Annotated in this window: 47 protein-coding genes and 1 pseudogene (2 of these 48 only partly in view); 18 read left to right on the forward strand and 30 right to left on the reverse strand. The window is 69.8% G+C overall.

Annotation, left to right across the window (positions count from 1 at the left end):
* The 3 genes in view from KZQ38_RS08870 to KZQ38_RS08880 are tightly spaced (at most 49 nt apart) and all read left to right on the forward strand, a layout consistent with a single transcriptional unit that may run on beyond the window.
* On the forward strand, positions 1-555 hold the 3' portion of the coding sequence (locus tag KZQ38_RS08870; protein ID WP_219440156.1) for an alpha/beta fold hydrolase. The gene continues 249 nt to the left of window position 1, outside the view; only the last 555 of its 804 coding nucleotides appear in the window; its start codon lies beyond the left edge, outside the window; its stop codon occupies positions 553-555.
* The gene (locus KZQ38_RS08875) at positions 552-1,037 is read left to right on the forward strand and encodes a GbsR/MarR family transcriptional regulator (protein WP_219440157.1); all 486 of its coding nucleotides are present in this window, start codon (positions 552-554) and stop codon (positions 1,035-1,037) included. The genes KZQ38_RS08870 and KZQ38_RS08875 overlap by 4 nt, the downstream gene beginning before the upstream one ends.
* Positions 1,038-1,086: 49 nt before the next feature.
* Positions 1,087-3,900, forward strand: coding sequence for an AfsR/SARP family transcriptional regulator (locus KZQ38_RS08880; RefSeq protein ID WP_219440158.1), 2,814 nt, complete (start codon positions 1,087-1,089; stop codon positions 3,898-3,900).
* A gap of 8 nt (positions 3,901-3,908) precedes the next feature.
* Here the strand turns inward: KZQ38_RS08880 and KZQ38_RS08885 are convergent, their stop codons facing one another.
* Positions 3,909-6,860 carry a M48 family metalloprotease gene (locus KZQ38_RS08885; protein WP_219440159.1) on the reverse strand — a complete coding sequence of 984 codons (2,952 nt, stop codon included), beginning with the start codon at positions 6,858-6,860 and terminating at the stop codon, positions 3,909-3,911.
* 3 nt (positions 6,861-6,863) lie between these two features.
* Positions 6,864-7,337, reverse strand: coding sequence for a hypothetical protein (locus tag KZQ38_RS08890; RefSeq protein ID WP_219440160.1), 474 nt, complete (start codon positions 7,335-7,337; stop codon positions 6,864-6,866).
* Positions 7,338-7,674: 337 nt separating this feature from the next.
* Between KZQ38_RS08890 and KZQ38_RS08895 the strand changes: the two genes are divergently transcribed.
* Positions 7,675-8,160: a GNAT family N-acetyltransferase gene (locus KZQ38_RS08895; RefSeq protein WP_219440161.1), complete on the forward strand. Its 486-nt coding sequence runs from the start codon at positions 7,675-7,677 to the stop codon at positions 8,158-8,160.
* On the opposite strand, the gene KZQ38_RS08900 is transcribed toward KZQ38_RS08895, so the two are convergent.
* Positions 8,139-8,894 (reverse strand): NYN domain-containing protein, encoded by a 756-nt coding sequence (locus tag KZQ38_RS08900; protein ID WP_308258311.1) that lies wholly within the window; start codon positions 8,892-8,894, stop codon positions 8,139-8,141. The two genes, KZQ38_RS08895 and KZQ38_RS08900, sit on opposite strands and share 22 nt — an antisense overlap.
* A 273-nt stretch (positions 8,895-9,167) precedes the next feature.
* On the opposite strand from KZQ38_RS08900, the gene KZQ38_RS08905 reads away from it, so the two are divergent.
* Entirely contained in the window at positions 9,168-9,455 is a 288-nt protein-coding gene (locus KZQ38_RS08905) for an SH3 domain-containing protein (RefSeq protein WP_219440162.1), read from the forward strand.
* A gap of 81 nt (positions 9,456-9,536) precedes the next feature.
* Here KZQ38_RS08905 and KZQ38_RS08910 read toward each other — a convergent pair whose 3' ends face one another.
* The 7 genes from KZQ38_RS08910 to KZQ38_RS08940 form a co-directional block, all read right to left on the reverse strand.
* Entirely contained in the window at positions 9,537-10,826 is a 1,290-nt protein-coding gene (locus KZQ38_RS08910) for an FG-GAP-like repeat-containing protein (RefSeq protein WP_219440163.1), read from the reverse strand.
* A 19-nt stretch (positions 10,827-10,845) separates the two neighbouring features.
* Complete coding sequence (locus KZQ38_RS08915) at positions 10,846-12,255, reverse strand: FG-GAP repeat domain-containing protein (RefSeq protein WP_219440164.1); 1,410 nt, start codon at positions 12,253-12,255, stop codon at positions 10,846-10,848.
* A gap of 121 nt (positions 12,256-12,376) precedes the next feature.
* Positions 12,377-13,477, reverse strand: coding sequence for an MAB_1171c family putative transporter (locus KZQ38_RS08920; protein ID WP_219440165.1), 1,101 nt, complete (start codon positions 13,475-13,477; stop codon positions 12,377-12,379).
* A gap of 6 nt (positions 13,478-13,483) precedes the next feature.
* Entirely contained in the window at positions 13,484-13,987 is a 504-nt protein-coding gene (locus tag KZQ38_RS08925) for a zinc metalloprotease (protein ID WP_219440166.1), read from the reverse strand.
* Entirely contained in the window at positions 13,987-14,400 is a 414-nt protein-coding gene (locus tag KZQ38_RS08930) for a helix-turn-helix domain-containing protein (RefSeq protein ID WP_219440167.1), read from the reverse strand. The genes KZQ38_RS08925 and KZQ38_RS08930 overlap by 1 nt, the downstream gene beginning before the upstream one ends.
* A 123-nt stretch (positions 14,401-14,523) precedes the next feature.
* Entirely contained in the window at positions 14,524-15,054 is a 531-nt protein-coding gene (locus tag KZQ38_RS08935) for an SMI1/KNR4 family protein (RefSeq protein ID WP_219440168.1), read from the reverse strand.
* On the reverse strand, positions 15,041-15,178 hold the full coding sequence (locus tag KZQ38_RS08940; RefSeq protein ID WP_219440169.1) for a hypothetical protein: 138 nt from the start codon (positions 15,176-15,178) through the stop codon (positions 15,041-15,043). Before KZQ38_RS08940 ends, KZQ38_RS08935 begins: the two co-directional genes overlap by 14 nt.
* A gap of 920 nt (positions 15,179-16,098) precedes the next feature.
* Here KZQ38_RS08940 and KZQ38_RS08945 point away from each other — a divergent pair.
* Positions 16,099-17,028, forward strand: coding sequence for a hypothetical protein (locus tag KZQ38_RS08945; RefSeq protein WP_219440170.1), 930 nt, complete (start codon positions 16,099-16,101; stop codon positions 17,026-17,028).
* 79 nt (positions 17,029-17,107) lie between these two features.
* Here KZQ38_RS08945 and KZQ38_RS08950 read toward each other — a convergent pair whose 3' ends face one another.
* Positions 17,108-17,806: an alpha/beta fold hydrolase gene (locus tag KZQ38_RS08950; RefSeq protein WP_219440171.1), complete on the reverse strand. Its 699-nt coding sequence runs from the start codon at positions 17,804-17,806 to the stop codon at positions 17,108-17,110.
* A 47-nt stretch (positions 17,807-17,853) separates the two neighbouring features.
* Here KZQ38_RS08950 and KZQ38_RS08955 point away from each other — a divergent pair, with 47 nt between their 5' ends.
* The 6 genes from KZQ38_RS08955 (at position 17,854) to KZQ38_RS08980 (ending at position 25,387) form a co-directional block, all read left to right on the forward strand.
* Complete coding sequence (locus tag KZQ38_RS08955) at positions 17,854-18,261, forward strand: winged helix-turn-helix transcriptional regulator (protein WP_257900972.1); 408 nt, start codon at positions 17,854-17,856, stop codon at positions 18,259-18,261.
* A gap of 690 nt (positions 18,262-18,951) precedes the next feature.
* Positions 18,952-19,305, forward strand: coding sequence for a transposase (locus KZQ38_RS36965; RefSeq protein ID WP_219440172.1), 354 nt, complete (start codon positions 18,952-18,954; stop codon positions 19,303-19,305).
* Between the two features lie 560 nt (positions 19,306-19,865).
* Complete coding sequence (locus KZQ38_RS08965) at positions 19,866-20,309, forward strand: YbaB/EbfC family nucleoid-associated protein (RefSeq protein WP_219440173.1); 444 nt, start codon at positions 19,866-19,868, stop codon at positions 20,307-20,309.
* Between the two features lie 4 nt (positions 20,310-20,313).
* A complete protein-coding gene (locus tag KZQ38_RS08970) occupies positions 20,314-20,619 on the forward strand; it encodes a type VII secretion target (protein WP_219440174.1) in 306 nt (101 codons plus the stop codon).
* Positions 20,616-24,968 carry a DUF6531 domain-containing protein gene (locus KZQ38_RS08975; RefSeq protein WP_219440175.1) on the forward strand — a complete coding sequence of 1,451 codons (4,353 nt, stop codon included), beginning with the start codon at positions 20,616-20,618 and terminating at the stop codon, positions 24,966-24,968. The genes KZQ38_RS08970 and KZQ38_RS08975 overlap by 4 nt, the downstream gene beginning before the upstream one ends.
* Entirely contained in the window at positions 24,965-25,387 is a 423-nt protein-coding gene (locus tag KZQ38_RS08980) for a hypothetical protein (protein ID WP_219440176.1), read from the forward strand. Before KZQ38_RS08975 ends, KZQ38_RS08980 begins: the two co-directional genes overlap by 4 nt.
* Positions 25,388-25,548: 161 nt before the next feature.
* On the opposite strand, the gene KZQ38_RS08985 is transcribed toward KZQ38_RS08980, so the two are convergent.
* The 3 genes from KZQ38_RS08985 to KZQ38_RS08995 form a co-directional block, all read right to left on the reverse strand.
* The gene (locus KZQ38_RS08985) at positions 25,549-26,283 is read right to left on the reverse strand and encodes a hypothetical protein (RefSeq protein WP_219440177.1); all 735 of its coding nucleotides are present in this window, start codon (positions 26,281-26,283) and stop codon (positions 25,549-25,551) included.
* A gap of 997 nt (positions 26,284-27,280) precedes the next feature.
* Positions 27,281-28,159, reverse strand: a complete 879-nt coding sequence (locus KZQ38_RS08990; protein WP_219440178.1) for a PD-(D/E)XK nuclease domain-containing protein — start codon at positions 28,157-28,159, stop codon at positions 27,281-27,283.
* Positions 28,160-28,831: 672 nt separating this feature from the next.
* Entirely contained in the window at positions 28,832-29,341 is a 510-nt protein-coding gene (locus tag KZQ38_RS08995) for a hypothetical protein (RefSeq protein ID WP_308258312.1), read from the reverse strand.
* A gap of 67 nt (positions 29,342-29,408) precedes the next feature.
* On the opposite strand from KZQ38_RS08995, the gene KZQ38_RS09000 reads away from it, so the two are divergent.
* Positions 29,409-29,873: a MarR family winged helix-turn-helix transcriptional regulator gene (locus KZQ38_RS09000; RefSeq protein WP_219440180.1), complete on the forward strand. Its 465-nt coding sequence runs from the start codon at positions 29,409-29,411 to the stop codon at positions 29,871-29,873.
* Between the two features lie 76 nt (positions 29,874-29,949).
* Here KZQ38_RS09000 and KZQ38_RS09005 read toward each other — a convergent pair whose 3' ends face one another.
* The 7 genes from KZQ38_RS09005 to KZQ38_RS09035 all read right to left on the reverse strand — a co-directional run bounded on the left by KZQ38_RS09005 (position 29,950) and on the right by KZQ38_RS09035 (position 42,300).
* Positions 29,950-30,327 carry a HEAT repeat domain-containing protein gene (locus tag KZQ38_RS09005; protein WP_219440181.1) on the reverse strand — a complete coding sequence of 126 codons (378 nt, stop codon included), beginning with the start codon at positions 30,325-30,327 and terminating at the stop codon, positions 29,950-29,952.
* Between the two features lie 486 nt (positions 30,328-30,813).
* Entirely contained in the window at positions 30,814-31,182 is a 369-nt protein-coding gene (locus KZQ38_RS09010) for a response regulator transcription factor (RefSeq protein WP_219440182.1), read from the reverse strand.
* Between the two features lie 165 nt (positions 31,183-31,347).
* Positions 31,348-33,084: an acyl-CoA dehydrogenase gene (locus tag KZQ38_RS36970; protein WP_219440183.1), complete on the reverse strand. Its 1,737-nt coding sequence runs from the start codon at positions 33,082-33,084 to the stop codon at positions 31,348-31,350.
* Entirely contained in the window at positions 33,071-38,623 is a 5,553-nt protein-coding gene (locus KZQ38_RS09020) for an SDR family oxidoreductase (RefSeq protein WP_219440184.1), read from the reverse strand. The genes KZQ38_RS36970 and KZQ38_RS09020 overlap by 14 nt, the downstream gene beginning before the upstream one ends.
* Positions 38,620-39,930: an acyltransferase domain-containing protein gene (locus tag KZQ38_RS09025; RefSeq protein ID WP_219440185.1), complete on the reverse strand. Its 1,311-nt coding sequence runs from the start codon at positions 39,928-39,930 to the stop codon at positions 38,620-38,622. Before KZQ38_RS09025 ends, KZQ38_RS09020 begins: the two co-directional genes overlap by 4 nt.
* Positions 39,931-39,976: 46 nt before the next feature.
* Positions 39,977-40,801: an SDR family NAD(P)-dependent oxidoreductase gene (locus KZQ38_RS09030; RefSeq protein WP_219440186.1), complete on the reverse strand. Its 825-nt coding sequence runs from the start codon at positions 40,799-40,801 to the stop codon at positions 39,977-39,979.
* A 35-nt stretch (positions 40,802-40,836) separates the two neighbouring features.
* Complete coding sequence (locus tag KZQ38_RS09035) at positions 40,837-42,300, reverse strand: wax ester/triacylglycerol synthase domain-containing protein (protein ID WP_219440187.1); 1,464 nt, start codon at positions 42,298-42,300, stop codon at positions 40,837-40,839.
* A gap of 451 nt (positions 42,301-42,751) precedes the next feature.
* On the opposite strand from KZQ38_RS09035, the gene KZQ38_RS09040 reads away from it, so the two are divergent.
* Genes KZQ38_RS09040 through KZQ38_RS09050 form a run of 3 tightly spaced genes read left to right on the forward strand, consistent with a single transcriptional unit; the run spans position 42,752 to position 44,831 of the window.
* Positions 42,752-43,030, forward strand: a complete 279-nt coding sequence (locus KZQ38_RS09040; protein ID WP_219440188.1) for a hypothetical protein — start codon at positions 42,752-42,754, stop codon at positions 43,028-43,030.
* A gap of 41 nt (positions 43,031-43,071) precedes the next feature.
* Positions 43,072-43,353 carry a hypothetical protein gene (locus KZQ38_RS09045; protein ID WP_219440189.1) on the forward strand — a complete coding sequence of 94 codons (282 nt, stop codon included), beginning with the start codon at positions 43,072-43,074 and terminating at the stop codon, positions 43,351-43,353.
* A gap of 26 nt (positions 43,354-43,379) precedes the next feature.
* Positions 43,380-44,831: an ABC1 kinase family protein gene (locus KZQ38_RS09050; RefSeq protein WP_219440190.1), complete on the forward strand. Its 1,452-nt coding sequence runs from the start codon at positions 43,380-43,382 to the stop codon at positions 44,829-44,831.
* A gap of 57 nt (positions 44,832-44,888) precedes the next feature.
* Here KZQ38_RS09050 and KZQ38_RS35965 read toward each other — a convergent pair whose 3' ends face one another.
* From KZQ38_RS35965 to KZQ38_RS09085, 7 genes and pseudogenes are all read right to left on the reverse strand, one after another.
* The gene (locus KZQ38_RS35965) at positions 44,889-45,239 is read right to left on the reverse strand and encodes a hypothetical protein (RefSeq protein WP_257900974.1); all 351 of its coding nucleotides are present in this window, start codon (positions 45,237-45,239) and stop codon (positions 44,889-44,891) included.
* Positions 45,240-45,258: 19 nt separating this feature from the next.
* Positions 45,259-45,417: pseudogene (locus tag KZQ38_RS37470) on the reverse strand (RNA polymerase-binding protein RbpA); the annotation flags it as partial.
* 330 nt (positions 45,418-45,747) lie between these two features.
* Positions 45,748-46,911 (reverse strand): winged helix-turn-helix domain-containing protein, encoded by a 1,164-nt coding sequence (locus tag KZQ38_RS09065; RefSeq protein WP_219440193.1) that lies wholly within the window; start codon positions 46,909-46,911, stop codon positions 45,748-45,750.
* Positions 46,912-46,926: 15 nt separating this feature from the next.
* The gene (locus KZQ38_RS09070) at positions 46,927-47,328 is read right to left on the reverse strand and encodes a hypothetical protein (RefSeq protein ID WP_219440194.1); all 402 of its coding nucleotides are present in this window, start codon (positions 47,326-47,328) and stop codon (positions 46,927-46,929) included.
* Positions 47,329-47,342: 14 nt separating this feature from the next.
* Positions 47,343-47,609, reverse strand: coding sequence for a hypothetical protein (locus KZQ38_RS09075; RefSeq protein WP_219440195.1), 267 nt, complete (start codon positions 47,607-47,609; stop codon positions 47,343-47,345).
* Positions 47,610-47,717: 108 nt separating this feature from the next.
* Positions 47,718-47,990, reverse strand: coding sequence for a hypothetical protein (locus KZQ38_RS09080; RefSeq protein WP_219440196.1), 273 nt, complete (start codon positions 47,988-47,990; stop codon positions 47,718-47,720).
* 374 nt (positions 47,991-48,364) lie between these two features.
* Positions 48,365-49,294: a hypothetical protein gene (locus KZQ38_RS09085; protein ID WP_219440197.1), complete on the reverse strand. Its 930-nt coding sequence runs from the start codon at positions 49,292-49,294 to the stop codon at positions 48,365-48,367.
* Positions 49,295-50,429: 1,135 nt separating this feature from the next.
* Here KZQ38_RS09085 and KZQ38_RS09090 point away from each other — a divergent pair.
* Entirely contained in the window at positions 50,430-53,216 is a 2,787-nt protein-coding gene (locus tag KZQ38_RS09090) for a tetratricopeptide repeat protein (protein ID WP_219440198.1), read from the forward strand.
* A 223-nt stretch (positions 53,217-53,439) separates the two neighbouring features.
* Entirely contained in the window at positions 53,440-53,667 is a 228-nt protein-coding gene (locus KZQ38_RS09095; protein WP_219440199.1) for a transposase, read from the forward strand.
* Positions 53,668-54,391: 724 nt separating this feature from the next.
* Here the strand turns inward: KZQ38_RS09095 and KZQ38_RS09100 are convergent.
* On the reverse strand, positions 54,392-54,859 hold the full coding sequence (locus KZQ38_RS09100; RefSeq protein WP_257900975.1) for an Imm1 family immunity protein: 468 nt from the start codon (positions 54,857-54,859) through the stop codon (positions 54,392-54,394).
* Positions 54,819-57,671 carry the 3' portion of an RHS repeat-associated core domain-containing protein gene (locus KZQ38_RS09105; protein ID WP_219440200.1) on the reverse strand. The gene runs 6,837 nt beyond the window's last position, so 2,853 of the gene's 9,690 nt are visible here — the last part of the coding sequence; its start codon lies off the right edge, out of view; it ends in the stop codon at positions 54,819-54,821. The genes KZQ38_RS09100 and KZQ38_RS09105 overlap by 41 nt, the downstream gene beginning before the upstream one ends.

The raw sequence follows: 57,671 nt of genomic DNA on the forward strand, positions 1-57,671 counted from the left end.
CTCGACCACCTCGCCGTGCGACGTCCGGTCCTCATCGGACACTCACTGGGCGGCAACCTCGCCCAGGCACTGGTCCGCCGCCTGCCCGACCACGCGCACGGGCTGATCGTCCTGGACGCGACCCGGAACACCGGACCGCTGAGCACGGCCGAGCGGTTCCTGCTCGGGCTCGCCGCTCCGGCGCTGGCGCTGGTGCCGGCGTCCCGCCTGCCCCGGCTCATGGCGCGTGCCTCGGCGACCACACCCCGTGGCATCGCGGAATCGGAGCGCACGTTCGCACGCATCCCGAAGCACGTCTTCCTGGACGTGTGGCGCGCGACCACATCCCTGGTCGACCCCGATCCGGCCTACCGCACCCCGATCCCGCTCGGACTCGTCCGCGGCGCACACGACCGCACCGGCAACATCGCCACCGCCATGCCCCGCTGGGCCGCCGCCGAGGGCGTGAGCGAGCACGTCATCCCCGACGCCGGGCACAACGTCACCCTCGACGCCCCCGCCGCGACCACCGCGGTGATCAGCACGCTCCTCGACCGGTGGGAGCACACGGCATGACCGCCCCGGACAAACGCGCCGCGTTCGTCGCGGCCCTGGGCGACCTGCTCGCCTCGTGGCACCTCCCCCGCGCCACCGGTCGCGTCTACGGGCAGTTGCTGCTCAACGCCGACCCCGTCACGCTCGACGACCTCGGCCAGGACCTCAAGCTCAGCAAGGGCGCGGTGAGCACCGCGGTCCGGGAACTGGTGTCCTGGGGGCTGGCCCGCACCATCCCGCAACCGGGCAGCCGCCGCCTCCTGGTCGAAGCCGCCGGCGGGTTCGAGCGGCTCCTCGCGGCGTCACACGCGCGAACCCGCACTTTTGTCGACACCCTCCGCGACGGCGCCCGACTCGCCGACGCCGACCACGCCCGGGCCCGGCTCACCGAGGTCGCCGACTTCTTCACCGCCTACCTCGACGCCGGCGACCACATGCTGCACCAACGCCGCGGCACCCGCGGTGCAGGGCCGATCGAGGGAAACCCCGTCGAACGACCTTGAACCCACAGGTCTTCCTGGTATCCCGGAAGCACACGGGGGGTGGGGGATCATGGTGGTGGTGGAGTTCGGGCTGCTCGGTGGCGTGTGGGCGCGGCGGGACGGTGACCAGGTCGACCTGGGGCACCGCCGACAACGCGGGGTCCTGGGCGTGCTGCTGGCGGAGGCCAACCGGCCCGTGCCCGTCGAACAGCTGCTGGACCGCGTGTGGGGCGAACAGCCGCCGCGCCGCGGCCGGGACACCCTCTACAGCTACCTGACCCGCTTGCGCGGCGTGCTGGCCGACCTCGACGGTGTCCGGCTGGAGCGCCACTCCGGCGGCTACCGCCTCGCCCTCGAAGAGCGAACCGCGGACCTGCACCGCTTCCACGACCTGCTCACCCGCGCCAGGGCCACCCGTGACGACCACCAAGCCCTGGGGCTGTACGAGCAGGCGCTCGACCTGTGCCGGGGCGAACCGCTGCCCGAACTCGACACCCCGTGGGCCGCCGACCTGCGGACCGCCCTGGAGCGCCACCGCCAGGCCGCCGAACTCGACCACACCGACACCGCGCTGCGCCTGGGCCGCCACACCGACCTGCTGCCCGCCCTGACCGAACGCGCCGGCCGGCACCCGCTGGACGAACGCCTCGCCGGCCAACTCATGCTCGCCCTGTACCGCAACGGACGGCAGGCCGACGCCCTGGACCACTACCAGCAACTCCGCACCCGACTCGCCGACGAACTCGGCACCGACCCCGGCCCACCCCTCCAACAGCTCCACCACCGCATCCTCACCGCGGACCCCGGCCTGGCCGAGGCGGAGGAGGGCGCGGACCGCTCCCGGGTGGTGCCCCGCCAGCTGCCGGCCGTGCCGAGGCTGTTCACCGGCCGCGCCACCGAACTCGCCGAGCTGGACCGCGCCCTGACCACGACCCCGGACGACGTGTCGGGTGCGACGGTGGTGATCTCGTCGATCGGCGGCACCGGCGGCATCGGCAAGACCTGGCTCGCGCTGACCTGGGCCAACCGGTGGGTGGACCGGTTCCCCGACGGGCAGCTGTTCGTCGACCTGCACGGCTTCAGCGCCGCGGACGAGCCGGTGGAGCCGGCGGTGGCCCTGCGCGGGTTCCTCGACGCCCTCGGCGTCGAACCCGACCGCATCCCGACCGGCCTCGACGCCCAGGCCGCGTTGTACCGGAGCCTGGTGGCGGGGCGGCGGATGCTGGTCGTGCTGGACAACGCCGCCACCGTCGACCAGGTCGTCCCCCTGCTGCCCGGCAGCCCGACCTGCACCGTCCTGGTCACCAGCCGACACCGGCTCGCCTCCCTGATCGACCGGCACGGCGCGCGCCACCTGAACCTCGACATCCTCACCCGCGACGAGGCCCGCGCCCTGCTGACCGCCCGCCTGGGCACCCACCGCGTCGGCAGCGCCCCCAGGGCGGTGGACGAGTTGATCAGGCTGTGCGGTGGCCATTCCCTGGCTCTGGCGATCACCGCCCGCAACGTCGGCACCCGCCCCACCGCCCCGCTGGCCGAGGTCGCCGCCGAGCTGCGCGAGCTGGGCCTGGAGGCGCTGGACCACGACACCGACCCGTCCGCCAGCCTGCCCACCGTGCTGTCCTGGTCCCTGCGCCGGCTCACCGAGGAGCAGCGCACCTTGTTCGCACTGCTCGGGATCGCACCCGGCCCCGACACCACCGCACCCGCGGTCGCCGCTCTCGGTGGCTTGCCGCCCGCCACGACGCGCAGGACGCTCACGGCGCTGGAAGAGGCGTCGATGCTGGAACGACGGCCGGGCGGCCGGTACGCGATGCACGACCTGATCCGCGCCTACGCCGCCACCCTCGGCCGCGAGTTGCCCGAGCACGTGCGGAGGGCGGCCCTGGTGCGGGTGCTGGACTTCCGCCTGCACACCGCGGTCGTCGCCGGCCGCCTGCTGAACCCCCACCGCCCACTCGCGGACCCCGGCCCGCTCGCACCCGGCGTCCGCCTGCACCCGCTGCCCGACATCGCGACGGCGATGGCCTGGCTGGACGCCGAGCACGCCACCCTGCTGGCCACCCAGCGCACCGCCGCAGCCCTCGGCTGCCACCGCGTCGTCTGGCACCTGGCTTGGGCACTGCACGCCTTCCACCTCCTGCGGGGACACCGGCACGACGCGCTGGCCACGTGGCGGGCCGCGCTGGACGCCGCCGACCACCTGCCCGACCCCGCCACCCGCAGCCGCGCACACCGCCACCTCGGCACCGCCTACTCCAGGCTGCGCCTGCACGAGCAGGCCGTCCCGCACCTGGAGCAGTCCCTCGCCCTGGCCCGACAACACCGCGACCCCGTCGAACACGCACACGCTCACGATGCGCTCGCGATCGCCTGGGAACGGCGGGGCGACGACCGGCGGGCGCTGGAGCACGCGCGTCAGGCCCTGGACCTCTTCCGCGCGGTCGACCACCCGGTGTGGGAGGCCAAGGCGCTCAACGCGGTGGGTTGGTACGCCGCGCGGCTGGGCGAGTACGACACCGCCCACGAGCACTGCCACGCCTCCCTCACCCTGTTCCGCCACCACGGCTACCCCGAGGGCGAGGCGGACGCCTTGGACAGCCTGGGCTTCATCGCCCACCGCACCGGCGACCACCACCAGGCCCTCGACCACTACCGGCAGGCCCTCGCCCTGCGCCGTGCCCTCAACCACACCTACGACGTCGCAAACATCCTCGATCACCTCGCTCACCCCCACGCCGCCCTCGGACACCGCCGGCAGGCCCGCGCGGCGTGGCGGGAAGCGCTTCAGCTCTACCGGGAGCAGGGACGCGACGAAGACGCCGCACACACCCAACGCCAACTCGACGACCTCGACCGCACCGGTTCGGCCGAAACCCCTTGACCCACTGGTCAGCAGGAGTCGCCGGTCACGTCGCCCACCCGGTTCTCCAGGCACACCACGACGTCCTGGAGCCGTTCGATCTCCTCCAGCGCCGCGCGCAAGGCGTCCTCGTCAAGGTCCACAAGCGACTGCGCGCACCCGAGCCCCGCTTTGGCCGCCGAGCGCACGAATCCCTCCCACCGCTCCTGCATCCACGGGTCGTCCACGGGGAAGAAGTCCCGCGCGTCCTTGGCCACCTCGGTCACCTCGGCGCAGTGCGGCATGAGCGCGGTCGTCTCGACCTTCCCCCGCACCTCTTCGATGTAGGCGAACAGGCGCTGGGCGGCGGTGTCGAAGCGCGCCAGCAGATCGCGGGCGCCGCGGTCCGCCCACTGCGCGGGCGCCAGGGCGTCACCGAGGCCGGGCACGGCGACGACCGGTTCGTCGCCGCGTGCGACGGCGTCCAGGCCGGTGCGCAACGCGGTCGCGGCGTCGGCGGCCCGGCGTGCCCACGCCAGGCCCGTGCCGGGATCGGTGGCGCAGTTCGTGCGGGCGCGGTCGGCACGCATGACGACGGCGTCCCACAAGGGACGCAGACGACGGTCGGGTACGCGGAAGAACGCATCGGTTTCCCGTGCGGCGGCGGAGATGTCGGCACACGTCGCGGCACCGGTGACGTGGCCCAGGACCGCGCGCCCGCCGACGCGCGTCCAAGCGGCGAGCTGCAACCGCGTCGTCCGGGCGGACGGCGCGGAGGCCGCTTCCGGTGCGGGCCCCAGGTCCCCTTCCCCGGACGGGACCGCGGCCCCGCGCATCACCTCGGCCCCGCTCACGAGCAACGCGGCGGCGGCGAGCACGGCCACGGCGACGCGGCGGGGCGCGGTGGACACCGGGTGCGTCGGCGCGGGGGCCGGGCGGCGGCGGGTGGCCGCGCGGACCGCGGCGACGGCCGCCCCCACCACGGCGGCCGAAACCAGTGACGGGACGACGATCGGCCCCAGGACCGGCCACGAACGCAGGACGACGGCGGTCGCGAGGGTGGTCAGGGCGGCGACCTGCGCGGCTGTGAGCAGGACCGGCAGGTGGTGGCGGCCCGGCGCGGTGATCGCGGCGAGGAGGGCGGCGGCCGTGACGGCGGCGAACGTCGCGGCCATGAACCCCAGTTCCGGCAGGTCGCGGCCCACGACCAGCACCCCGGCGGCCACCGCGCCCGCGAGCAGGCCGGGCGTCACGACGCGGCGCAGCCGGGGCAGCGGTCGCGGTGGTGGGTCGGGCAGGTCGGGATCGGCTTCGCGGACCCAGCGCAACGTCGCCGGCCGGACCGTCCAGGCCAGCAGCGGCACCACCCAGGCGAGGGCGACGGCCACCAGGAGCAGCGGCACCTTCGTCACGCTGGCTATCAGCGGGACGTTCGCCACGACGACCTCCACCAGCCACGGCGGCCCGACGCCGGGAATCCTGCGCTGGAACTCGGCGACCATCGCGTCCGTGCCGATCGGCCAGCCGACCACGAGCACCGCGCCGCCGCCGAGCCACCACGCGAACCACGTCGACAACACCACGCAGCCGGCCGCGAGCACCAGCAGCATCGGCAGGCGCAGGGTGCGCCCGGACCACGTCCCGGCCCACAGGCGGGCGCACCGGGCGATCCACCAGGCGAACCCGACACCGGCCACCACGACCACCGACAGGAGCCACCAGCGGCCGGGCACCCAGTCGTGGACGACGTTCTGGCCGGTCACCAGTTCACCCGCGAGCACCCCCGCGCCCAGCCACAGGCCGGCACGCACACCGCTCGGCGCGGTGATGCCGGTCAACCGCGCGTGCACGACGGCGCGCCACAGGGCGATCCCCACGACGCCGGTCACGAGCCCGGCCGCGAGCAGCGCGACGAACTGGTCGACCCACCACCCGGCGATCCGGTAGTCCTTGAGGTACTGCCAGACGGAGTTGTTGATCAGCGCCGCGCCCACGCCCGTGAGGAACATCGGCAGCGCCCGCACGCCGAACAGCGGCGCCGGGTCGTCCAGCGACGCGCGGCGCAGGTCCCCGCGCGGGTGCGTGCGCCACAACTCGGCGAACGCGCCGAGCGGACCGGTGTCCGCGGTGTCCCAGCCCCGCCGGTCCGCTCCCCACCGCAACGCCGTCAGGTCGGCGTGGACCTCGCGGGTGCGCAGGACGTCCGCCCGCGCGAGGTGCACCAGGAGGACCAGCACCACCGCGAGCACGATGTCTCGTGCGAGGCCGGGCAGGTAGGACGACCACAGCGGTGAGTCCGGGCCGTCCACGAACCGCGTGCCCAGCCATAAGACCTTCGGCAGCAGCACCAGCACCAGAAACGCCCGCCACAGGGCGACGGTCGCGCCGGTGAGGCTGACGTCGCGGTTGCGGATGTGCGCCAGTTCGTGCAGCACGACCGCGCGGAACCCGGCCGGGTCGGCGGGGCGGCGCACGAGCAGCCCGATGTGCAGGCTCACCACGGGTTTGCGGTTGCGCCCGAACACGACCGCGCCGGTGGACGTGGCGGTCGGGTCCACCGCGAACGCCGGTGCCGCCGGAAGCCCGGCCGTGACCACCAGGTCGTCGAGCGCGGCGGTCAGGTCGCCGTCGTGGTCGATGCGCGTCACGGGGACGAGACGACGTGCCTTGCGAGCGGTGGTGCCGAAGAACAAGCCGGCCGCGACCGCGGTCAGCACAAGGGGTCCGAGCAAGGGCAGCCACCACGGCGGCGGGGGCGCGTAGCGGGCGAGACACGCTTCGAGCGGGCCCGCCTGGCCGAGCCGGCTGCCGAGCACGGCCAGGTCCTCGCGGTCCGGGTCCCAGCCGGTGGCCAGCCAGCACGACCAGGGATCCGATTCTCCCCACCAGGAGGCGAAATCCGACGCCGCCACCACCGACGCGACCGCCAGCAGCACCAGCAGCAGCGTGAACCGGACCGTCGTGCCGGGGCCCAGAACCCGCTCGTCGATCCGCGGGGCCACCGCCTACTCCGGCTCGTCGCCCAGGGCCAGGCGCGCGACGATGGCGTCGGCGATCGCCTCGGCCTCCGCCACCGCAAGCCCCCGCCGCACCCCGATCTCCACCGCCTTGCGCCGCACCTCGGCCAACTGCTCGGGGGACAAGGGCAAGACGACAACGGGCTCGACAGCCCTCCGCCGCCTCACCAACCGCCGCAGGCGGTCGACAAGGCTGTCGGCGGCCGAGTCGGTCAACCTGGTGACGATGTGCTCGACGGCCACCCACACCACCGGCGTGACAACCACCGCCACGTCACCCAACCCGAACCCCAACGGCTCCCGCCGGGCACCAGCCCTCACGACCCGCCGCGAGACGACCCCGGGATCAAGCGCGGCAAGCGCGTCGACGACCGGAACCTCTTCCGGCGCCACCCGCCCGACGACGTCGCGAACGACGTCAACCACCCGACACTGCCCAACCTGCTCCAGTTCCGACGTCAACGGTCCCCCTCTCCCCGAGTCACCAGTGATAACGCCAGTCCCGGACCGGTGGTGACAAAGCACCCCGGATACACCCCAACGGCCCAGCGCCCCACCGCCCGCCGCCGAGGAGAGCGTGGTTCCGCAGTGGTCGCGGGGAACGTGAACCTGCGGCTCGTGGAGCGAGGTACATCGACCCGTGCCAGACCACGCACGGGGACGGCGTTGGACCGGGATCCCAGCGCCTCCCCCCGCCGTCGGCTTCCTTCTGCCTCACCCCGCTCGGCGGCTCGGTATGTGCCGAACTGCGTGCTCAACTGGTTTGCCGCCGCGCGGCGCACCGGGAACCATGATCGGCATGGACGCCTCCTACGCCCTTCAGCCCGGTCCACCCCCGGTCGACGACTTCCTCCGGTTGCGTCGTGAGGCCGGGCTGTCCGAGCCCACCAGGGAGCGCGCGGAACTCGGGATCGACGGCGCGTGGACCGCTGTCCACGTGATCCACCGAGGCACCGGCGAAACCGTCGGCATGGGCCGGGTGATCAGCGACGGCGGCACCTACTTCCACATCATCGACATGGCCGTCCTCCCCGCCCACCAGCGGCGGGGGATCGGGGACGCGATCCTCGACACCCTGCTCGCGTCCATCGACGCCGCGGCGGGCGCGGGTGCTGCGGTCAGCCTGCTCGGCGACCCACCCGGTTGGCGCCTCTACCGCCGCCACGGTTTCGTGGAGACCGCACCCGAGACCGTCGGTATGCGACGCACGCATGACTCCCCTGGCGCCTCGCCGCGGACGGACGACTGGACGACCGCGGTGGTTCAGGAGCCTCGACGGACGTAGAGGACGCCAGGCTTGCCGTCACCCGGAATTCGGCGGTCCAACTCGAACAGGGTGGTCGCCGCCATCAGGTCGCTGAGCTTGGCGTAGCCGTACGTGCGGGAGTCGAAGTCCGGGCGCTGCTTGGTGATGAGGTGTCCCACCGAAGCCAGCGGAGACCACCCGTCGTCACCGGACGCCGCCTCGACGGCGTTGCGCAGCAGGCTTACCAGCACCGCGTTGTCCGCCAGTTGTGCCACGGGCGCTGAGATGGGTCGCGGCGACGTGGTGTCCGCCGCATCGACGTCGGTGCGGGAGAAGTTCTCGATGTAGACGAACTTGTCGCACGCGGCGACGAACGGCTTCGGCGTCTTGTGCTCCCCGAAGCCGTACACGGTCAGTCCTGATTCACGCAGACGCGCGGCCAGGCGGGTGAAGTCGCTGTCGCTGGAGACCAGGCAGAACCCGTCGAAGCGACCGGTGTAGAGCAGGTCCATGGCGTCGATGACCATCGCCGCGTCGGTGGCGTTCTTGCCCGTGACGTACGCGAACTGCTGAACCGGTTGGATGGACAACGCCAGCAGCTTGTCCTTCCAACCCTTCAGGCTCGTGCCCGTCCAGTCACCGTAAGCACGCTTGACGTGCGCGGTGCCGTACTTGGCGACCTCGGCCAGCAGCGCTTGGGCGATCGCGGGCTTCGCGTTGTCGGCGTCGATGAGCAACGCGAGCTTCGCGGCACTTCCAGCAACCAGATCCACAGCTCCACTCCCCTTCTCCGAACCTGCTGCGACCCAACAGCTTCCCGCACGCCGTACCACAGCCAACGGTGTTACCGGCGGCCAATTCGCGTGAACCTTCCTCGCGATCAATGCGAATTTCAGCGCGCATGGAATGCGCCGCACTTGTGCGGCGAGCTGCGGAACCGCGAAGAACGTCGACGCGACTTCATTGCGCGAAGCACCCGCACCGCTACGGTGAGCAACGGGACCACCGGGCTCTTTTCGAGGAACTCTCACGGAATCGGAGAAACGATGTTGAACAGGCTGAGGGTTTTCCTGGTCGCCGCCCTCGCGTTACTCGCGACAAGTGTCGCCACCACCGGAGCGCAAGCCGCCCCCACCACCGACGTCGGAGTGCAGGTCGCCAGGACGCTGTGTTACGCCAACGACGTCGACGTGCGCTGGACGCCCGGCGGCAGCCCGACCGGCCGGCTCGTGTACCGCGGCCAGACCGTCAACGTGATCGATTTCCGCGACGGTGTGTGGTGGGAGATTAATTCGCCCTACCGGGGTTTCGTCTTGGCCCAGTATTTCTGCTGATACCCGAAAGGCCCAACAGGAACGGCTCATCTCCCGAAGGCCGCCGGGACAGTGCCCCAGCGGCCTTCGGTGACCCCCCGGTCAGGCGACGTGGTGGACGCCGCTCCAAGTCGGGTAACGCCAATGCGCACCCGTGTAGTAATCGGTCTTCGTGTGACCGATGACGTTGCCGTAGACCTGCAACTCGCCCGAGCTGGTGATCGCGGTCAGGTCGGCGAAACCATCGCCCGTGACATCGCTCAAGCTGATGTCGTGGACCGTGTTCCACCCGCTGGTGACCTGCCAGGTGACATCCCAGAACGGCGTGTCCCCGCGACCGGGCAACAGGATGCCGTTGCCGTACACCTCAAGCGTCCCGTTGGCGCGAATGGCCGCCAGGTCGGCGTAACCATCCCCGGTGACGTCACCCAAAGCGATGTCGATGACGTCCGCACCCCACCCGCTCTCGTAAACCTTCAACGGACCGGAGAACGGGGACTGACCGTCACCAACCTGCTTGGTGTTGAGGAACACCTCCAACTTGCCGCTCGTCGTCACCGCGGCCAGATCCGCGAACCCGTCCTGGTTGATGTCGCCGGCCGCGATCTTGCGGTAACCCGACCAGTTGTCGTACTGCCGCCACACACCGGTGAACGGAGCGTGGTCCGCGTTGATCAGCGACTGGTTGCCGTAGATCTGCAAGGCGCCCGAACTGGTCAGCACCAGGAAGTCGGCGAACCGGTCCCCCGTCACGTCGGCCGTGGTGATGGACTTGGCGTCCTGACTCCAGTTGGTGTTGTCCGTCTGCCACGAAACGCCGTGATACGGCACGCCGTTGTTACCAGGCACCAGAATCCCATTGCCGAACACCGCCAACCGACCCTCAGCGGTCACCGTCGTCAGGTCGGCGTAACCATCACCGGTGATGTCGCCTTCGGAACGGTCCCGCGGCGTCGGGGGCGTGCCGAGCCGGTCGACGGCGGCCTGCGCGCGGTCGAGGTACTGGCGGTACTTGCCGGTCTTGTACGTCACCCAGGGCTGGAAAGTGCTGTTGCGCCCCAAGTAGATCGCGTAGGCCGCGTTGGCGTTGCACTGCGGATCGTAGGTGCAGGCGTTCGAGAACTGCGTGTGGATGGAGTTGATCTGCCACAGGCCGCGGTCGATCGTCCCGTTCGTGTTGTGCCCCGTCGCCGACGGGTTGCACCCGGACTCGGCGAGGGCGATCGCCACCGCCGTGACGAGGGTCCCGGTCCTGGTGAACCCGGCGTTCTCGCCGACGGTCGCGCACAGGTCGGCGGGAGCGTCGGCAAGCGGCGCGGCGACGGCCGTGTGCGGCCACGCGAGACCGATCGACAGCGCCACGACTCCGAGCGCTTTGTGTCCCCACTTCATCGCAGGACTTCCTTCCGGCTCAGGCGACGTGGTGAACGCCGGTCCAGGTGGGGTAACGCCAGTGCGCGCCCGTGTAGTAGTCGGTCTTCGTGTGACCGATGACGTTGCCGTAGACCTGCAACTCGCCCGTGTCGGTGATCGCGGACAGATCGGCGTAGCCGTCACCGGTGACATCGCTGAGGCTGATGTCGTGAACGGTGTGCCACGCGCTCGTGATCTGCCAGGTGATGTCCCAGAACGGGGTGTCCCCACGGCCAGGCAGCAGGATGCCGTTGCCGTACACCTCAAGCGCTCCGTTGGTGCGGATGGCCGCGAGATCGGCGTAGCCGTCGCCGGTGACGTCGCCCAGTGCGATGTCGATGACGTCCGCGCCCCAGCCGCTCTCGTAGACCTTCAACGGACCGGAGAACGGGGACTGGCCGTCACCGACCTGCTTGGTGTTGAGGAAGATTTCCAGCTTGCCGCTCGTCGTCACCGCGGCGAGGTCGGCGAACCCGTCGTGGTTGATGTCGCCGGCCGCGATCTTCCGGTAGCCCGACCAGTTGTCGTACTGCCGCCACACGCCCGTGAACGGCGACTGGTCCGGGTTCATCAGGAACTGGTTGCCGTAGATCTGCAACGTGCCCGCGCTCGTCAGGACCAGGAAGTCGGCGAAGTGGTCCCCCGTCACGTCGGCCGTGGTGATGGACTTGGCGTCCTGGCCCCAGTTGGTGTTGTCGGTCTGCCAGAGGACACCGTGGTAGGGCACGCCGTTGTTGCCCGGCACCAGGATTCCGTTGCCGAACACCGCCAACCGACCCTCGGCGGTCACCGTGGTCAGGTCGGCGTAACCATCACCGGTGATGTCGCCCTGGGACCGGTCGACCGGCTTCAGCGGGCTCCACCAACTCGTCTTCTGCAACGCGCCGTTCCAGCCGAAGCTCAGGTGCACGTGGTCGATGTGCGGGCTGGGGCCGCTGTACGGCGTCCAGCTCAACGTCCTGGTCGACCAGATCTGGCGGTTCCAGATGATGTACATGATCCCCATGCGGCGGACCAGCGCGTGCTTGTTGCCGTGCTGGTCGGTCGCCAGCAGCCAGTTGACCAGGTCGTCACCCTGCGCCCGCTGGCCGGGGTCGTTGGCGTTGAACGGGTAGTCCAGCGCACGCCCCTCCTTGTGCTCGCTGGCCCCGCCGTCGTTGCACGCGCGGATGATGCCCTTGCTCGGGCGGCCGTAGGTGGACACGAGCAGGTTCTGGATGTCGACGACACCGGGCTTGGCCGACGGGTCGCACGTCCGCTGCGGTTCGGCCGCCGCGTACGGGTCGATCTGCGGACCGAAGTTCGGCGTGGGCGGTGCCGCGTGGGCCGGTGGTGCGACGGTGGCGCTGACGACCGCCGCCAGGACGACGCCGATGACGGCGCGCGCCACCGTTCTCGCTCTTGACATGATTCCCCCGTGTATCACTGAAGCTGGCTTCATCCCCGTTTTGGATCACTTTAGTGATCGGACGGAGCGTAACCACGATCGCGAGCATCGGTCAACAAGTTAACTCGACAGCAGACTCTGATCAGTCTGGTGACTGAAGACGGCGGTACGCGTCGCTCACGCGCGCCAGCCACGCGGCGTCGGCGTCCAAGTCCGCGCCCGCGGTCAACACGGGCGCCGGTCCGCCGACCGGAAGGCCCTCCGCGCGCTTGAGCCGGATGGCCTCGGCGATGACGCGGGCCTCGGCGCGTGCGTCGCCACCGGGCTCCGGCTCACGCAGGAACGGCCGCAGCGGGCCGATCAGTGCGTCCCGGATGCCGATCACGCGTTGCTGGTAACGCACCTGGAAGCGGAGCGGGCGGTCGGTCGCGATCTCCGGGCACGCCTCGCGCACCGCGCGCGCCAGGGGCGCCATCCGCCGGTAGGACCGCAGCCGCGCCCAGCGGCGAGCCGCCCGGGGACCCCAGGACGGCAGCGTGACACCGACCATCAGCAGGGCGGTCGCCGGGACCAGCAGCACCGCCTGGATGCCGTACGACCCGTTCTCCTGCCACGGCAACCGCCCGCCCGCGTTCACCGTCACCTGGTAGGCGACCTTGTGCGCCACCTGGAACAGGGCGACCGCCGCGCCGGCGGCCATCATGGTGACGCCGATCCGCAGGTACCGCCCGGTGATCGCGGGCCGACGCCACCAGAGCTGCACGATGTCGACCAGCACCAGGCACGCGTAGCTCTGCCACGCCAACACGTACGCCGTGATGGTGAAGTCGGCGTGGCCGTCCGGCGCCAGGATGGGCAGTCCCAGCCGCAGCGGTCCCACCACGTAGCAGACGCCCAGCAACACGAAGGCCATCAACAACAACCGCTGCCGCCGTCGCACCGCCCGATCGGGACGCGTGGTGGCGACGCGGACCATGAACACCTCGGCGTAGTACGCCACGAGCATCGCGAAGCAGTGCTGGACGAGTTGAGGCATCAGCGGAACGCCGCCCAGCAACCGGTGCACCGGCCAGTAGAACTGCGGCAGACCGATGAGGAACACCAACGTCAACGACAGCAGGCCGAGGAAGATGGCCCTCGCCGTGGGGTCACCGGCGTGCCGGCGCAGCGACCGGAACCGGTACGCGCACGCGAGCCCGGAGGCGGCGATCAGCCCCAGCTGAACCCAGTTGGCCGGCGTCACCGCGACTCAGTCACCCAGCACTCGGCCGAGCCGGTCGGTGACCTCGTCGTCCTCGCGCGGCCGGAACGCGCGGTCGGCGCGCACCCGCACCTCGTGGGCGAACGCCTCGGCCTCCAGCTCCTCGACGCCGGTGTACGCGTCGTGCCGGCGGGCCAGCATACGACCCACCACCTCCGGGTCCAGCTGGGGGAACAACGCGGCCAGCACCTGCGCCGCGGGCCCCGACCCGCCGTGGTCGCAGAGGATGTGCCCGAGTTCGTGCAGGACCACGTGCTCCCGGTGCGGCGCCGAGGTGTTCTGCTCGTACCAGATGTAGTCGAGGCGGTCGGCCGCCAGCCACAACCCGGACACGCCCAGCGCCGACAGGGACGCGGGCACCAGTTCGATGGGCCGACCGCGGGCCCGCCCCGCCCGCCGGCACAACTCGGTCAGGTCGAAGGGATCGGGGAAGTCCAGCCGCGCCACCAGGCGGCGGCAACGGCGGTGCGCCCGACGCGTCGACCACCACATCAGGCGTCGTCCGCCTCCAGGCCCTCCAGCTTGCGCAACTGCTCGGTCATCGCCTGCACGGCCTCCAGGCTGCCCTGGGACAACCCGACCATCCGGGCGGCGACCTGGGCGATGCCCGCGTCACGCAGCATGGCGGCCAGCGCGACCTGCGCGGTGACCTGGTCGGCGGTCTGCTCGTCGAAGAAGAACGCCTCCGGCACGCCGAAGAACCGCGCGAGCCGTTCCAGGGTGTCCTTGGTGGGGTTCTGGTTCTTGCCCGACCGCAACGCCGACAGCAGCCCGGTGGACAGACCGGTCTGCTCGGCGATCTCCGGGTGCGTGTACGGCTTGCGCCCGCGCGGGTGCACGTTGCGGATCAGGTAGTCGACCTTCTCCGGCAAGGTGCGCGGCACCGGGCTGGACTGCCCGTCCATTCGTCCCCTCCTCCCGCGAGCAGCGTACCGACCGCGGCGACTGCTCCAAGTGGCGGCCTACACCACGCCCACCCCTCTGTGCCTGCGCCTCACGATGCTGCCCCCTGTCGTGCCGGTCCCCCATCAGAGCGGATAAACCGCCTTCTCGAAGTCGCCCGCGGCAGCTCCACGTACGGCGGTCAGCAGCCAGTCGAGGAAAGCGGTGAAGCTCGGGAACAGCTCCCGCCCTTCACCGAGGTACACGCCGTCCTCGATCGCGCCGACCGGCAGCAGGTACACCGGCGCGCCCTCCACCCCGAGGGCGAACAGCGTGCCCCCACCGTCGCTGCCGAACACGACCAGGTCCGAGTCGGTCAGGGCCGGCGCGCGCTTCGGCGAGTACGGATCGGACAGACCTGTCAGCATCAAACCCAGCGAGTGGATGAAGAACCCGTTGTACGCGTCCGGCAGCGCCACCTCGCCCACGTGCCGGTGGAACTCCAGCAGCACCACAGGCACCGCCCCCTCGGCGGCTGCCAACTCCTCTGGCCCCACCGGGCCGCCAAGGGTGGGCTCGCCCGGTGGATAGCCGAACCGGGCCTCGAAGCCGCGGAGCAGGTCGTCTACCGCACCCGTCAACGCGGTGCGCCAGCCGTTGTAGTCATAGCCACTCAACGCGGTTCCCCTTGTCGATCGTCCTTGCGGTGCGCATCGCGACGAGTTCGAGCACGCGTTGCACGGCCTCTGTGGGGCCTTCGTGTTTCCACGGCAAGTCGGCATCCGTCTCGCGGTCGCGCATCGCGATCCTCTCAGCTGCAGCCTCCAGGTTCGGTCGGTCTGCGGTAGCGGACAGCGCGCAGCAGGACGTCCACCCGCCTGCGGCGATCCGCCCCCAGGTGGCGAGCGGTCCACGAAGCTCAGTCCCCTCCGGTGCGGCGCGCTGCGCAACGCCAGCTCCGGGTTCGTGCCGGAACCCCTGACACGGCTCATCAGGTTCGCTGTGGTGCCACACAAGACGATCAACGACGTCAGCACGCGGCTCACCAGTAGCAGCCGTACCTGCGGAAACTACCGCAGACCACATTGGCGAGACCTCCTCTGGTGCAGCGATCGACTTCGGACGACGGAAGTGCTTTTCCTACAGGGTCGAGATCGCTCTGCCTATCGGCACGGAACGAAATCCTCCAGGTCCTACGAGGTACTACAGGTGCACGGAGGTTCTTGCCCCAGTAGCAGCAGCTCACCGCGCTAGAGAAAACCGTTATTGCTGTGCTCGAATGCCCAGAAAAGATTCCCCTCGGCCGACAGCACACCGTGCGCGACGACGGAGGTCTGTGTGATGTGACCGGGAACGTCCTCGCCTGGGGTCGCCACAGCAGCCGCACGCCCTCCAGAGTTCACTGCACCGCTTCTCGGCCTGCCCACACTGGAGCTGTCCGATCTCGGTCGCGTAGCGGTGACACGTTGTCTCATAAGAACTCCAGCAGCCAAGCCGCGACTCTTGAGAGACGTCTCAGGTAGCGGTGGCCATGATCTTGGTGGAGAGATCATGGGAACGGGGGCGACGTGAGCGGGAGTTCCGGGGGTGTGAGCCGGGCGGTGTGGACCAGGCGGTGGCCCGAGTGGGTGCCTTTCGCCGCCGGGGGTTGGGGAGCGCTGTACGCCGCCGTTCAGGTCGCTTGGGTCGTGGCGGGGGTCGACGTGCGGTGGGCACCTCACGTGTCGTACCCGCCGGCAGTCCAGTTGCTCCTGGCCGCGCTGGCCGTGCTCGTCGCGCTGGGTTGCCTGGCTACCACGCGAGAACTCGGGCGACGTGTGCTGCTGGTGTCGCTGGGGGCCGCGATTCCCGTGTTCGCCGCGGGAATGGCCAGCCTCCCCGCGCACGTCGTGACGCTGGCGTCGTTCGCCGGCGTGGAAAGCGCCACTGGCCTGGCCCAGGTCCTGATGAGCACGGTGAGCACGGTCCTTCTCGTACTCGTCGTCATCTCCTACCGCCGGCGCCTGCGCGGCCGGTGTCCGAGGTGCGGACACACGCACCCGGGCACCGGCGACGGTCCACTCGCCCACCCCCGCGCCGGCATCGCGTCGAAGCGGACGCGGTTGGCGGTCTACGTCCTCATGTGCGGGCTGCTGCCGTGGGCGGGCGTCAAGACGATCTGGACGCTGGGTGGTGACGCGCTCGGCGTGTCCGCCCAAGGGTGGCGGGAGGCCGGAGGGTCGGGAGCGGGTGAGGTGCTGGCCGCGGTGGGCATCGATGTGACGGTCCTGGCCGCGATGGCCGGGGTTTTCCTGCTGTTGGGGCTGATGTACCCGTGGGGTCAGGTGTTCCCGCGCTGGACGCCGATCCTCGCCGGGCGGCGGGTCCCACGCCTGCTGCCCCTGCTCCCCGCGTGGCTCGCAGCCGTCGGCCTGTCGGTGTACGGGGTCTTCCTCCTGATCTACGCGCCGCTCACCGCCGCGGGCGTGCTGCCGAGTCCGGTGATCACGCCGCCGTTCACCACCAGTGCCGGGATCATCTGGATGATCGCGTTCGGCGGCCTCGCCTTCGGCGGCCTCGGCCTCGGGTTGGTTGCAGCCGCCAAGTCTTACGCCAAGCGCACTCGACCTGTCTGCGCGGCATACCTGTCCGAGCACGGCGCCGCGGAGTGATGGCCGACGGCACGGATCTCGCAGGCTGGACAACCTCCCAGAAAAGACCCTGTACAACCACGAGCCGTCCCAAACGTCGCTAGGCTGCCTCGATCAGCAGCTCGACCAGCTCGGCGGGCGTGGTGATCATGCAGTCGTGGCCGGTGGGCAGTTCTCGCACCCGTTCACCGACCGGGACGGGGCGTCGCGTGATGCCCGCCGGACGGTCCGCGACGCAGTGGATGTGCGTGCGCGGGATCATGCGCGCGGCCGGGTTGTTCAGCCGGACCGGCTCCAGCAGGCATTGCACCGGCTGGTCCGACAGCATCGGGCGCAACCAGGCGATGTCCTCGGGATCGGTGACCCCGAACAGGCCGAGCGGCGGTGGCTGTTCCGGCATCGGCGGCACCCGCCAGCCGTCTGCGGCGAGGTCGATGAGCTGCTTGGTGACGGGGAGGACGTCGACCGCGGTTTCGCCGTCTTCGGGGACCATCGCGTCGAGGAACACCAGGTGCGCGATCCGTTGCGGAACCCGGTGGGCGACCCCTGAGATGACCATTCCGGCGTAGCTGTGCCCGACGAGCACGACGTTGTCGAGACGTTCGTCGTCGAGCAGGCCGGCGATGTCGTCGATGTGGGTGCCGAGCCCGACCGCGGGGCTCAGCAGGTGTGCCTTGTCGCCGTAACCGGTCAGCGACGGCGCGAGCACCCGGTGCCCAGCCGATTCCAGCAGCGGAACCACCCGGTCCCAGCTCCGCCCGTTGTGCCAGGCGCCGTGTACCAGCAGGAATGTGGCCATGATCGGGTGGTTCCCCCTTGTGCCTCGGTACCCTTCGGTAATCGATCTTGATCCACACCGCGCGCGCCGGGCAATACGGCACTTTCCGGTGCCCCGGTTCCCAGGAGGTAACCATGCAGGACCCGTGCCAGGTCCGCGAAATCCTCGGGATCGTCGGGGACAAGTGGGCGCTGCTGATCGTGCGCATGCTCAAAGACGGCCCGCGGCGCTTCACCGAACTCAAGCGGTCCATCAACGGGATCAGCCAGCGCATGCTCACGGTGACATTGCGCGACCTCGAACGCGACGGGATCCTGACCCGCACGGTCCACAACGTCATGCCGCCGCACGTCAGCTACGAGCTGACCACGATGGGCCGAACCTTGCGCGAGGCCACCGCGCCGCTGCTCGAGTGGAGCATCACGCACCTGCCCCACATCGACGCCGCCCGCGCGGCGTACGACGACCGCCAGTAGCGCCGTGCTGTTGCCATCGGCTTCATCGATCGGAAATCTCCGCCACGACCGCTGGGCCCTGCCTCACCGGGTCATGGAAAGCGACGGCCGGAATGGGCGAAGTCCGAGCCTGCTCTCCCTCATGTGATCCGCCGGAAAGCCGGTTCCTCATGGAAACGCTGTCGTAGTTTCCTCTGGTCCGAGGTCCAGAGTCCGGGCGTACCTGATCGATCTTGTTGCTCGGGTCGGGCGAGTTCTGGTCCGCGGGCGGGGAGTTGATCGAGGGCAACGCCTACAGGTACCGGGTGGGTGCCGTGGCGGGAGGCGCCGGAGCGATACGGCCGTGGTGGACGTTGTACGAGCGGTTGTCGCGGTGGAGCGCGGGCGGTACCTGAGCCGCCCTGGTCGCCGCCGTTCGGGCGCGTGCCGATCTGGTCGGCGAGCTGGACTGAGTGGTGTCGGCGGACTCCAGCCCGGTCCAGGTTCACCAGCACGGCGCGGCCCTGTCACATGGCACAGGGGGCCTGGTCGAATCACAAGAATCTGACCGCGGAACCGGCTGACCACGCCGTCGGCCGCTCAGCGGCGCCTGACCACCGGAATTCACCCGGCGGTCGAGGGTCGGGGCAGGCCGCTGTCGATCGTGCTCACCGTGGGCAACGTCAACGACACCACTGTCTTCGTCGACGTCCTGGCCGGCATCCGGGGTGGGTGATCGCGGACAAGGGCTGCTCCAGCCGCGCCAACCGCGACCATCCGGATCCGACGCGGATCAAGGCCACCATCCCGGAGAAGGACGACCAGATCGCCAACCGGCTGCGCCGAGGCTCGGCCGGTGGCCGTCCCACAGGTTCAGCACACAAGCGCCGCAACGTGGTCGAACGCTGTTTCAACCGGCTCAAGACCTACCACGGCATCGCCAACCGCTACGACCACCTCGCCCGCAACTACCCCGGCGCACTCAACCTGATCAGCCTGCTCGACTGGCGCACAGATCCGGCAGACACGCCCAGTGGGGCACAGCGGTCACTGAAGCGGTCTACCGGTGCCAAATCGTGCCCGTGATGATCGAGGGGCGACCGCGATGGATCGCCCCTTCTCCAGGACGGGCTGACGGACCAAAAACTACTACTGCCCGATCTCGTCGCACTCCGCCATGGCGGCAAGCACGGCTTCCCTGGTGGTGTCGTTCCACGCCATGACCAGACAGGGTAGGGGCCACCCCCGACAGTCAAGCCGACCCGCAGTCGGCCGGCACAGCCCCGCCGGTCACTCACCAGCGTGTGAGAGGACTGCGAGATCAAACGATGATCGAGCCTCGAAGCCGAAGAACCCGCTGACCAGGAATTTCGCCTGAATCAGCCCAAGCCAGTCAGGCGCAGTTCGACGCAGGCCGGAACCGTTGGAGCACGACGAACTCTCCTCCACTCGCTCCTCCACAGAACAAGTGACCGGGTCTGCGAAAGGACGTCGACGTCTGCTGACCCGAACGGCAGACCGAGGGCGAGGCCACCGGTCGGGGTAGGCGATTGGGCCGATCCGGTCATCTTGGGAGCGAATCGGCAAGGAGCATCGGCGCAGGCGCAGTAGCTTGGCCCATCGCTATGTCACCGGAGGGGGAGCCGATGACCGATCCGTTGGCCAACGTGCAGCGCTTGGTGGACGACTGGGAGCGCGACGCGGAGGAGAAGGCCGCGCGGTACGAGTCGATGCGGCAGGAGGTCGAGCGGATCTCGATCACCGCTTCGGCTGCGGGTGGGGCGGTGAGCGTGACCGTCGGCCCGAACGGCATCCCCAGCGCGGTGACCATGACCGACGGCGTGTCGCGGTTGCGGCCGGAGCAGATCGCCGCTGCGGTGATGGAGGCGATGGGCAAGGCCCAGGCCGGCTACCCGGCCGAGTTGGCACGCATCGTCGACGAGACGGTCGGCCGGACCCCGTCGGGGCAACACATCGTCGCCGTGGCGGAACACAACTTCCCGCGGCCCGAATCGGACACGCCACCTCCCGCACGGCCCCGTAGGCAGGGCGATGACGGCGATTTCACCGACGAGAGCTACCTGAGGTGACACGATGACCGGGTACGAGGCCGTCACCGGCGAGATCGACGCGTTGGCCGGCCGGGTGGAGGGACTGGCCGACCGGCTGCGCACGGCCGCGGACGCGGCGCGGACGGTGGCGATGAACGACTCCGCCTACGGCGTGGTGTGCCAACCGTTCGCGATGCTGCTCCAGCCGTTCGAGGACATGGGCGTGCAGGCGTTGACCAAGGCCGCGGAGACCGTGTCGGACAACGCCGCGAAACTGCGGGAGACCTCCCGCGCCTACGACGCCCGGGAGAGCGGCGAGTCCGCGCGGTTCGACGGGATGAACACGTGAGCAACCCCTTGGTCGCGACGGCGAAAAGCGACACGACCGCGGTCACCGGCATCGGCATCGCCGAGTCCGCGAACGACCTGGCGCAGGGCATCTCCGACGGCAGCTGGGTCGCGGCCGGGCTCGGCGGTGTCGGCGTCGGCCTGGAAGTCCTCTCGATGGTGCTCGACCCCGTCGGCACCGTCGCCTCCTACGGCGTGTCCTGGCTCATCGAACACGTGCAACCGCTGAAAGACGCGCTGGACTGGTTCGCCGGCGACCCACCGGTCATCCGCTCCTTCAGCGAAACCTGGTCCAACGTCGCCGCCGAGGTCACCCGCATCGCCCAGGAACTGGGCACCCAGGACGCACCGGGCTGGCAGGGCGCCGCCGCCGACGCCTACCGCGGCCACGCCACCCAGACCGCCGACGCCATCACCGGCGCGGGCACGCTCGCCGAAGGCGTCGGCACCGGCGTGATGATCATGGGCGAGGTCGTCGCCGCCGTCCGCGAACTCATCCGCGACCTCGTCGCCGAAGTCGTCGGCAAACTCATCACCTGGGCCCTGGAAGCCGTCGCCACCCTCGGCCTCGCCACCCCGCTCATCGTCGCCCAGGCGACCTCCACCATCGCCAAAGTCTGCAACCGCATCGCCGACCTCGTCCGCAAACTCGTCAAAACCATCGGCAACGTCACCCCCCGCATCCGCAAAGTCCTCGACAAACTCGGCGAAATCATGGAAAAGCTGGGCAAACTCGGCCGACGCGCCGACTCACCCGGCACCACCACCACGTCCAGCGCCCCGCACACCCCGAGGACCGACGTTCCGACCATCGGAGACGCCGACTCCCCCACGACGCCATCGAGCGCCGCCACCGACGTCACATCCCCATCAGGGACCACATCACCTTCCGGCACGACGTCCCCGAGCGGGACCTCGACCGATACCAGCCCCAACCGACCCGCGGACCCGAACGACACCAGGACACCGGAGTCCGAGCGCGTCTGCGAGAACGACCCGATCGACGTCGTCAGCGGCGAGATGGTCCTCGCCCACACCGATCTCGACCTACCGGGCGTGCTGCCATTGGTGCTGGGCCGGACCCACGTGTCGTCCTACCGCGCAGGCCGCTCGTTCGGGCCGTCCTGGGCGTCCACACTGGACCAGCGGTTGGAGTTCGACGCGCGTGGTGTCTTGTTCCTCGCAGAGGACGCCATGGTGCTGGTCTACCCGGAGCCCACCGAGCACCCCGTGCTGCCGGTGGCGGGACCGCGGTGGCCGCTGTCGCGGGTTGGCCGAGGTTTCACGATCAGCCAGCGGGGCACCGGCCGCACGCTGTGGTTCGACGCCGATGGCCCGCTCGTGGCGGTGACCGACCGCAACGGGAACCGGATCGACCTCGACCGCGACGCGACGGGGACCGTCACGTCGGTGCGGCACAGCGGCGGCTACCACGTCGACGTGCACAGCGACCAAGGGCTGGTGACGGAACTGCGGCTGCGCGGCGCCGACGTCACCGTCGTCCGGTTCGGCTACAACGACACCAGGCTCACCGAGGTCGTCAACTCCTCCGGCAGACCGATGCGGTTCGACTACGACCACGCCGGCCGGATCACGCAGTGGACCGACCGCAACGGCGAGTGGTACCGCTACCACTACGACGCGCACGGCCGGTGTGTCGGCAACGAGGGTTCAGGCGGGTTCCTCGACGGCACGTTCGAATACGGTGACGGCACGACCCGGTTCACCGACGCGCTCGGCGCGACCACGACGTACCGGTTCGACGACCGGCGACGCCTGACCGCCAGGACGGACCCGCTGGGCAACGTCGTCGTCCAGGAGTGGGACGAGTGCGACCGCTTGGTCACCCGTGTGGACGAACTCGGGCACACCACCCGCTTCGCCTACGACGAAGCGGGCAACCTGGTCACCACCACCCGACCCGACGGCACCCAGGCCATCGCCGAGTACGACGAGCACGGCATGGTCACCACGTTCATCGCCCCCGACGGCGGGGTGTGGCGACAGCTCTTCGACGGACGCGGCAACCTGCTCGCCGAGACCAACCCGACAGGGGCGGTCACCAGCTACACGTACGACGACCGTGGTCACCGACGCGGCGTCACCGACGCCCTCGGCGCGGTGCGGCGCATCGAGACCAACGGCGCGGGCATCCCGATCGCGGTCACCGACGCGGCAGGCGCGACGACCCGGTACATCCGCGACGCGTTCGGCCGTGCCACGGCGGTGATCGACCCGCTCGGCGGGCGCACCGAGTACGCCTGGACCGTCGAGGGCAAACCGCTGACCCGCACCCGCCCGGACGGTGCCACCGAGCGGTGGCGCTACGACGCCGAGGGCAACGAAGTCGAGCACGTCGACCCCTTGGGGCGGGTGCGCAGGGTCGTCACCACGCACTTCAACCTGCCGGCGGCCGAGGTCCGGCCCGACGGCAGCCGGATCGAGTTCGACTACGACCGCACCCTGCGGCTGACCACCGTCACCAACGCCCTGGGGCTGGTCTGGCGCTACGAGTACGACCCGGCCGGCAACCTGGTACGGGAGACCGACTTCAACGGCCGCGTGCTGACCTACCGGCACGACGCGGCGGGCAGGCTCGTCGAACGCGTCAACGGCGCGGGCCAGACCGCCGGTTTCTCCCGCGATGCCTTGGGCAACATCGTCGAGCGGCGATGCGGCGATGCGGTGACCACCATCGAGTACGACGAACTCGGTCGGATCACTCGTGCCCGCAACGCCGACGCGGAGCTGTCCTACACCCGTGACCCGTTGGGCCGTGTGCTCGCCGAGACGATCAACGGGCGTGCTGTCGTCTCCTCGTACGACGCGCTCGGCAGGCGTGTGCGCAGGCACACCCCGACTGGCGCGACCACCTCCTGGGAGTACGACGCCACCTCTCGGCCCACCCGGCTCTCGGCGGGTGGCCGGGTCATGGCGTTCGACTACGACGCGGCAGGCCACGAGATCAGCCGCTCGACCGGTGAACTGGTGCTCGGCCAGTCCTGGGACGCCAACCACCGGCTGATCGGGCAGGCGTTGCTCGCCGGCGGCCGGGAACTGGCGCACCGCCGGTACCACTACGAAGCCGACGACAACCTCGCCGCGGTCCGCGATTCGACCGGCTCGTCACGGAACTACCGCGTCGACCCCCTCGGCCGGGTCACCGGTGTCGACGGTCCCGGTTGGCGCGAGCGGTACGCCTACGACGCGGCGGGCAACGTCACCGCATCGGACACCACGCACGCGGGCACCCTGGTGCGCACCGCGGGCGACGCCCGTTACGAGCACGACGCGCAGGGCCGCGTCGTGCTGCGACAGCGCAAGCGGCTGTCCCGCAAACCCGACACCTGGCACTACCGGTGGGACGCCGACGACCGCCTCGTCGCGGTCACCACACCGGACGGCACGAGGTGGTCCTACCGGTACGACCCGCTGGGCCGCCGCATCGCCAAGCTGCGCCTCGCTCCTGACGGGTCGGTCGCCGAACGCGTCGACTTCGCGTGGGACGGCTCGGTCCTGGCCGAACAAACCCACTCGGCCGGACATGCGACGACCTGGGAGTTCGCCCCGGACAGTTTCCGGCCGCTCACCCAGACCGAACGCGCGCACACTGGCCAGGAGTGGGTCGACCAGCGCTTCTACGCCATCGTCACCGACATCGTGGGCACGCCGACGGAACTGGTCGACGATCGCGGAACACTCGCCTGGCGGCAGGAGGCGACGCTGTGGGGACTGCCCACCGCCGACACGGGTTCCGCGGGCACGCCGCTGCGGTTCCCCGGCCAGTACCACGACGCTGAAACCGGGCTCCACTACAACTACCTCCGCTACTACGACCCGCTCGCCGCCCGCTACACCAGCCCCGACCCGCTGGGGCTGTTCGGCGGGCCGTCACCGCACGGGTACGTGCACAACCCCACCGGGTGGAGCGACGCGCTCGGCCTCACCGAGACCAGCGACATCGAGTTCCTGGACCCCAACGACATCAACTTCTCCCAACGCAGCATCACGCAGAACGAATACGCGGAAGCAATGCGCAACGGCCAGTGGGACTGGAGTCGATCACCGGTGCACGTCATGGAGATCGACGGTCAGCTCGTCAGCTACGATAACCGCCGCCTCGACGCCGCACGGGAGGCAGGCGTGCCCGTAGGTGTTCAGCGAGTCGACCCCAACGCCCCGCACCCCGAGTCGACCACCGGCAAGACGTGGGCCGAGAAGTTCCAGGAACGCTTCCGCGACCCGCGCAACAGGCTCAACGGCGAGCCGGTTCCCAACACGGGCCTGGACGAACGACCGACCGCCCTGCCGCCGGGCTGTGGCGGACGACGGCGCAGGAGGCGCGGATGAGCGACATCACCACCCTGTGGGCTTCCGCCCGTCTGCCCATCGAAGACGGCCTGTACTTCGCCGACGGCCGCTCCTACGCGGTCGAGGCCGACGAGCTTGGTCTACGCCTGGTCGAAGGCTTCGACCTGGGCGAACTCCTGGCCGAAGATCCCGAGTGGCTGACCTCGATCGACATCACGAGGGAGATCCGCGTTCCCGGCGGCTACGCGTGCGCCGGCGAGGGCTCGCACGGCTCGGAGGGCTTCTTCGCCCGGCTGGACGAGGACCGCACCCTGATCTGGGTCTGCTACCTGTCCGAGTCGAACCCGTTCGACGAACTCACCGTCGAGGCATCGAACCTCACCGCAACCTCAACGTCCAACCTGTCGATCACCCTCCCACTCGACAACCCGGACAAGGCGCTGTCGGCGGAGAGCTGACCGCGACACCGCACCGGCAACGCGTCGGGCGTCGAGTGGCGAAGTGCGGTGCGTGCCATGAAGTCCTTCCGCCCGGAATTCGCCCGTATGACACATAGGTTCCGGCATCACGGCTCGCCTCCCGATCCGGCCAAGATCGGGGGGCGAGCCGGTTCAGGCGATCACGACCGGAGGGTCTGTACCGCCGCGAAGCGGTTCTTGACGTTGTCGGTGAGCCGCTTCAAGCCGAGCAGCTCCAGCACGGCGCGCCGCAACGCCTCCTCACCGGTGTTCCCGTCCCGTTCGGCGACGTGGTCGAGCAGCGCCGCCAGTTCGCTCGGGGGCACCTCCTCGAAGGACTGCGGCCCCAGGTGGCGCATAACGACAGGCAGCCGACACCGACGACGAGTTCGAGTTCTTCGGCGTGCCCGGCCGCGGGTGACGTAAGCGGAGAACAAGTCGTTGTACACGTTGCGCGCCGGTCGATCGGCCCGCTTGCGCTCGGCCCACTCCGACCAGCGCGCCTCCCACTCGACGTGGGCGTCCCGAATCCCGGGAGCGTCGGCGCGCTGCTCATCTTCGCCGATCACCTGGCGCAGGCGAGGTGGCGTGCTCGGATCATCCCACGCCCCGTCCAGCCAGGACCGCAGTTCCGCCGCCGGCTCGGGCGGCTCCTCGTGCGCGATTCGCTCGACCGTGAGCAGGGCGGCATCGGGCTCCGGCGCGTCTTCCCGGTGCCCGGACCGGATGGCGGGGTGGTCCGGCAACTGCCCGAACCACAGCACCGAGTCGTAGCTGTCGGTGGTGCGGGGCGGGTTCGACTTGAGCTGCTGGCTCCGCGCGAGAAACTCAAAAAGCCGTACCGCTCGACCAACCGCCGCGTCCTGCGGATTCGGAGCAGCGCCGTTGTTCGCCACAGCCGTCCCCCCTTCTCACCACCGAACTGATCTTGCTGCTCATCGCCGGCGAGGCGCGCAGCGATACATCCGACACCACACCGTTACGATGACACGCCGCACTTTGCGGACAGGCCACCTTGAGCGACAAGGCCACTCGGTTTGTGGGACCAGATCCGATCAACCTACGGAAACAGCCCTTCGACGTAGTGCAGATATGACCGAATGCCGCACTGGCACCCAGTTCTAGAATTTCGGAACAGTTAAACGCAAGCGGTAGCAGCCATGACAGAGCACCAATAGCAACATTCCAAGGGTAGTCAGACACGAGGCTGTTCCCCTGTCCAGGCAGGCGCGGCTCGAACCCTTCTGAGACGTAGGTGTCGGCGACATCTGCTGCCCACTTGCCGGTCGTGTTGTAGGTGGCTGGTGCGTTGATCGTCGTGGAAGCCGCGGCCCTGACGGCCACCACGGACGAACCGGAGGTCCGTGACACGGCGCTGCGTCTGAGAGCCCTGGCGTGGAACTCGATGAGGTCTGCGCGACCGAACTGGGCGCCGGAGTGACCATCTTGCACGTCGGGCGGATGGCGTACTACTCGGCAGGCTCTCGTTGGCCGACGAGGCGCGGGCGAAGTCACGCGACGCATTCGACAGCGAGAGGGCTGCAAGGTCGCTATGGTCGGCGACGGTGTCGACAACGCCCCGCGCTCGCCCAAGCCGAAGTCGCGCTGGTCGATGTCATACTGCGGCGGTCGCCCCGCCCATCGCAGTCCCCACCCCGTTTGCACGTCATCGTGCGGTCCGCCACGCCTGGTCTCCGTCCCGAGACTTTGACGAAACAGTGTCTGCGAGCGGCTCGCCGACAGGGGTTTCGCCCATGCGGCCAGCCGTTGCGCGCTGCCCGCGCTGAGGTTCAGCAGTTCCACGATTTCGGCGGCCGCGGGCGAGCGAGGCTGGTGCATCGGAGTACCGGTTCTGCAGGGCGGTCCGGCTCGATACCGTGACCTCGCTCGTGGTCAGCCCTGTGCGATGACCACGCGGACCGGGAGTTCGGAGTCATCGGTGTTGATGTCCTGTTCGAACCCGGCGGGGTTGTCGATGCGCCGTCCGGGGTCGTAGACCACCGCAACGAGTGCGGCGACGTTCTCCTGCCGCCGGTACCCGAACATGTCGTCGACGAGCTGGCGCCGTATCTCCTTCGCGCTCAGCGAAGGGCGGGTCATCTTGGCCTCGATCGCTACCTTCTCCTGCCGCAGCACGAAGTCGATCCGGTAGGAGCCGCCCGCCCGGCGCGGTGTCGTCTCTTCCGCCTCGACGTCGTCGAAGTGCAATCGGAGTACCGCGTGGAGCACCCGTTGAAGGTCGTACTCGTCGTTGACCTCCAAGCCCGCCCTGTCGCGGTTGCCGCGTTCGAGGATGGCCAACGCCGCCGGCAACCTGCGGAACAGGCTCACGAGCTGCTCGGTGGTCCGGAGCAGGTCGGGATTGACTCCGAGCCGTCCCTTCGCCTCCAGCAGGAGACGGCGTTGTTCGCGCAGCGGCTCCTCGAAGCTCCGCTTGAACGCGTACTGCCAGCGACCGTGACCCTTGAGGAACCGGGGCATGGATTCGTACAGCACCCAGGGCTGTCGGGGATTTGCCACGAACTGCTTGATCCGCGGGCTGAGCGTCGGACGCGTGGAATCGTACTGGGCAGTGAACTTTTCGCGGAGATCGTCCGGCAGAGCCGCGAGTGCCGCCGAGTACCACACCGGGTAGCGCTCCTGAAGTTCACGCGCCGCTGCTTCGCCTTCCACCTCCTCCTCGTGCTGCGCCCGCCTACCCAGTTCGACCAGCCCCTCCGCCTGCCCCAAGAGCACGGCAAGGTTGTTGGCGCTGCGCGTGTGATCCAGCATGGCCAGATCGTAGGCTCCCGGTCTGACGGTCCGGTGGCGTCCACAACGCCCACACCACTGCTCCCAGCCATCCCGGACGATGTTGAGCACACGACAGGCGGACACGCGGTGACACGAACAGCAACGACATGATTGGCCCCGACGGGTTGTCCGTTCAGTTCGCCCTTGGAGATGCCACTGAGGCGATGTTCTCCTCCAATACGAGTTGGACCCGGCCGTCTTCGAAGGTGACCACTTGCCGAAAGAGGGTCGGCCCTCCCGACCTGGCGCAGGTCTGCGTACAGGCAGAGTTCTCCCGTGCCGCACTCGACTGTCGTGCGGACGGATAGGCGTGGTCGAGTGTGGCCAGGTCGAGGTCATGGTCGATCACGACTCGGCTCCCTACTTCCGTCAGGAACGCGGCGCGCACGAGAAGTTCGTCAAGTGACTCCGAAACCCGATCCTTTACCGGCCGAGGGCGCGGCCGTTGTAGGCGACGCTCAAGAAACCCACAGGGGAACAGTTACGCGCGCGAATCGCACCGCTCTACGAAAAGATCGACCGAGACCGAGGGGTGCCGTCTGAACAGTCGCGCAGGAGCGCTGATGGGGCAGCGGCAGCGCGTTCGACCTGGTTCGCGCGGTGCGGCCACGTCCGACCTCGAACACACCCGCGATCGCCGCTCACCGACTCTCACACCGCGACGCGTCGGTCCTGCGCCACCCAGGAGGTCCGACGCACCAGCCCGACCCACCACACCAGCGTCAACGCGATGATCGTCGGGTTCTTCACGAACAGCAGCACCGCTTTGTAGCCCTGCCGCGCCTCCTCGGGCAGCAGCCCGCCGACAACGCTTTCCGCCACCACGTCGAACACCAGGAACGCGACGCTCAACAGCACGCCCTGCCACACCAGGCTCCGCCAGTGTGCCGTCGCGAACGCCGTGAACCGACCCCACGTCGCCCTCCCCCCGCGCAGCGCGAGCCACCCGACGGCCAGCACGAGCCCGACCCGCACCGCCATGACGACGATCTCCGACGCCGCCGCCCACCCACCGGGGATGCCCCAGTTCACGGCGACCAGCCGCTGCACGGACGGGACCAGTGACAACCCCACGATCAACGGCAGGTGCCGCAGGTAGAACCGCCACGTCCACCGCGGCACCTCCAGCGCCACCCTTAGCTCAGCGCCCCAGATCCCCACGTTTCCCTCCCCAGTCGAACCTTTTAGTTCAGTGTACTGAAATATCAGGCGAGGTAAAGTGCTTCCCATGAGCGACCTGGGACGTGAGCTGAGCACCGCCGTGGTGGCGTTCCACGAAGCGGTAGGCGCACACCTCGGGGTCACCGCCGTCGACCAACGCGCACTCGCCCTCATCGGCCGCCACGGCCCGATGACGGCGGGCGACCTCGCCAAGCGGATCAACCTCACGCCAGGCGCGGTGACGGGCGTCGTGGACCGCCTGGAACGAGCCGGCCTCGCCCGCCGCCACCCCGACCCGGCCGACCGCCGCCGCGTCCTCGTCACCGCCGTGGGGGGCGTGCTCGGCGACCTCTTCTCAGGGCTCAACGCGGCAATGGGCGAACTGACCGCCCGCTACACCCCCGAACAGCAACAGCTCATCGCCGACTGGGTGACCCGGACCGTCGAGGTGCTCCACGAGCAGACAGCACGGCTCACCACCCGACACCAACCACGCCGCAACCGACCACCAAGGGCGAACGACGAAGTGTGACCCCGGGCGGGGATGGGTCCGGGTGCTGGTCCACGCCGCAGCGGGGTGGCGCGTGCAGTGGGCGCACCACGTCGATTCACACGCCCGGTATCACCACGCCACGGAGACGGCGGGCTTCCAGGTCGTCGGCGATCTGCATCTCCACACGGTCCTCACCCGAACGCATGGCCTGCAACGCCTCCTGCCAGACACGCGAGGCTCCGGCCGGCCTCATCACGTGGACCGGGGCCCGGCGGCTGATCGACCGCTTCTCGTCCCGCACCGCCCTCGCCAACACGTCGGCCGAGCGGGTGCCGGACTCACCGAGCACGTCGACCGCTTGATGCCGGACTTTCGACGCGGGGTCGCTCAAGGCCGGTGACTCGATCCGCCGGACGGTTTCCCGGGACAGCGTTTCCAGGGCGCCGAGTTCGTGCACGGCAAGGACTCTCTCCGCATCGTCGGCGCTCGACATCAGCGCGAACAGTGCCCCTTCGGATCGCGGAGCGGCCGAGGAAGGGTTCGCCGACTGAGTCCAGGTGAGGTACCAGCGCAGAAAATCCGGTTCGGGACGCCGAGCTGCACTTCGAACTTCCCCCTGCAAGTGCGGACGTCGTCGGTGTGGAGGTCGGCGTAGTCCAGCAGATCATCGCTGGGTCCGCCATTCGCCTTGGCCGCCACCGCCTTCTTGGCGGCTTTCTCTGCCGGCCGATTCCCGGATCCCCACTGTCGACGTCCGACGCCAGAGGGACAAATCGCCGATCATTCCGGTGATCGCGTTGACCAGAGCTTGGTGTGGACGGGGTCTCGGTCACAGCGACCGCACCGTCGAATACCACTACGGCGTTGACCAGCCGGTGCACCAGATCCAGTCCCGCACGCCACTCCGCGCCTCGACCACCCCAGCGGTCACCGGCTCCTCCTGGTCCGCGAAACCTCCGAACCGGCCGAGGAAGCCCGGTTATTCCTCCGCTCCGCGCATGAGGGCGATCACCGCTTGGGTCCGATCGGCCACAGCCAATTTGTGGAAGATCGAGTTGAGGTGGTTCTTCACCGTCCGCTCCGAGATGTCGAGCGACCGGGCGATCGTGCGATTCGACATGCCTTGGGTGAGCAGGTCGACCACGTTCTGCTCACGTTCGGTGAATTGGGCGCGCGCCACCTTCCGACCGCAGATCGCCGACTGCCCCGCCACGGGCGCCAACTTGCTGATCTGCTCTGCGAGGTCGAGCAGCTGCTGGGCCTCCTGCTGGTGCGCTTGTAAACGACGGAGCAGTTCCACTATGTCCTGACTTCGTTTCTCACCCTCCCCGGAGGAGGCGGTCGACATACGAGGAACTCCTTACGGACCGAGACTTCGAAACCCTTCTCCAGGCGAGATCCTCTCATGTCTTCGATCTCGGAAGAATCCCCCGTTCGGCCGTGAAGCGGGTCGCGTGTGACATATCGAGCGGAATACAGTCAACCGTCGACGGCGGCGCGGAGGAATTGTGTTTCACCGATGCACCGGGTGGTGGAGCAGTTCTTCCGGCACGTCCAGCAGCAGTGGCGCGGCGTCGAGGTCGGTCAGGACGCGGTCGCACAGGTCGTGCTCGCGCTCGGCCAGCCGATCGAGCTGCTCGGCGGTGATCAGCCCTTCGCGGAGGTGGAAGGCGGCGTGCCGGGACAGCTCGCGCACCGCGTGCATCGCGCTCAGCGCGTCCGCCAGGCGTGTCGCCGAGCCGGCCGGCGAACTCGCGGGCGCCTCCGCGACCGCTTCGAGCATCAGGCGCGCCACGTGCGCTTCGGCCAGTTCCGCGCCCAGGTGGCTGCGGTTGTTCCACGCCTCGAAGCCCTGCTGGCCGCGGCTGGCGGCCAAGCGCATCCGGTCCGCCAGTCGCTCGTACAGCAGGCGCTCGCGTGCGCGGGCGAGACGGGGCCACGACGCGGGATCGGACAGGTCCATGTCGAGGGCGCCTTCGCGGAGCGGGGGTTCGTAGTGGTCGCCGGCGGCCATGCCGCGGGCGGCTTCCAGGACGATGAGGTAGCCGTCACCCGCGGCGGGACCCAGCATGTGCGCCAGCCCTTGGTAGTCGACCCACCGGCCGGTGGCGAACACGCCGTGCGCCCCGCAACGGAGCGCGCACGTGGTCACGATGTCACCGGTCAGGGTGCTCGCGACCGCTTTGACCAGGCCGTAGGTGCGGTTCAACGCCGGTCCGGGCGACCAGGCGGACCCGTCCGGGGCGTGCTCGCGCGACCGGGTGCGCGCCGCCTTGACCCGCTCGACCAGGCGGGTCAGGGCGTAGCAGTCCGCCAACGCGCCGAAGAGCGGTCGCTGCTGGGCGCGGTGGTCGAGGACACCCCGCTCGCCGGCGAACCGCGACACCGTGAGCCGGTTCCGGGCGTGGCGCAGTGCGTTCACGACACCGGCACGGGCCACGGCGGCCAGCGCCGCCGACGAGGCCACCCAGGCGTTGTGCCGGATGTCGAGCGACCGCCTCAGCCGGCGGTCCGCACCGCCGAGTGGGTCGGCGAAAGCCCCGTCCGCGTCGAAGCGGGCGTTGTCGGCCAGCAGCGCGGTGCCGGGCAGGCGCAGGCCGTCGAACTCGATGAGCGCGTAGTCCAAGGGCAACAACGGAGCCTCCGGCAACGGGACCACGCGCACGCCGTCCGGTGTGCCGTCGGCGGTGCGGATCGGTGTGACGAACGGGAACACGCCGTGGTCGCGTCCCCCGGCTCGGAGCCTGGCGTAGACCACGCCGGTCTTCGGCACGTGCGCCAGCCCCACGTTGGGCATGAACTTGCGCGCGGCCTCGTCGGGGGTGCGTAGCACGAACTCCCCGGTGGCCACGTCGTGCTCGGCGGTGGTCCGGATGCCGAGGTGACTGTTGCCCCGGCCCAGCTCCGTGACGAGCAGGGCCCCGAAGCTGGACATGTCGTCCAGCTCGCGCACGTGCTGTTCGGCTCGCTCGTCACCGAACTCGACGATCGCGCCGAGGCTGAGGCACACGTGCAACGTCAGCGCGAGGAACAGCGGTGGATCGGCCACGGCGGCCCACTCGAGGGTGGTGAACAGCTTGGGCAGGTCCCGCAGCAGGGCGCTGCCCGGTGGCAGGTGCCCGCCGACGACGCGGAGCCTCTCGTAGGTCAACTCGCAGCGCTCCTGGTAGTCCATGCCGCCGCGGGGTCGGAACACCTCGTGCCGGAACAACGTCGCCAGCACGTCGCGGAAGTCGTCATCGACCGGCACGGCTCACCTCCTCCGAGGACGTGATGCCCGCGGCGCGCACCCCGGTCAGCCGCACCAGGGGCGTGCCGTCGGGAGCCGAGGCCACCGCGTCACCGTCGGCGGCGACCACGGTGATGCCGTCGCCGTGCCGGTCGAGCAGTTCGACGTCGTTGGCACCCGTGTACCACTCCACCCGCTCCACCCCGGTCGGGATCGGCAGCGGATCGTCCTCGTCGCGTCGGTCGGCGATCAGCGCGCACTGGATCAGGGCGTCGACCAGCAGCACCGGCAGGCGCAGCCCCGCCAGCCGCTCGGCCCACCGCCCCAAGGAGGGGCGGAACCGCGCCCGGGCGCGGTGTGCGCCGGCACGCACCTCCGCGAGGCAGGCGAACGGCGGGTCGAGCACCACCGGACCGGTCGTGCCGTAGCGGAACCCCGTCTCCGGCGGAGGTGCCCCCGGCGCGCTGCCGGCCGCGGGGCGCGGGTGCCGCGCGGCGAACTCCACCACGGCGGCGGCGTGCGGGCGCCCGCCGACGAGCAGCCGCCCGTCGGGCGCGACGACGTCGGCCAGCACGCGCACCCGCACCCGGCCGTCACCGGTGTCGGACGCCTCGACCGAGCACGTGCGCCCGGCTCGGCCCAGGACGGTCAGCGGAGCGCGGAACTCCAGGTCGGACACCGCCACCGGCACACCGCCGCGGTCACCGCGCAGGCTCGCGGCCACCGCCAGCTCGGCGATCCACGCACCCGGCAGCGTGGGCGCGCCGTGCAGCCGGTGGTGCCGGAAGTAGCCGTCCTCGTCGGGGTCCGGACGCCAGAGCAGCGCGCGCCCGCCGGGCTCCGGCGCGACCTCCACGGCGTGCCGGCGGGTGGTGACGAGCAACCGTCGCTCCGCGGTCCCGAGGTGGGTCACCTCCGGGTCGGGCAGACCTCGGCGCAGTTCGCGCAGGACGAGGTCGACGCCCTCCCGGTCCGACAAGCCGGTGAGCGCGCCCTGCCTGCGCAGCAGGTCCCGCACGACCGGTTCGGCGGCGAACCCGGACTGCTCCCACAGCGGTGAGGCGAACGTGGCCTCACGACCGCCCGGGCTGGCGGCCCGCCAGTGCGCCGCGAGGCCGAGGACCTCGTTGGCCGAGCAGTAGTCGGCCTCACCCGGCCAGCCCAGGACCGCCAGCAGGGAGCCGATGTTGAGCCAGCGGTCGGGACGGCGGTGCGCGAACGCGGCGCACAGGTTGAGGTAGGCGAGCACCTTGGTGTCGCGCACCGCGCGAGCGGTGTCGAGGGAGGTGGTGGCCACGCGCCCGCCGACGTGCCTGCCGGCCGCGTTGACCAGCAGGTCGACCCGGTGGTGCGTGGTGAACACCCGGTCCACGGCCGCCGCGGTCTGCGCGGGGTCGGTGAGGTCGCAGCGGATGAAGCGGACCCGGTCGCCGCCGAGGATCGCGGCCAGGTCACCGACGGTTCGCGCGGTCTCCGCCGCCGCCGCGCGGTGGTCGTACTCGGCCGACAGGCTCGCCACCGACGACGTCGGGTCTTCCCCGCGACGCCGCGACAGGAACTCCGCGCGGGTGGGTGGTTCCCCGGCTTCGGGGGCGTGGCGGCCCAGCAGGTACACCGCCTCCGGTGCGCTCTCCTCGGCCAGGCGCGCCAGGAGCCGGGCGGTCAGCCCCCTGGTGCCGCCCGCCGCCACGACGATCCCGCCGCTTGGCAGGGCCCCGTCGGCCGCCGGTCCGGGGTCCTCGACCAGCCGGTGCTCCAGGCGCCGCCCGGCCGCGTGGACCACCACGGCCAGGTCGTGCGCCCTGGCCGATTCCCGTGCCAGCAGGTCCAGGCCCGCCGGCGGGTCCGTCAGGTCGGTGACCACGGCGAACACCAGGGCGTTCGGCGTCTCGCGGGCCAGCGCCTTGACCAGCCCGGTGAACAGGCCCGCCGCCGGGTGGGGCGCGGCCGAGCGGACGGCTCCGGTGATCAGGACCGCGTAGGACGAGCTTCTCCGCCCGCGCCACCTCTTGGCCGCGAGGAACGCGAGGTCGTGCGCCACGCGAAGCCGGTCGAGAGCCGAGAGGTCCGCCGACGCCGGGCCGTCCGCGTCCACCCGGATCAGGACGCGGACGTGCTCGAACGGCGCCTCGTCGGGCGGCAGGAGCGCGGTCAGCTCCGCGGTGGTCGGCAGGCCGCCTCCCGCGGACGCGGGCGCGACGACGACGCACGCGTCCCGTGGCAGCTCGACGCCGTCCACCAGTTCCGGGTGCGAGAGCACGACCAGGCTGCCGGGCGGCACCGACGGCAGCGGCGACCGGACGCGACGCGGCGCGGCCGGAACCAGCCGAGGCGTCACCCGGGTCAGCGTCGTCCCGGTGGGCGCGGACCCGCCCGGGGCGGCCTCGGGTTCGGACGGCGTGGTGAGGTCGACCCAGGTGCCGACGTCCGCCGCCGAACCCACCGTCGCCTCGGCGTGCCCGCCGGCCAGCCGGGCCACGACGGCCAGCAGCGCATCGGCTCCCGGGTAGGTTCGACCCGAGCCGGCCAGCGGCGTGTGCCGGCGGGGCCTGGTGGCCGGGTCGGTCGGGCCGAAGCGGGTGCGCAGCCGGCACAGGACGGGTAGCGAGTGCCGCCGGGCGGTCGACTCGCGGACGAGCACCACCAGGAAAGCGCCTTCGGCCGGGGCGTCGGTCACGCCCGCCGAGGACAGCAGTCGCCGGTACTCCGCGGTGGTGTTGCCGTTGACGCCGGCGACCACGGCGGCGTCGAGGTCGCCGTGCCGCAGGTAGCGCTCGGCCGCGCGCAGCGCGTCCAGGCTCGAGTCGGGGCCGGCGTCGAAAGTCGCGTTGAGGCCGCGGAAGTCGCGGACGGAGGCCAGGCGCGAGGCGATGATGTTCGGCATGATGCCGGGGAAGGAGTCCTCGGTGGCGGCGGGCACCAGGGAGCGCACGTCGGCGGCCAGCCGGTCCAGCGACTCGGCCAGGTCGGCGTCGGCAGCCGTGTGGTCCACCAGCGCGCGGTCGAGGTCGCCCAGGTAGCAGCGCAGCGCGTAGTGGACCGCGCGGCGCGTGGGGCCCATGTGCCCGACCACGACGCCGGTGGTGTCGTGCAACTCCTCCAGCACCGCGTCGACCTCGGGGGGCAACGCCGCCGCCGCGCGCAGCACCATGACCTGCGTGCGGTCCATGCCGCGCAGCGTGGCGGGTGGCAGCCTCACCTCCCGCCACCCCGGCAACGGGTGGTCGTCGCCGAAGGTCACGGGCGGCGCGGGCGCGGCGCCGCGCAGCCAGCCGGTCGCGTCGCCGCCGGGCACGTCGACCGCCCACCCGACGACCACGACCTCCTCCGCCGCCGCGGCAGTGCCGCCGCCTGGCCGGTCGGGCCGGTCCTCGCCGAGCACGAGGTGCGCGTCGGTGCCGCCGAACCCGAACGACGAGATGCCCACTCGGCGGGTGCCGTCCCGTCCCGCGCGCACGGCACGTGCCGCCCCCGCTGTCGGCGGCGTGAACCGGCCCTCGGCGACGGCGTCGATGGGATCGCGCAGGTACGGCTGCGCGGGCGCCTCGCCGCGGGCCAGACCGGACAACGCCTGGCTGAGCGAGACCAGCCCCGCGGCCCAACCGGTGTGCCCGACCACGGCCTTGTTGGACGACAGCAGCGCCGGACCGCCCTGCCCGGCGACCTCCCGCAGGGCGGTCACCTCCGTGCTGTCGCCCGCACGGGTCCCGGTCGCGTGGGCGACGACCCAGCCCACGTCGGCCGGGTCGACCCCGGCGGCGCGGTAGGCCCGGCGCAGGGCCAGGGCCTGGCCCTCGGGGTTGGGCGCGTAGATGGCCTTGCCCCGGCCGTCGCCCGCCAGCCCGATGCCCTCCACGACGCCGAGCACCCGGTCGCCGTCGGCGTGCGCGCGGTCCAGCCGCTTGAGGACCACGGCGCCGGCCCCGTCGGAGAACAGCACGCCGTCCGCCGCGCGGTCGAAGCAGCGCACCGTGCCCGACCGGGAAAGCCCCTGGAGCTTGGAGAACAGCACCAGGTTGCGCGCGCTGTAGGCGAACGCGCCGCCGCAGACGGCCAGCTCGGCACTGCCTTCCCGCAGCGCCTTGACCCCGAGGTCCAGGGCGTAGAGCGAGGAGGAGCACGCGGTGTCCACCATGACCAGCTCCGTGTCGTCCGGCAGCAGTCCCGCGATGGCGTTGCGGCCGACCCGGTGGGGCAGGAACTCGTGCGGCGGTTGGCCCAGGCGGTCGTAGCGCTCCCGCAGCACGCGCACGGCGTCCTCCGGCAGGCGGTCGGCGACGCGGTCGAGGTAGCCGGTCAGCACGAGGTGCGCTTCGAGGTCCTGGCTGCCGTCGGCGGTGTAGCCGAACGCCGCGAAGCAGCGGTCGCCCGCCGACCTGCCGACGCCCTCCAGCGCCGCGTGCAGGCAGTGGCGCAGCCACAACGTGGTGGCCTCCCGGCTCAGCGCGGGGTCGCCCGCCAGTTCGGCCGCCAGGCGCGGGTGGGGGCGGAAGTCGGTGATGAACCCCGATTCCGGGGAGTAGGTCCGGTCCTCGGAATCGGGATCGGTCGAGTGGAAGGACGTCACGTCGAACAGCACGGGACGGCGGAAGGCGTTCCGCCCGTCCGACAGCAGCCGCCACAGCTCGCCCGGGTCGTTCGCGCCGGGGGTCACCACGCCGACGCCCACCACCGCCACCGCGTCGTCCCGCGCCCGCACCCGGGCCACCCGCTTCTCCTGTGCCGCCGTCCCGGCCGCGCTGCGCTCCGGCGACGGCGGGTCCGTGGCGCCCTCACGGCGCGGTGGCGCGAGCATCGCGGCGCCGAGGGAGAGCCCACCGTCGGCCACCACTGTCTGCCCGGTGATCCAGGACGCGGCCGGCGAGGCGAGGAAGACCACCAGTTCGGCGAGTTCCTCCTCGCGCCCGAGGCGGTGGCCGAGGGGCGTCGCCTCCCGCACCCGCTCGGCCAACCGCTCGGCGTCGGGGAACAGGCCGGCGACCGCGCTGTCCAGCAGGCCGCCGGAGGCCGTGTTGACCCGGATGCCGTCGGGGGCGAACTCCACCGCCAGGTAACGCGTCAGCGCTTCCACGGCGGCCTTCGTGGTGCCCACGGTGGCGTAGTCCCCGATCACGAGCGAGCTGCCGATCGAGGACAGGTTCACGATCGCGCCACCACCGCGGCCGACCATCAGGCGCGCCGCGCGCCGGGCGCACCTCAGGCTGCCGCGCAGGTTGGTGTCCACCGCCCGTTGCCAGTGCGACTCGTGCAGTTGGTCCATCGGGAGCAACGCGCCCGACGCCGCGTTGTTCACCAGCACGTCCACCGCGCCGTGCCGCTGCCGCACCGCGTCGAACATCGTGTCGACCTGGTCCGCGACGGCCACCGACGCGCGCACCGCCTCCGCCGACCAGCCCCGGGCGGTCAGCTCCTCGACCACCCGGGGGGCCTCGGCGGTGGCGTGGAAGTAGTTGACGATCACGTGTGCGCCCCGGCGGGCGAACGCCGTGGCGACCGCCCTGCCCACCCCGCGCGCGCCTCCGGTGACGAGGACGACCCGGCCCGCGAACTCGCCGCTCACCGCGATGCCCCGGCCGTGGTGACGTAGTCGGCGATGCGGCCGAGCGTCGGCAACTCCCACACCGGCAGTTCCGCCGGGCGATCGGCCAGGCCGAACCGCTCGACGACCCGGCCCAGCAGCGAGGTCTGCTTCAGCGAGTCGACACCCAGCTCGGCCTCCAGCAGGGCGTCCTCGGTCAGCAGGTCGGCCGGGTACTCCAGCGCGGCGGCGTACAGCTCGCGCAACTCGGCGAGGACCCGGCGTCGGTCCGCCGCCGCAGGCGCTACCGGGACGGGCTCACCGACCACGCCGACCACCTGCGCCTCGGCGGGCGGGGAAGTCCGCGCCGGCTGCCCGTTGCGGGACGCGCGCGCCGGTGGCGGTGCGGCCGGGTCGGTGGCGGCGCGCAGGCCCGCGTCCTCCTGCTCGGGGTCGACCAGCGGGGCGACGACCCGCACGTCGGGCACAGTCTGCTCGACGCACTTGACCAGGGCGTTGAGCGCGCCGCTCTCGATGAAGGTGGTGTGGCCCTTCGCGTGCAGCTCCCGAACGGCGTCGACGAACCGCACCGGGCGCACCAGGCACTCGGCCAGCGCCCACTTGAGGTCGTCGTCGTCGGTGTAGCGGCGGCCGTGGACGGGCGAGTAGACCGCCTGCTCGAACGGGTGTTGGCGGATCCCGCCCGTCCTTTCCAGGAAGTCGGCCACCGCCGGTCGCATCGACGGGTGGTGCGACGCGTAGGGCAGGTGCAGGCGTGCGAACAGCACGTCGAGGTTCGCCGCGAGCCGCTCGGCGCGGTCCAGTGCCGGCAGCGGACCCGCGAGCACGGTCTGGCGAGGCGCGTTCAGGCAGGCCACCACCAGGTCGGGCTCGTCCAGCACCCCGGCGACGTGGCCGGCGGTCGCCTCGTCGACGCCGATCGCGGCCATCCCGCCCCGGCCTTCCCAGGGCCTCAGCGCCGCGGCCCTGGCGCACACCAGCCGGACCCCGTCGGCCGGCGTGAACGCCCCGGCCGCGACCAGCGCCGCCATTTCCCCGAAGCTGTGGCCCACGAGCAGCCGCGGCGTGACCCCTCGCGCGACGAGGATGCGGTGCACGGCCACGGAGACGCCGAAGATGGCCAACTGGAGCACCTCGGCCGGTTCGGCGAGCAGGTCGCGGATCGGGCGCGGCTCGCCGTCGAACAGGGCCGCCGACACCGGCGGCACGTCGAGCCGCGCGGCGGCGGCGTCGATCTCGTCGAAGACGGCGTCGACTTCGCGGTGGGAGGCCCTGGCCTGCCGGAGCACTCCCGGGGAGTACGCGCCGAGACCGGGGAACAGGAGCACGGGACGATCGGACACTGATGGGGCCTCCGGAGGTATCCGTGTGGGCTCAGACGGGGATGCGGCCGTGCTGGAGGAAGCCGAGGAGCTGCGGCCCGCCGACGAAGCAGGTCGTGCCACCGTCGGAGACCAGGCAGCTGCCGGTGACGCCGCGCGAGGCGTCGCCCGCCAGGTAGACCACCGACCCGACCACGTCCGACGGGTCGCCGATCGCGCCGGACGGCACCGCCGCCAGCAGACCCGCGCTCGCGTCCGGGTCGGCGAGGAAGGCGCGGGTCAGGTCGGTCCGCACCCATCCGGGCGCCAGGGCGTTCACCCGCACACCCGCGGCAGCCCACTCGGCGGCCAGCGTCCGGGTCAGCGAGATGACGGCGGCCTTGGTGACGGCGTAGTGCGCGAGCATGGGCGTGCCGCCGAGCCCGGCGATCGACGAGATGTTGATGACGGAGCCGCCGCCCCGCTCGACCATGTGCGCACCGAACACGTGGCAGGCGTGGACGGTGGACTCCAGGTTCAGCCGCAGCACCCGCCTCCAGTCGTCGAAATCCAGGTCCAGGAACGGGCCCGCGTGACCGATCCCGCCCGCGTTGTTGACCAGCACGTCCAGCGCGCCGAACTCCGCGAACGTCGTCCGCGCGGCCTGGCGGATCTGGTCGCTGTCGTTGACGTCGCAGGTCAGGACGAGCGCCCGGCGGCCGAGCGACTCCACCTCCCCGGCCAGGCGCTCCAACGCGGTCGTGCCGCGCGCGAGCAGCGCGACGTCCGCGCCCGCCTCGGCCAACCCGGTGGCGACCGCCCGGCCGATCCCCCTCGACGCCCCGGTCACGAGTGCCGTCTTGCCCTTCAGGTCGAACAGGTCCAACGCGGACGCCATGGGTCCTCCGGTTCGCGGGTCGGTTGTGGCGGTGCTCAGGCGGTCGTGGCCGGGGCGTCGGCCCGCGGGGCGAGGGCGATGACCTCCTCGAAGCTGTCACGCAGCGCGGCGACGAAGGCGTCCGGATCGGTGAACGCGCCGGTGTCGAGCGTGATCCCGATGTGGCAGCGGTCCCCGTACGTGGTCAACGCGATGCTCGTCGCCCCGCGCAGCAGCGGCGGGAACGGCGAGACGCCCAGCACCCTCGCCCCGACCAGGCGGAACTCCCCCGGCACACCGGGGAAGTTGGTGGCGATCAGGTCGTTGCCGTGGAACATCCGGGTGAACACGAACCTCACCAGCGGTCCGGGCAGCGGCGTGATCGGGCGGGTGAGCAGGTCCAACGCGCGCAGCACCGGTTTGGTGCGCACCGCGGCCACCCGCCGGCGGGACTCGGCGATCCGCTCGACGGGGCTCAGGCCCGACACCGGCATGGCCAACCTCGTGCTGGCCAGTCGGTTCCCGGCCGGCAGGTCGTCGCGTCGGCGCACGCTGATCGGGATCAGGAACGGGACCGCGGGCAGGTCCAGCCCGAAGTGGCGGTGGTACCGCTCGAAGCCGCCCATGAGACCTGCCACGAAGGCGTCGTTCAAGGTGCCGCCCCCGGCCTTTCCCCCCGCCCTGAGCGCCCGCACGGGGAACTCCAAGGCGTCGAAGTGCATCGCGTGGCTGCGTGCGCGCAACAGTGGTGACGCGGGGACCGGTGGCAGCAACGTGGTCCGGGCGAACGACATCAAGCCGTCGGCGACGCGGTCGACCGGCGGCAGGGCGAACCCGGGCTTGGCGTTGCCCCGTCTCGCGCGGATCCCACCGGCGGCGCGGACCAGTGCCGGGACCACCCTGGACAGGTTCTTGGCGAGGCGGCCGGTGAGCAGTGCGACGGCGACGGCGGGCCGCGCTTCGGGCACCGGCGGCAGAGCGGGTTCGCCCACCGAGGACGTCGCGTCGTCCAGCACGACCGCGGCCAACTGCGCCGCGCCCAGGCCGTCACTGAGGCTGTGGTGCAGTTTGAGCAGGTAGGCCGCCCGGCCGCCGCGGCCGTCGTCGAGCCCTTCCACCAGCGTCACCTCCCACAGCGGGCGTTCCGGTGGCAGGGGCGTGGAAGCGACCGCCTGGGCGAGGTCGAGCAACTGGCGGGTCGTGCCGGGCTCCGGCAGCCGCACCCGGCGCACGTGGTTGCGCACGTCGAAGGTCCGGTCCACCACCCAGAACGGCCGCCCCAGCCTCAGCGGCGGCTCCAGGGCCCGGTGCCGCAACCGGGGCGCGATCCGGGTGCTCCACTCGTGCCTGTCCACGAACCGCCCCCAGTCGGGGCACCGGTCGAGCACGAAGACACCCAGCATGTTCGACCGCATCCCCGGGTGGTTCTCCGCGCGCCAGAACAACGTCTCCAGGGCGTTCATCTCGACCGGCGCGCGCCAGACGGCGCGGGCGGGTGCCCCTGTTCCGCGTTCGGCCATGCTTCCCCCTGGAATTTGTCGACGGGGAATCGAGCAGATTGAGCGGCATTCGCAGACGAGCCGCGCTTCGACACTTTCATCTCACATACATTCACCGGCCACGTGTACCCCCATTGGTGTGACACCTCCGGTCGGCACCGCAAACCGGGAGAGGTACTTTTGTGTGAAGCCATCCCGGCTAACGGCGACGCCCGGGTGGCCGTACGGTGGTTCAAGTGCCGTGACACTGCGTGCGGAGGAGCGGTTCCAAGCCGGCAGCGGGCCGCCCGGAAGGGCGGGACCAAACGATACGCAAATATGCCGCCCCACTCGGCCACCCTACCGATAGGGGCAGCACGAAAGTGCCGTGGTCGCCGGGACGGGACGCGGGCAAAATGGACTCCGGCATTCGTCGTGCCCGGCGTGATCGGAAAGTTCGCACGACTGGGAAAAAGCCAGGGAAGTGATGAGGGTGACCACCAGCAGGACCACCAGGCCCGGGTTGACGAGGTTCCTCGGCAACCTCGTCGACGACACCAAGGACTTCATCGACGACGTGCTCGACCGCGGCGGCGAGGTGGAGCGCGACCTGCGCGGTACCGCCCGGCGGACGTTCCGCGAGGACGAGCGCGACCCCGCACGTGGCCGCGACGACCGGCAGGAACTCGCGCTGTTGCGGGAACAGCTCGACGAGCTGGCCGAGAAGATCTCCCGGCTGTCGTCGGCCGAGGAGCAGGCGCGGACCAGCTGAAGCCCACGCGCGCGACGCGGGCTCGGACGGAGTGGATGGGCATGGGGGCAAGGCGCGTGCTCGTGCGTGAGCGGGACGGCGGCCTCACCGACGTGGCGAGGCGGCGACCGGTCACGGACTCGGAGGTCCTCGACGACCTCCGCGCCGGGCGGCCGTTCCGGGCTCACCGGCGTGACACGGGAGCCGACTGCACGATCGAGGTCCTCGCCCGCGTGCTGGGACTGCCGCTCGGCCTGAGCGGACGACGTGACACGCGCTCGCCCCTCGCGCAGTTCGCGGAGGGACTGATCGGCTCGCGTCGCCCCGGTTGCGATCCGCGTTGAACCCGGCACGGGCGAGGCTGGTCGCCGTGACGCTCGCACGCGTGGTTCGCTCCGGCCGCGAGCAGCACCCCGGCTCGCGGCGGCGTGCCGTCGCGGTGCGGCGAGCCCTCGAAGCGCTCGGTCCGCTGTACATCAAGCTCGGGCAGGTCCTGTCCACCCGACCCGACCTCGTCTCCGCGGCCATGACCGATGAGCTGGCCACCCTGCACGACAACGTGCCCGCCGCCCCGTTCGACGGCTTCGCACGGGTGCTGGAGGAGGAGTTGGGCGTCGGGTGGCGTCGGGGCTTCCGGTGCTTCGACGCCGAGCGCCCGCTGGGCTCGGCGTCGTTGGCGCAGGTCTACCGCGCGGACATGCCGGACGGCCGGCCCGTGGCGGTGAAGGTGCAGCGGTCCGGGGTGCGGTCCGTCGTCGACGCGGACATGGCGGTGCTGCGCCGCGCCGCGCGGTGGTCGGCGCGCCTGTGGCCCGAGTTCAACGCCGTCATCGACTTCAGGGCGATGCTCGACCTCATCTTCGACGCCGTGCGCGGCGAACTCGACTTCACCGTCGAAGCGCGGCAGATGGAGATCGGCAGGAAGGCCACCGGGGATTTCGCCCACCTCACCGTGCCGGAGGTCGTCAGGGCGACACCGAGGGTGCTGGTGCAGGACCTGGCGCCGGGACGTTCGATCCGCGACGCCGTGCCCGACGAGTTCACCCGGCACGAGCGGCTGGCCATCGCCCACGACCTGATGGCGTTCATGTACCGCGGGTACTTCGTCGAGCGGATCTTCCACGCCGATCCGCACCCCGGCAACGTGTTCGTCGCGCCCGGCCACCCCGCCGCCCTGATCGACTGGGGCATGGTCGGCCGCCTGGACCGGCCGCTCAGCCTCAAGCTGGCGCTCACCCTGATCAACATCGTGCAGAACGACGGCGACGGCGCGGCCAAGGCGTGGATCGAGATGGGAAAGCCGACCCGCCGGGCCGACATCGGCGGATTCACCAGCGACGTCGCCGCGTTGGTGCCCAAGGCGGCGACCGCGACGCTGGCGGAACTCGACTTCGGGCTCACGCTGACCGCCGTGCTGCGCCACTCCACCCTGCGCGGCATCAAGACCAACCCCGCCGTGCCGCTCTTGGGCAAGTCCTTCGCCAACATGGAGGGCTCGATCCGCTGCCTGGCCCCCGAGCTTTCCGCCGCGGAGGTCTTCCGCGACCAGCTCACCGACATCATGGTGGACCTGGCGTGCGAAACGCTGTCCGAGGCCCAGATCGCGCGCACCATGACCGAGCTGCTGTTGACGGCAGACGGAAGCTACAACCAGGCGCGGGGCATCCTCCGCGACCTGGCGGACCGCGAACTCCAACTGCCGGTGGAGTCCGGCAACGGTCCCGGGGCCAACCCCACCTTCACCCGGCTGGCGCTGCTGGCGATCGCCGTTGCCGCCGTCGGATACCTGAGGAGGGGCTCTTCCCGGCACGACGGTGCTTGACGTCCGTCGCACGACCGTCTGGACGCACGGGACGATTCCATCGTCCTTCGGGGATGTTCATCGACGGCCTGGTCGGGACCGTACCGTCATCCGCGCCGCGCTGGACAAGTCGGCCGGTGCGTCGCGCACGGCCTGGTTCAGGACCAGCGCGAGCGGCGCGGCTTCGGGGTCGAGGAGCCCGTCGGGTGATCCGACCGTGCGCAGGTCGAGGTTGAGCGCGATGTCACCCTTGGCGTTGGCTTCGGCGACGAGGTAGGACACGGCCTGTGCCTTGCCGGTGCCTCGTCGGCTGAAGAGGATGTGGTGATCGACCGTGTCCCAAGGGTTCGGCGACGCCCGAGTCGACTCGAACGTTTCGCGTAGCGCGTTCATGTCCCACTTCTCGGCACGAAAAGGGATCTCGGTCAACGCACGGTTCAACTTCGACAGCGGCGGTGGCCTCGGCGTCGGTCGAGAACGGCACGGTGAACTCGTGCCCTCGGCGGCACGCGAAGCGGCCCTGCACCCGCGGCGCCGGCCGTGCGTCGCGATCCGGTTCGCCGGTGGGTGTTCCCAGGCGGTAGCCCCGCAAGACCGGTCCGGGCATCGTGATCTCCGCTCGCGGATCGGCTGGGCTGGTGTCGCGAGCCGTTCTCGTGCCGGCTTTCGCCGGGCTAGGAGGCTTTGGCCTTGGTCCAGGTAGCGCCGTTGAGCCACTGCGGCTGAAACCAGAACTATGGCAACGCCTGACAAACCACCGGCGGAGCCTCGGTACGGAAAGTGGACGATCATCGTCGCCTCGGCGACTCCGTAGCCGACGTTGCGGACAACATCAGTTGGACCGGGCGGGAGACTCTGGCCCGGTCGGGGCCAGCGGTCACGGCAACGCGCTGACCGGCCATCGAGCGTAAGTGTTTGGCAAGCGACTTTTGGGTTACTACGAGGGTCCGGCCAGGCTGCGCAGGAGGGTTCGGCGGAGGTGGTCGTCGGTGGCGTTTGGGGCGATGGTGACCTCTGCGCATCCGACAGCGCGCGCCAAGTCGTGGCAGGCGTGTACGAAGCCGTCGATGGTGTTGGGCGTGAGGTCGTCGAGGGTCAGTCGCAGAACGGTCATCGTCTGCTCGCGCCGAGCGAGGTCGGCGCGTCCGACCAGTCGAGTGCCGACGAGCAGTGGGCAGACGTAGTAGCCGTGGACACGTTGTGCCGCTGGTTTGTACGCCTCCAGGGTGTGGGTGAAGTCGAAGAGCCGGGCGACTCGTGGCCGGTGCCAGATGAGGTTGTCGAATGGGCCGAGGAATGTGGCGCGGTCGGGCGGTCGGGTGCGTTCCAGAGCGTCGGGATGTGCCCAGGTCGGTGCGCTCCAGCCGTGCACACCGACCGGCCGCAGGACCGTGTCCGGCAGCAACTGCCGGGTAAGGGGCTTGGGGATCCGGATGTAGTCGGCGAGGTCGTCGATGGTGGCCACGCCCAGGACGCGTCCGGCTCGGTTGAGCAGTTCGAGTTGGCATTGCCGGTCGTCGAGCGCGTCGGTGAGCAGTTCGGCGGGCACGACGCGGTGCGGCAGGTCGAACAGTCGTTGCCAGTTGGTGCGCCGGGTGCAGGCCAGCTCACCGGACCAGACCAGGTACTCGACCGCGGTCTTGGTGGGGCTCCAGTTCCAGCCGTCGCCGGCGTCACCGTCGCCGCGGAGGTCCTTCATCGTCACGGGGCCGTGTTGCTCGACATGGCGCAGCAGCGCACGTGCGGTGGCGCTGTCGGGGTAGTCCGGGCGTCGACGGGTCGCGCGGCGGCGGAAGGCCCACAGCGGCCAGTCACGCAGGGGGAGCAACGCCAAGGCGTGGGCCGGGTAGTCGAAGGCGATCGGCTCGGGCCCACCCCACAACGCCTCGTCGATCTGGCGTGCGGTGAGGCTCGTGGTCCTGGTCGCCAACGTCAACTGGTGCGCGCGGGCCAGGGCGTTGATCGAGTCCAGTTGGACGATCCCGAGATCGCGCAGCGCTCGGCCCGGATCGTTGTCGACGCGGTCCAGGCGGGCGCTGTTGATCGCGATCGTCCTGACCTCGTCAACTGTCAGTTCCGTACCGGTCGTGGTGGGGGACATGCGCGGCGGTACCCCTTACGCTGCGGTATTGATCGATGACTCGGACGGCGAGACGGTTCGACGCATGGTGGCGGTACGGCTCAAGGCCAGCACGATCAGCAGTCCGGCGATCGCGCAGCCGCTGAGCAGGGCGAGCGCGGTGTCCCATTTCTGACCGGTGACCAGTGCGCCGATCGCTATGGCGATGATGCCATTGGCCACGTCGGTGCTGGCGCCCACCCATGTGTTGGCCTCGTGGCGCAGTCGCTCGTCGATGCTGCTGTCGACCAGGAGGAAGGCGTTGATGAACACCGGAGTGACGAACAGGCCCGACAGCACCAGGAGCGTTGCGAGCAGCCACAGCGGACGGAGTACCAGCGACACCCACCAAGGCCAGCAGAAGGCGACACTGACCGCCACCAGCGACATGAACGTCATGGCCGCAGCACCCATCACGACCAGTGCGCGTCGCTGGCCGGCACGGTCGAGCACACGGCCCGCGGCGGGCCCAGGAACGCCAGGACCATGGTGCCGTTGACCAGCGCGGCGATGCCGTAGCCGTAGGGCTGGGCGAGGCTGACCAGCAACGTGATGGGCAGCACCGCCACGACGGTGCGGCTGACCAGGGCGATGGCGAGCAGGTTGAGCACGCGGGGGCGGGTGAGCACCCTGACCGCAGAGGTGTCGGCCTGCATTGGATCGTGATCCTCCACGAACATGTGACAACAACAGAACCGACCGCTCAGCGCGGACAGTCAGGGTGCCGGCGGTGCCTGGCCGCCGGTCGACGGGGTCGACGAAAGCTCAGCCGGGGTCGGCGGGTCGATTCAGGCGTGGGCCTGGACCGAATCGGGATGAAGGAGGACCACGCGGGCGACCGGATCGCCCCTGCGGACTGTCGTGGGCTCGGTGGGGTGGACGGCCAGGCTGAAGCCACCTCGGTCGGTCATGGCGTTGACCACTCGGGCAAGGAGGATCCCGAGGGGGATCTCCAAGCCCGGATGACCGGCGCCGAGTACGAGCAGGAGGTAGCGGTCGGGTATCCGGATGCCCCAGCCCAGACGCCATTCCACCGTGCCTGAACCGTTGGGGACGAACATGCCCTCCCAGCCGTGGCGATCCAGGAGCCGTCACGGCGCCACAACTCGGCCGTGCCGATCTTGCGGGCGACGTCGGCGACCTCCTCCCCCCGGGAACGGAGAGTTCGCTGTCGTTCACCGGAGCAGGGTCGAAGGTGATCGGGGAGCGCACCAGCCAACCCAGCTCCTGTCCCATCACCCAGGGAGGGCAGTCCACCGGTAGTCGGGCGATGCGCCGGTAGCGGAAGTGCTCGGCATACAGGTCGCGCTCCTCACGCGCCGCCTTGCGGTCGGTCTTGGGCGATTCGGGCGTCAACGCCACGGCTGCAACTGTGTGAAAGCGACGTCCACCACGGGTATTCCTTCTCCTCCAGGACGCACCGCGCTGTCACGCTTCAGCGGCGGAACGGTCGCCTGGGATCGCGCGGTTGCGCGTGGTCGAAGGTGGTGAACCAGGCGTGGGGCCGGTAGTCGCCTATGTCGAGACGGCGGTTGTGGTCGTCGTCGGGGTCCTCGATGCCGTCGCGGCCGGGATCGAACAGTTCGAGGATGTCGTGGTCGGTGAACAGCACGTCGGACAGCAGTGCCCAGTCCAGGTCGTCGCCGCGTTCGGGCAGCCCGGCGAAGCGCGTGTCCAGGCCGGACCAACCGTCGTCCACCGCCGACTCCGCATAGCGCAGAATCAGGTGCAGGGCCATCTCCTCGGCCGCACACCGGGGTCGCGGGCACTCCCCCGCCGCCAGGTCGGCGGCCAGGTCGTCGAACGAACGGGCCGCCCGACGCCGCCACACCGCATCCTGACGCCAGGTGATCCGAGGGAACTCGCCGAACACCGACCACAGCCCGCCCGCCGGATCCACCGGGCCGTCACCGAACTCCAGCACGTCACCGTAGGCCAGATCCGCCAACATCCCCGCGGCCGACCACAACACCGCGACCGTCCGCGGCGTCAACATCCCCGCCGCACACCGCACGCAGTCCCCGCCACCACAGCCGCACTCCGGGAACAACGCGGCGAAATCCGGCCACACCCGCGACCCGTCCCCCCGACCGTCGGCCTCGACGGCCCAGCACCGCGCGCCGACAACCTCCACACCCTCGCAGTCCACGATGGCGACCGGGTCGACCACGGCCTCCAACGCCGCCACCGGGTCACCACGCACACCCTCGGACCCGTCCCGACGAAACCGCACCACGGTCCCACCGGAACCGCCACCGACCACAAAGACGGACCCAACAACCGACCGCACCGCCGACCGCTCCAGCGGCGCCTCACCGACCACCTCGACCAGCACCTCGGCGGTCACCTTGAAACGACGCCGCACCCCACCACTGTCGACCACCCCACGACCCTACGACCAACACCCACCCACGGAACCCTCCGAACCAGGTCGGTTCACGTCGATCCGCGCACGTCAGACCCGGTCCAGGCAGGTTCAACAGAACCACCCGTCCGGGTGGCGACCCCATTCGGTGCTGGCAAAAAATCAGGAGCGAGTCGCTCCCGATCCGCTCCTTCGCAGCACCCTCGAAGATCGTTTCGCTGCCGACCCGTAACCAATTTCAACATCGGTACAAGCGCACGAGAAAGCCCGCTGACCTGTGCTTATCGCGCCGATACAGCGGGCTTCCTCCGACCGTCGGGACGACAGGATCTGAACCTGCGGCCCCTCGACACCCAGGGTCGCCCAGATCATGTCTTGACCTGCGGAAACAGCGAGTTCGCCCTCCAGTAAGGAGTGGTTGAGAGCACTTATTGCTTGGACAAGTCGGCAGCGGACAGCACGCACCTCCCTCCTGCACCCCCGACCGAGCAGAACCGGCCCATTCCGGGGCACTCGCATGGCGGCTGACAGGTCAATGCCAACCAACCCACTCCTACCGACCGTTCTTGGGGCGAGAGCCCGGCGTGTGGCCGAGGGTGACGACAACCGACCTCGAGCTTGGGCTTGTGTCCGGATGCGGACCGCTGAGCAATCAGCGCGACAAAGCACGTGCACCAACGAATGTAGCGTGACCACAACCGCCGAGATCCAACCATGGCAGGGCAGCCGAGATGCGAGGGCACCGTGTTCCAGGACACCATCCAGGAACATCACCAAACGGTGACCCATGTGCATCGTCGCTGTTCAGGAAGTGTTCTCCCCGCTCAGCGGGGGTTCTGGCCGTCCTCGCCCTCCATTCACTCGTAGACGTTCTCTCCGCGCAATGGGGATGGGTCGCGACTGGGCGGGTCCAGAACAGCACCCCCGGCGGTACCAATGAGCGGCAGCGGAGACACGCCTCGGGATGACACTCGCCGGGTGCCGAGCAGGTCGTAGGGTCGTCAGGATCGGCGGGCGCGATGACGGGGACGTGGTGGCGGGTGGTGTCGTGAGCGGGAGAAGGCGGCCTGGGCTGCTGTGGTTATGGCTGGCTCTGGCAGTGGTCGGATTCACCTCGTGGTGGTGGCAGCCCGCGGTGCTGCAGGCGCTGAGCTCGTTCTTGTCGTTGTCCTGGGAGGAGCGCGACCAGCGTGCCAGCGTCTTGAGCCTGGCGGTCACGGTTGTCCTCGGCGTGCCCGGACTCGTGTTGTCCGTGGTTTCGACGCGACAGAAGCACCGCTCCCATGTCGGCCCTGCCCTCCCCGACGAAGCGCTGGCCGCAGGCGCTCGCCTGCGGCCCACGGCATTGCCGCGGATGAGGACACTATCGGCTGGCCGAGCCCGGGTGCACATGGCGCTGCCGCTGCCGACCGGACACGACCGGCCGCAGCATCGGTGGCGGACCCCTTGGTGGGCGACCGGCGTCGTGCTGGACCCGGACCTGCCGCTGTTCGTGCCACGCGACCTGTCCGACGAGGTCACCGCATGGATGCGGCGGGCACGGGAGCAGGGCGGATTCTTGCTACTGGTGGGCACCTCCAGCGTGGGCAAGACCCGGCTGTTGTTCGAAACCGCCCGCCGCGAACTGAGCGCCTTCCGGGTGCTGGTGCCGGACCTGGGTGACGGCGGGGCGGTCAACGCCCTGGCCGAGACGGTGCCGCCGGGGCCGGTGGTGGTATGGCTGGACGAGTTGCAACGCTTCCTGCCCGGTCCCTACTTCGTTTCCGCCGACACCGCCCAGCACGAGCCCGTCACTGCCGGGGCACTGCGCCGCCTGCTCGACAGCGACACGCCGGTGGTCGTGCTGGCTACCTTGTGGCCGGACTACCTCGACCAACTCCGCGCCACCGACACCGTCGACAACGTGACCAGACCCCGCCACCCTGGCTCCACCGACGTACTGGCGCTGCAACCGACACAGCTACGGGTGAACACCTTTACCGAGACGGAGAAACGACGGGCACGCGAGCTGGGCGTTCAGGATCCGCGGCTGGCCATGACGGCAGCGTCGAACGCGGAGTTCAATGTCACCGAGACCCTCGCAGGCGCACCACGCATCGTGCAGCGCTATGACGAAGCCTCCGCCAGCCGGCTGGCCGTCGTCCACGCCGCAGTTGACGCCCGCCGCCTCGGAATCCAAGGCCCCCTGACCGAGGACCTGTTGCGCGAGGCCGCCCGCGGCTACCTCACCGACATTCATCCCGACGACGCCTGGTTCGACGAGGCTTTGCACGATTTGCGTCGCAATGATCGCCGCGAGGATGCCGCCACCGCGCCTCTCCTGATCGTTCCCACCGCCGACCGGCGCGGCGTCCTCGGCTACACCGTCACCGATTACCTCCTCCAGGTACTCCTGCGCCAGCGCCGCAGTCAACTGCTGACCGAGACGACCTGGCAGGCCCTCATCCACCACGTCAGCCATCCCGATGATCGCTGGCGCTTGGCTGACGGCGCCTTTCGTCGCCTGCAGTACCGACAGGCCGAGCACCTCTACAGTCCTCTCGTCGTCGAAGACAACCTCGCGGCCAGGCGCCTGGTCAACCTGCTGGCCATGCAGGGCAGGGAGAACGAGTTGCGAGTCCGTGCCAATGGCGGTGACTCAGTCGCCGCCATCGGTTTGGCCAACCTGCTGGCCAAACGTGGAGAACTCGAGCACGCCTGCGACGTGCTGCGACCTCACGCCGACGGTGACCGGCAGGCTGCCGCCTGGTTGAACAGGTGGCTCGAGCAGCTAGGCGCGACGCGGGAACTGCGTGACCGAGCCGAGGCTGGCGATCGCAGCGCTGCCACCAACCTGGTCGATCTCCTAGGAGGCCAGGGCAGGCTGGCAGAAGCGCGGGCCATCGCCCGGTTCAGCGACCACCAGGCCGGAGTCCGGCTAGCCGACCGGCTCATCCAAAGCGGACAGCTCCACCAGGCGCTCGACGTGCTGCGTTTCCACGCCTGCAACGGGCACCGCGAAACCGTCGAACATCTGACGAAGTTGTTGATCGAACACGGCGAGATTGACGAAGCCATGACCGTGTTGCGTACCCACGCCCAGGATCCACGGCTGTCCACCCAGTTGAACCGGCTCCTGGCTGCACAGGGCAGGCTGGAGGAACTTCGTGCCCGTGCCGCCAACGGAAACGGCGAAGCCGCCACCTGGTTGGCAACTCGCTTGCTCGGCAAAACCGAGACCGACGACGACAAGGTCGACGAGGCACTGGAGCTCTTGCGTCCCCATGCCGACGCCGGACACCAGCCCGCCACGCGCCTGCTGAACAAGTTGCTGGAACAGGACGGGCGGGAGCAAGATCTGCGCACACGCGCCAATCACGACCACGACGCAGCTGTGCGCTTGGCGACCCGCCTGCGCCGCCAAGGCGAAATCGACGAGGCACTGTCTGTGTTGCGTGCCCATGCTGACGCCGGTCACGTGCCCGCTGCCAGCGTGTTGGCCGACCTGCTGGTACGGCAAGGGCGCATCGACGAGTTGCGCCACCGCACCAAACACGGCGATCTCACAGCGGCCGAGGCATTGATTGATCACCTGGAGAGCGAAGGTCAGAACGAACAGGCCCTAGAGGCGTTGCGCATCCATGCCCACCGTGACCACGACGAATTATGGCTGAAATTTATTAGTATTCTCCTTCGGGAAGGCAGGCTCGACGAACTACGCGCCCATGCCGAGGCCGACGACGATGTTGCCGCCGACGTCCTGGTCGGCCATTTGGAGAGTAACGGCGACGAGCGCGCGCTGTGGTACGAACTGCACGCCGGTATCCACCAAGCCGCAGATACACTTGTCGAACTGCTGCATCGCCAGGGACGGTCAGAGGAGGCGGAGAAGCTGACTCGCTGGGGAGTAACCCCGGACGGTACACCATCGGATCCTTATTGATTATCCTTCGCACATCGACCGCCAGCCCGGCGCGACGGTCCACTGCCACACCGCATAACTGCCGATCCATGCTCGACCCCGCGCGCGAGGGACATCCGCAATACCTCGACGACGCCTTCCGCGCGCCTGGCCTTGACTCCGAGCACGCAAGGTGTCCCCATGTCTAATGGGACCTTGTTAAGCCGGTTGGGTGTATCCAGTGACAGTGTGCTCGTCTTGCCGGATGACGCCGTACAAGTTTCAGCCAGCGGGCGAGAGTTCGTCCGCAGAGGTGTTCAGCGGGTTCGCCAGGCGCGGGAAGGGCGAGTTGTATCTACGTGCGCTGTTGTTGAACGACGGGTACAAGTCGATGCAGCCATGGCCGAACGTCTCGGTGTGGACGTACCATCAACGGTTGCAGCAGTTCGCCACAACCTCGACACGGGTCATGTCGGTGTCCGACGGCGGTTGATTCGTTGTGAATGGGGCAACCCGGCGGGTGGAGTCGGAGTCCCTTTCGGGCGCGGGTGGGCTACTCGGTGGACGTAGTAGGCGACTCGGCAAACCTGAAGCAGCGCGCACGCCTGTGTGACGTTGCCGCCGCTGGGCTACTCCGCCCCACTGAACCGGTTAACGGTTCACCGGGTCTCGTTCGCGAGGAAGGCCGCCGCAGGCCCGAAGATCTCGACGTCCTCGGCCAGACGACGGTTCGCCCGCCGCAACCGGGCCAACTCCTGGCGCTTGTCGTTGGTCAGCCCGTCGGTGCAGGTTTCGGCGTCGCGGTCGCCTTACGTTACGCATTGCCGCGTCGCGCGGTCCCGGTCAAGTCGAAATCCCGTGCGATCTGACGCACCGACCGACCACCCTGCCGGCACAGCCCCACGACATCAGCCTTGAATTCTAAGGTGAACGACCAACGAGGCCGCGCTTCCTTCCACCCATAGGCTCCATGACGGAACATCCTTCCAGGAACCCGCGTCCCCCGATCTCAGATACACGCCAACGGGACATGCCTATTTTTGTTGTGCATTGGGTAACGTTGCCGCGAACGGCATACCGAACGTCGGTCGCGCTCCACCCTCCGACGGTGCCGAAAAACCAGTCGGCGCTGTCGCAGCAGCACCCGGCATCAATGGTGCCAGCAGAGGCCCAGCCGGTTATACGGATCTGCGAACTGCGGGCAAGCACCGACACGGTCACCCAGTGTTATTACGCCATTCCACTACTGTCGGCAGTTCCGCAGTCCGCAGCCACTCCGCGACTGCGGTTTCGAACCAGTGCAACGAGAGACCGGAGCCGGGCGGATATCCGGCATCGTCGGACTCGAACCCTGGCGACTCTGGCGCACCGACTGAGTACACCGTGCTCTGGTATCTATCCTGATAGGCGAGGTAACCATAGCCGTCGACCACGGCCGCGTACATCTCATGATCAGGCCAGTTCTGCTCCGGAATCCAAAGTGGACGTGCGTTGTGCACCAGCCGGGCAGAATCGGCTAGCGGGTCTGCGAATCGCTCCACCCATGCCGCAACATCAACCGCCGTTCGCAATGTCGCCTTCAACCCCTCGAAGCACCCATCGGCGTGTATCACCGACCAACCTACGGTGACACTCATTCGGTCATCATCTGCCAACGTACTTTCGTCCTCCTTGGCGAGATCCATCGTGAACCACCAATGTCCACCCCTGCGGCAGGAATCGGCGTAACTGCTTGTCACACGTGTTGGGCCAGCCTTCATCATGTGGATTTGTACCACACACCGGCCGGTTAATCTCAATCTCGGCGTGTTCGATGCCAAGATCCCTCATTCTCTCCACAAACTGAATCTCTACGTGACGCGCGATCCCCGCCTCAGCGTTGAGGTGGCCGCGAGTCAGCCCCAACTCGACCGCTCGCCGCCTTGCCGCCTCGTAATACTCACCCTTGCTACCGCTTTCTAGCGGCACCACATTACCTTCAGGGTCAGTCCATCGACCATGAGCGACGCCCGGCTGCGGCGGGGGGAGTCCGTCAGCGCATCGCTTCGAGTCGTCGTTATGGACCAGAAGTCCTGCTTTGCCGACTCGATACGTGTGCAAACCGTCCACGGTCAGGTTGTGGACTCGCAGGACGTCAGTGAACGCGACAGTGCTGATTACCGTGGCGGGACGGTGGTCCGCCGTCTCGAACGAGTAGCCCGGAATCAAATCCTCGGCGGCGACCCATCGCTGGAGGGACTCCACCCAGAACGGGTGTTCGTCTGTGGCTGTGACCGTGTCTGGGCCCGCATCCGTCCAGAGAGTCACCCGATAGTTCAGCCGCTCCGACTCGTGCGACCTCGTGTCAGTGACGACGCGCACGCCGAAGTCACCCGTGGTCGGATCAGCAGCCAGGACCTCGTCGCCGACCTTCACTTCACTGATCAGCTTGCTCGTGCCGTCAGCCATCAGTACCGGGGTGTCGCCAGCAAAGCTATTGTGGTCAAAGCTGACCCGGCAGCTACCGCTTGCTTCGCTCCTCGACCTGTCCCCTGCATCCTTCGCTGAACCGTTGCCCCGTTTGCGGCGCGGATTGAGCATGCCTAGTCCGTCACCCAGACCTGGAACTTGACTGTTGGCGAAGTCCGAGACAGCTTGCTCGCCGACTGTCTGGATAACGTTGAAGCCTGGCTTGACGATGGTGGCCTTGACGGTTTCCCAGACTTTGTTGACGTCTTGGACGTTCTCCGCCAACGCGGAGACCTTCCGGGCAGGTGCGCTGGACACAGACGACACCAGGTCTTTCCTGGCGATCCGTGGTGTCAGCGCCGCACGCAGGACTGGCATGGGGTTGTGTTTGGCGGCGTAGGCGATGGCGGTCTTGGCACGTCTGGTGACGGCTTCCATTGCGGCGTGCCTGGCGGCTGCTGCGGCAGCGGCTCGTTTGGCGGCTTGTTGGGCTGCTTCAAGGGCGGCGGTTTTGCTGAAGCCTGGGATGTTGCGGCCGAGTCGTACATCGTCGCCGAATCTGCGTGCGCCGCCTGTCAGGTCGTCGGCGTAGCGGCTCGAGCCGGCGAGGCGGTCGCCGCGGCGGAAGGCTCCGGCGATGTCGTCGCCGTACTTGAACAGGTATTTGGCACCCTTGGCGAGTTTGCCGAACGGGACGAAGTTCGAGGCCATCCAGAGGAAGTTGCCGAGACTGGGTTTGCGGATGAAGTTGGCGACGTCGTTGTAGCCGGAGACTTCCTTGGCGACTCGGAGGGCAACCTTGCCGACTTTGCCCCAGTTCGGCCAGTGGCCGTCCGGGTCGATCAGGTCGAGGGGTCGGCCTGCGCCGTAGGTGTAGCGGTTGAACAGGGGTGACGGGCCCGACGACGCGGAGACGGTGTCTCTGGAGGTGAATCCGCCGGTGCCGGGTTGGTACCAGCGGGCGCCCATGTTGACCAGGCCGGTGGTCGGGTCGGTCCAGTCGCCTTGGAAGCCGACTTGGCGTGGGGTTCCGGTGGATGTCGTTGCCTTGCCGAACGGGTCGTAGGCGGTGGAGTCGGCGATGCCCGGGGTGGTCGGGTCGATGCCGCCGATCACGTCGCCGTGTTTGTCCGACAGGACGAGTCGCTTGTTGAGGCCCTGGCTCAGGGAGAGCAGCTCGCCGGCGACTCCGCGGCCGTAGAGGGTGTCGCCGTCGGAGACGGGGTCGATGTCGAATCCCGCGTAGCAGAACGACTTGGTGCCCCTCTTGGCGAGGCGGTCCGCTCCGTCGTACTCGTACTTGGTGGAGCCGACCTGTACCAGACGGTCGTGGGCGTCGAAGTTGAACTTCTCTTCCAAGCCTGAGCTGGTCCGGGACGCCATGGATCCGCGGGCGGTGTACTTGTAGGTGTAGTCGCCGTCGGACTGGACGCGGTTGCGTTCGTCGTACACGGCGGTCTTGGTGCCGTTGCGGGTGCGGTTGCTTGAGGCGTCCCAGGCGTACTCGGTGGTATGGCCGCCGACTGACCACGACTTGAGGCGGTTGGCGTAGTCGTAGGTGTAGGTGTGGTCGCCCGCGCCTGCCAGGCCGGTGGTGGTCTTGCGGGTGAGGCGGTCGTTGAGGTCGTGTTCGTAGGTCAGCGAGGAGATCGTTGCCCCGGAGGAGTCCCTGATGACGTCGGACTTCTGGCGGCCGAGGCCGTCGTAGTCGAAGGTGCGGGCGCGGTCGGGGCCGTACTGCATGGACTTGAGTTGGCCGGTCTCGTTGTAGCCGAAGGTCACGGCGATACCGGTGAGGCCGTCGGTGACGGACTTGAGGCGGCCTTTGTCGTAGGCGAACCCGGTGGTTCCTGACGCGTCGGTTCGGCTGGTGGGCCTGCTGTCGCCGTCGTAGGCGTACGACGAGGTGCAGGACGGCCCGGTGGCGGTGAGCAGGTTGTCGCGGTCGTCGTAGTCGAAGGCGGTCCGGCCGCCGGGGGTGTCGATTTCTTTGAGGCGTCCGGTTTCGTCATAGGTCTGGACGCGTTCGGTGGTGGGAGCCTCGGCTCC

This window comes from Saccharothrix obliqua, from assembly GCF_019375475.1.
GTDB classification, from domain to species: Bacteria; Actinomycetota; Actinomycetes; order Mycobacteriales; family Pseudonocardiaceae; genus Actinosynnema; species Actinosynnema obliqua.

What these genes read in the sequence shown, in the direction of transcription:
- KZQ38_RS08950 (WP_219440171.1), bottom strand. Translation starts at nt 17,806, where the DNA reads ATGGCCACATTCCTGCTGGTACACGGCGCCTGGCACAACGGGCGGAGC.
- KZQ38_RS08980 (WP_219440176.1), top strand. Translation starts at nt 24,965, where the DNA reads ATGAGCGACATCACCACCCTGTGGGCTTCCGCCCGTCTGCCCATCGAA.
- KZQ38_RS09000 (WP_219440180.1), top strand. Translation starts at nt 29,409, where the DNA reads ATGAGCGACCTGGGACGTGAGCTGAGCACCGCCGTGGTGGCGTTCCAC.
- KZQ38_RS09080 (WP_219440196.1), bottom strand. Translation starts at nt 47,990, where the DNA reads ATGTTCGTCCCCAACGGTTCAGGCACGGTGGAATGGCGTCTGGGCTGG.
- KZQ38_RS08990 (WP_219440178.1), bottom strand. Translation starts at nt 28,159, where the DNA reads ATGCTGGATCACACGCGCAGCGCCAACAACCTTGCCGTGCTCTTGGGG.
- KZQ38_RS08875 (WP_219440157.1), top strand. Translation starts at nt 552, where the DNA reads ATGACCGCCCCGGACAAACGCGCCGCGTTCGTCGCGGCCCTGGGCGAC.
- KZQ38_RS08940 (WP_219440169.1), bottom strand. Translation starts at nt 15,178, where the DNA reads ATGCGCGACCGCGAGACGGATGCCGACTTGCCGTGGAAACACGAAGGC.
- KZQ38_RS08925 (WP_219440166.1), bottom strand. Translation starts at nt 13,987, where the DNA reads ATGTGGTGGTCGACGCGTCGGGCGCACCGCCGTTGCCGCCGCCTGGTG.
- KZQ38_RS09045 (WP_219440189.1), top strand. Translation starts at nt 43,072, where the DNA reads ATGGGGGCAAGGCGCGTGCTCGTGCGTGAGCGGGACGGCGGCCTCACC.
- KZQ38_RS09030 (WP_219440186.1), bottom strand. Translation starts at nt 40,801, where the DNA reads ATGGCGTCCGCGTTGGACCTGTTCGACCTGAAGGGCAAGACGGCACTC.
- KZQ38_RS09095 (WP_219440199.1), top strand. Translation starts at nt 53,440, where the DNA reads ATGACGCCGTACAAGTTTCAGCCAGCGGGCGAGAGTTCGTCCGCAGAG.
- KZQ38_RS08905 (WP_219440162.1), top strand. Translation starts at nt 9,168, where the DNA reads ATGTTGAACAGGCTGAGGGTTTTCCTGGTCGCCGCCCTCGCGTTACTC.
- KZQ38_RS09065 (WP_219440193.1), bottom strand. Translation starts at nt 46,911, where the DNA reads ATGTCCCCCACCACGACCGGTACGGAACTGACAGTTGACGAGGTCAGG.
- KZQ38_RS09010 (WP_219440182.1), bottom strand. Translation starts at nt 31,182, where the DNA reads ATGTCGACCGCCTCCTCCGGGGAGGGTGAGAAACGAAGTCAGGACATA.
- KZQ38_RS09005 (WP_219440181.1), bottom strand. Translation starts at nt 30,327, where the DNA reads ATGTCGAGCGCCGACGATGCGGAGAGAGTCCTTGCCGTGCACGAACTC.
- KZQ38_RS08965 (WP_219440173.1), top strand. Translation starts at nt 19,866, where the DNA reads ATGACCGATCCGTTGGCCAACGTGCAGCGCTTGGTGGACGACTGGGAG.
- KZQ38_RS08930 (WP_219440167.1), bottom strand. Translation starts at nt 14,400, where the DNA reads ATGGACGGGCAGTCCAGCCCGGTGCCGCGCACCTTGCCGGAGAAGGTC.
- KZQ38_RS08880 (WP_219440158.1), top strand. Translation starts at nt 1,087, where the DNA reads ATGGTGGTGGTGGAGTTCGGGCTGCTCGGTGGCGTGTGGGCGCGGCGG.
- KZQ38_RS08895 (WP_219440161.1), top strand. Translation starts at nt 7,675, where the DNA reads ATGGACGCCTCCTACGCCCTTCAGCCCGGTCCACCCCCGGTCGACGAC.
- KZQ38_RS09035 (WP_219440187.1), bottom strand. Translation starts at nt 42,300, where the DNA reads ATGGCCGAACGCGGAACAGGGGCACCCGCCCGCGCCGTCTGGCGCGCG.
- KZQ38_RS08970 (WP_219440174.1), top strand. Translation starts at nt 20,314, where the DNA reads ATGACCGGGTACGAGGCCGTCACCGGCGAGATCGACGCGTTGGCCGGC.
- KZQ38_RS09100 (WP_257900975.1), bottom strand. Translation starts at nt 54,859, where the DNA reads ATGGATCTCGCCAAGGAGGACGAAAGTACGTTGGCAGATGATGACCGA.
- KZQ38_RS09070 (WP_219440194.1), bottom strand. Translation starts at nt 47,328, where the DNA reads ATGACGTTCATGTCGCTGGTGGCGGTCAGTGTCGCCTTCTGCTGGCCT.
- KZQ38_RS08915 (WP_219440164.1), bottom strand. Translation starts at nt 12,255, where the DNA reads ATGTCAAGAGCGAGAACGGTGGCGCGCGCCGTCATCGGCGTCGTCCTG.
- KZQ38_RS08910 (WP_219440163.1), bottom strand. Translation starts at nt 10,826, where the DNA reads ATGAAGTGGGGACACAAAGCGCTCGGAGTCGTGGCGCTGTCGATCGGT.
- KZQ38_RS09075 (WP_219440195.1), bottom strand. Translation starts at nt 47,609, where the DNA reads ATGTTCGTGGAGGATCACGATCCAATGCAGGCCGACACCTCTGCGGTC.